The sequence below is a fragment of the Chryseobacterium sp. SIMBA_029 genome (genome assembly GCF_046535275.1).
Classification (GTDB): Bacteria; Bacteroidota; Bacteroidia; order Flavobacteriales; family Weeksellaceae; genus Chryseobacterium.
In genome coordinates this window covers 402,763-460,433 of sequence record NZ_JAWRXA010000001.1, presented here as the reverse complement: position 1 = coordinate 460,433, position 57,671 = coordinate 402,763, and the positions used below count along the sequence as shown (strand labels likewise).

Sequence of the window (57,671 nt, the reverse complement as noted above, 5' to 3'; positions counted from 1 at the left end):
AATTAAGAGAGTATAAAGATGATTTAGGAAAACTTGTTTCTTATGAAATGGGTAAATCTTTACAGGAAGGTTTAGGAGAAGTACAGGAAATGATCGATATCTGCGATTTTGCAGTAGGTCTTTCAAGACAGCTCCATGGATATACGATGCATTCGGAAAGACCTGGTCACAGAATGTACGAACAATATCATCCACTGGGGATTGTAGGGGTAATTACTGCTTTCAACTTCCCGGTTGCCGTTTGGGCGTGGAACACTGCTTTATCATGGATCTGCGGTAACGTTACCATCTGGAAGCCATCAGAAAAAACTCCTTTCTGTGCATTTGCATGTCAGAATATCATGAATGAAGTTCTTAAGGAAAATAATCTTTCAGAAGGTATTTCCAGTCTATTGGTTGCAGATCATGAGATCGGACAGCGATTGGTGGAAGACAAGAGAATTTCGTTAATTTCTTTCACAGGTTCTACAAGAGTAGGAAGAATGGTTTCTTCTAAAGTAGCAGAAAGATTCGGGAAATCAATCCTTGAATTAGGTGGAAATAACGCGATTATTATCTCTAAAGATGCTGATATCGACATGTCCATTATCGGAGCTGTTTTTGGAGCTGTAGGAACTGCAGGACAAAGATGTACCAGCACAAGAAGACTGATTATTCATGAAAGTGTATATGATGAAGTAAAGAAAAGACTGGTAAAAGCATATGGGCAGCTGAAAATAGGAAATCCACTGGATGAAAATAACCATGTAGGGCCTCTTATTGACGTAGATGCTGTTAATCAATACGAAGAAGCGATCAAAAAATGTAAAAAAGAAGGCGGTAAATTTGTCGTAGAAGGCGGTGTATTGTCAGGGAAGGATTATGAATCCGGATGTTACGTGAAACCTTGTATCGCAGAAGTTAAAAACTCTTATGAGATCGTTCAGCACGAAACTTTTGCTCCTATTTTATATCTGATTAAATATAAAACATTAGAAGACGCAATTGCGATCCAAAATGATGTTCCTCAGGGATTATCATCTGCAATCATGACTCAGAATTTAAGAGAAGCAGAATTATTCCTTTCTCATGCAGGTTCAGACTGTGGAATTGCCAACGTAAATATAGGAACTTCAGGTGCTGAAATCGGAGGTGCTTTCGGAGGTGAAAAAGAAACTGGTGGCGGTAGAGAATCCGGTTCTGACGTTTGGAAATACTATATGAGAAGACAAACCAATACTATAAATTACACGGCTCAACTTCCTTTAGCACAAGGAATTAAGTTTGACTTGTAAAATTCTAATTTAAATCATTTAACGATTTAAAAATTTAAAAATTAATAACCTGGAATGCTTAAATCTTTTTAACCATTCAATTTTTAAATCAAACACAGTTAACTATGGAACAAACAATTGATATAAAAGCAAATAAAGTAAAAGAAACAGTAGGCAGACATGTATTGGCAGACGGTTTCGACTTCGTGATGGATATAGAAAGATCCCACGGATCATGGCTGTATGATAAACTTTCTGACAGAGAATATTTAGATATGTTTTCCATGTTTGCATCGGCTTCTGTGGGGTACAATCACCCTTATCTTGTTGAAAGATCAGCATGGTTAGGAAAAATGGCGGTTAACAAGCCAACCCTTGCTGACGTGTATTCCGAAGAATATGCTCACTTTCTGGAAGTTTTCGAAAGAGTGGTGATTCCTCAGGAATTGCAGTATGCCTTTTTTATTGAAGGAGGAACATTGGGTGTTGAAAATGCGATGAAAGCATGTTTCGACTGGAAAACCCGTAAGAATTTTGAAAAAGGACTTGATATTGAGGCAGGAATCTGCATCCATTTCAGACAGGCATTTCACGGAAGAAGCGGATATACTTTAAGCTTAACCAATACTTCAGACCCAAGAAAATATCAATATTTCCCGATGTTTGAATGGCCGAGAATCTTGAACCCTAAATTAACTTTCCCGATCACAGAAGAAAACCTGGAGGAAACGATCAAAAATGAAAGACTGGCTTTGCTGCAGATTGAAGAATCTATTCTGATGAATCCTAACAAAGTAGCGTGTATCATTATTGAGCCTATTCAGGCTGAAGGCGGCGATAATCACTTCAGAGATGAGTTCTTTACCGGGCTGAGAAAGATCTGTGATGATAACGAAGTTTTGTTGATTTTTGATGAAGTTCAGACCGGAATCGCAATTACTGGTGAAATGTGGGCATTCCAGCATTTTACCGCTAAACCGGACATAATTTCTTTCGGTAAAAAAGCACAGGTTTGTGGTGTATTGGCCAACAAAGAAAAGTTTGATGAAATTCCGAATAACGTTTTCAGAGAAAGCTCAAGGATCAATTCTACTTTTGGAGGAAACTTTATCGACATGCTAAGATTCCAATTGGTGATGGAAGTAATCGAAAAAGAAAACCTTGTTGAAAATGCAAAAGTAGTCGGAGAATACCTGTTGGAAGGTTTACAGAATTTAGCTCAGAAGCATCCTGAAAAGATTTCAAATGCAAGAGGAAGAGGATTAATGTGTGCCATTGATTTACCTTCCGCAGCAGATAGAAATCATCTGGTTAATGAGCTTTTCAAAGATGGATTGATCATCTTATCATGTGGAGATCAGTCGATTCGTTTCAGACCTCACCTGAATGTTACCAAAGGAGAAATTCAGTTAGCGTTAGATAAAATTGAAAATAATATTAACAAAATTTAAAACCGAACATTTGTAATTTTAAAAAAAACATTGTACATTTAGATACTCAAACGTTATAGAACTATGGAAAGAAGTACGAGAGTATCCGTTTTTGAAAGTGATAAACCTTCAGAAATTCAGTTGATCAAATCTAAATTGGATGATGCACAAATTACAAATGCAGTCGAAAACAGTTATCTGACTTTTACAACTACGCCCACGGCGACATCGTTAAAGATCATGGTAGATTTGGAACAGGAGAAGAAAGCATTCGAAATTATTGATGCATATCTTCAACAAAGTGAAAACCAATAAAAACAATTTCATAATTTTAAATTTTACTACTTCGAACCGAAAATTAATTTTAATTAGTTTTCGGTTTTTTAATTCAAATAATAAGTACCAATCTCAATGGTAACATTGAAAAATAAAGTTCATCCCAACCCGACTGAGATGGGCTTTAATGGTTAAACACAGTTAATCTTACATTTTAAATTAATATTCATACGAATGAGTTCAACAGAAATTAAACTAAGGAAAGCCGAAATTGAAGACCGGGATGTCATCTGGGAAATGATTAAGCAGTCCATTGAACGAAGAAGACAAGACGGAAGTACGCAGTGGCAGAATGGCTATCCTAACATCAATACCGTAGAAAGTGATATTGCAAAAGGGTTCGGCTATATTCTTACTGTTGATGGAGAACCTGCGGTATATTCCGCTTTGATTCTAAATGATGAGCCTGCTTACAGCACGATTGAAGGAGCGTGGCTGAGTAATGGAGAGTTTGTGGTAGTCCACAGAGTGGCTATAGATGAGAAATTTGCAGGGCAGGGATTGGTAAAAAAGCTTTTTGATCATATTGAAGAATTCACCAAATCCCATGGAATTCAAAGTGTTAAAGTAGATACCAATCATGATAATATGGCCATGTTGAAAATTCTTGAAAGCAAAGGATATTCATATTGCGGCGAGGTGGTTTTGGCAGGCGGAATAAGAAAGGCTTTTGAGAAGATTATAATTTAGGGGAAAAGTTAAATCCATTTCCATTGAATTTTTAAAACGTCCTGTATTCATAAACTCTATCGGGTTTGTTCGTTTAGTTCTGAACTAATTTTTTACTTTTGGTGAAATTTTTCTAATATGCACCAAAGTATAGAAATTGACGAGAAAATTTTTCAAGATGCGGTAAAATTCTACGGAACTATTTTTAATATTCCTCCTTTAGCTTCAAAAATTTATGCTTATCTGCTTTTCGATTACGAAAAAGTGGGGATTACTTTTGATGAATTTGTAGAAGTATTGTCTGCAAGCAAAAGTTCTGTTTCCACAAGCATTTCTTTATTACTGAACGCACAGCTGATCATCGACCACAACAAGATGGACGAAAGGAAAAGGTATTTTTTCACTAACGACGAGTATAAAAAAATACGGTTTGAAAAAATAGTTCAGAAAATGAAGGATGAATTAAAGCTGCTGGATGATCTCAACCACTTCAAAAAAGTTCAGGATGAAGATTACAATGAAAAAATTGAAGCCTATAAAGCACTTTTAAATAAAAACATTTTAAATATTCAGGAATCTCTTAATAAACTATAAAATGAATAATAAACTAGTTATACTTTCTATTGCAGCGTTTTCACTCACAGCCTGCAAAAAAGAAGCTCCAAAGCAGGACGGTGCAAAGCCGTATCCTGTCGTTAATGTGGAGGCGAAAAATATCGTAGGTTATCAGACATTTCCGGCTACCATCCAGGGTAGAGTAAATAATGATGTACGCGCGAAAATACAGGGATATATCACTCAGGTTTTAGTGGATGAGGGGCAGTATGTAACAAAGGGGCAGCCTTTGTTCCGTCTTGAAACCAATATCCTGACAGAGAATGCAGCAGCAGCAAAAGCCGGAATCGGTGCGGCTGAATCCACCATTGCAGCTTCACAGGCAGCGGTAAATGCAGCTCAGGTCGAAGTGAATAAATTAAAACCTTTGGTGGCTAAAAATATCATCAGTGATGTTCAGCTGCAAACAGCACAGGCTAATTTAGCCCAGGCAAAAGCTCAGTTACAGCAGTCAATGGCAGCAAAACAACAAGCCTCAGCCAATTACAAAGGAGTAGCAGCGAATATTGAATATTCCATTATCCGTGCGCCTATTTCAGGAGTTATCGGTAAACTTCCTTTAAAAGTGGGAAGTTTAGTAGGTCCAACAGATCAGACTGCTTTAACTACCATTTCAGATACTTCCCAGTTATTTGCTTATTTTTCAATGAATGAAAAAGAGTATTTTGATTTCCTGGAAAAATCTCCGGGTTCTACAATGTCTGAGAAGATCAAAAATCTTCCGATGGTAGAATTACAATTGGCCAACGGAAGTATTTATTCTGAAAAGGGTAGAATTGAAGCTATTACAGGACAAATTGATGCTACTACAGGGACTATTCAGTTCAGAGTTGCCTTCAACAACCCTCAGAAATTGTTGAGCAACGGAAACAGCGGATCTATCAGACTTCCAAAAACATATGATAATGTATTGGTCGTTCCTGAAAGTGCAACCTATGAGCAGCAGGGTATTGTTTACGTTTATAAAGTTGAAAAAGATACTGCCAAAAACGTAGTCATTAATGTGATCGACAGAATCGACAATATGGCTTTAATAAAATCAGGGGTAAATAAAGGCGAGACTATTGTGGCTGCTGGTATTGGTGGTTTAAAATCAGGAACTCCGATAAAAAAACAACCTGTAAAAATGGACAGTCTTGTACAATCTATAAAACCGAAATTCTAACATGATAAAAAACTTTATAAACAGACCGGTTCTATCCACCGTTATATCAATTCTTATTGTTATACTCGGGGTATTGGGACTGATCTCTTTACCAGTTACACAGTATCCCGATATTGCGCCGCCTACCGTAAGTGTTACAGCAAACTATACCGGTGCCAATGCGGAAACTGTAATGAAAAGTGTTGTAGTGCCTTTGGAAGAACAGATCAATGGGGTGGAAGGAATGGACTACATTACTTCCAGTGCAGGGAATGACGGTTCAGCACAGATCCAGGTATTCTTCAAACAAGGAATTGATCCCGATATTGCCGCGGTAAACGTACAGAACCGTGTTACCAGAGCAACACCATTACTTCCGAGTGAAGTAACCCGTTCGGGAGTCGTAACACAGAAGCAGCAGACGAGTGCTTTGATGTATATGTCTTTCTATTCTGAAAACAAAGACTTAGACGATGTATATCTTCAAAACTTCTTGAATATCAACGTTATTCCAAACTTGAAAAGGATTAATGGAGTAGGTGATGCTAACGTTTTCGGAGGTAAAAACTACTCAATGAGAGTTTGGCTGGACCCTTCAAAAATGGCAGCGTACGGATTAACTCCGGATGATGTTACTACAGCGATTAATGAGCAGAGTAGAGAAGCAGCAGCGGGTTCTATCGGACAAAACAGTGGAAGTTCTTTTGAATATATCATTAAATATGTCGGAAAATTCAACGAAAAAGAGCAATACGACAATATCATCATTAAAGCACTTCCGGATGGACAGAATTTAATGCTGAAAGATGTTGCTAAAGTTGAATTGGCAGGGCAGTCTTACACCGGAATCGGGGAAAATGGAAACAGTCCGTCCATCAGTATGGGGATCTTCCAGACACCGGGTTCCAACGCTCAGGAGATTATCAAAAATATTAAGACCTATCTGAAATCAGCAGAAGGAAGTTTCCCTGAAGGAGTAAAATATACTTTTAACTTTGATACCAACGAATTCTTGGATGCATCTATTGAAAAGGTAGTTCATACCCTGATTGAAGCATTTATCCTGGTATTTATTGTGGTATATATCTTCTTACAGGATTTCAGATCTACCTTAATTCCGGCCATTGCGGTTCCGGTATCTATTGTAGGTGCGTTTTTCTTCCTGAATTTATTTGGATATTCATTAAACCTTTTAACCTTATTCGCATTGGTTCTTGCGATTGGTATTGTGGTAGATGACGCGATTGTCGTCGTCGAGGCCGTTCACGCCAAGATGGAACATGGTATTTCGGATGCTAAAAAGGCAACCGTAGAGGCGATGGATGAGATTACAGGAGCTATTATTTCCATTACACTGGTAATGGCAGCGGTATTCGTTCCGGTAACTTTCATTACAGGTCCTACCGGGGTTTTCTACCAGCAGTTTGGGATTACTCTTATTATAGCGATTATCATTTCTGCGATTAATGCATTAACGTTAAGTCCGGTTTTATGTTCCTTATTCTTAAAGCCTCACGATGCGCATCATGCAGAATATAAAAACTTAAACTTTTTACAGAAATTTTTCTACAAGTTTAACATTGCTTTCAAAACGACAACAGACCGTTATGGAAGAGGATTTGTATTCTTGTTGAGACATAAATGGGTGACGCTGATCATCTTTGCCGTAACAGGAGGTATTCTTTACTGGGCAAGTACTACCATGAAAAAAGGTTTCGTACCTACTGAAGACAGAGGGATCATCTTTACAGACGTACAGCTTCCTCCGGGAGCTTCTATGGAAAGAACATATAACGTATTGAAAACACTTCAGGCTAACGCATTAAAAGTTCCGGGAGTACAAAACGTTACCATTTCTACAGGTAGAGGTTTCTTATCCGGAAACGGAAGTAATAACGGTCTTGCTTTCATTAAATTAAAACCATTTGATGAACGAAAAAAAGGAGGCCAGACGTCTGAAGATATTACAAAACAGTTATTTGGGATCTCAGGAAAAGTTCCGGATGCGAAAGTCGTATTCTTCCAGCCGCCAAGTGTACCAGGTTTTGGTAACAGTGCCGGTTTTGAGATGGTATTGCTGGATAAATCAGGAGGTGATTATGCCGATCTTGATGACAAAACCAATCAATTCATCGGAAAACTGATGCAGAGACCCGAAATTGAATTTGCTCAATCCTCATTTAATACAAAATATCCTCAGTATCAGATGGACATTAATGTTCCTTTGGCCAAACAGGTAGGAGTTTCTGTAAGTACGATTCTGAGCACGATGCAGGGATATATCGGAGGGGTGTATACCGCCGACTTTACGAAATACGGAAAACAGTTCAGGGTAATGGTTCAGGCTCTTCCGGAAAACAGAAAGAGTATTGAAAATTTAAATGAACTGTATGTAAGAACAGCTTCAGGAGTAATGTCACCGATTTCTCAGTTTGTAACGCTGAAAAAAGCATATGGTCCGCAATCGGTAAGCCGATATAACCTGTTTACTTCTGTGAAGATTACAGGCGCCAACTCTGCAGGATACAGTTCCGGGGATGCAATTACAGCCGTTCAGGATGTGGCGAAAGAAACTTTAAATCAAAATTATGATGTAGAGTTTACGGGGTTAACAAGGGAAGAATTGAATTCAGGGTCTCAGACACTTCTGATCTTTGGATTAAGTTTAGTCTTCGTGTACTTCATCCTTTCTGCTCAGTATGAAAGTTATATTCTTCCACTGGTGGTGGTTATTTCACTTCCTCTTGGGGTAATGGGAGCGTATTTTGGTCAGAAAATAATGGGCTTGGAAAACAATATCTATTTCCAGATTGCATTGATTATGTTGGTAGGATTGCTTGCGAAAAATGCGATTTTGATCATTGAGTTTGCCGTCCAGAGAAGACACCATGGGGAAACCATTGTCATGTCTGCCATCAATGCTGCAAAAGCGAGGTTAAGACCTATTTTGATGACGTCATTTGCCTTTATCTTCGGTTTACTACCATTGGTGCTGGCAAGCGGAATTGGTGCGGTAGGTAACAGATCTATTGCAACAGGTGCTGCGATCGGATTATTAATAGGTACTGTTTTAGGGCTTTTTGTAATTCCTGTATTGTATGTTATTTTCCAAACTTTACAAGAAAAAGTGAAACCTATTAAAAAAGAAGAGATCAATTTAGCAGAATAAAAATCTTTAAGATTTATCATAATGAAGAGTTTATTAAACATCATAAAAGGAATAACTTTTTCAGTCGCAATTCTGGCAGCCGTTTCATCTTGTATGGCGAGAAAAGAATACGAAAGACCGAAAAATGTTGTTGACGAAAAGCTTTTCCGAACAGATATGCTTCCTTCAGACAGTACCAATATGGCGGATGTTTCATGGAAAGAAATTTTCACGGATCCGATACTGCAGGGGCATATTTCCAAAGCGTTGGAAAACAATTTAGACATTAGAATTGCATTGCAGAGCATTACTTCTGCAGAAGCATATTTAAAACAAAGTAAAGCAGCTTACGAACCTACCCTAACAGTAGGACCGGGCTATACTTTCCAGACCCAGTCTTTGAATACCCAAACCGGGAAATTATTTGGAGACAGACGGTATATCAACCAGATTGATATTACGGCAAGTATAGGTTGGGAAGCTGATATCTGGGGAAAACTGAAAGCTCAGGAAAAAGCACAGTTGGCAACGTATTTAGGAACTGTTGCTGCCCACAAAGCAGTAAAAAGTGACCTGGTAGCGTCCGTTGCCTCTGCGTATTATCAATTGTTAACCTATGATGCTCAAAAAAGAATCATTGCAGAAACAATTGCTGTTCGTGAGAAAAACCTGGAAACTACGAAAGCTTTAAAACTGTCAGGAACAGTTACAGAAGTTGCCGTGCAGCAGAGTGAAGCATTGGTTTTTAACGCAAAATCTTTGCTGATTGATACCGATACCCAGATTCAGCTGTTAGAAAACACCATGAGCTTACTGATGGGTGTACCTTCCAATTCTATTGAAAGATCTACGCTGGAATCACAGAATATTCCGATCGATCTGAAATTGGGATATCCTGCTCAGTTATTAGCAAATCGTCCTGACGTGATGAGAGCAGAATATAATCTGATGAATGCTTTTGAATTGACAAACTCAGCAAAAGCCCAGTTTTATCCTACGCTGAAGCTTACAGGAAGTGGAGGAATACAATCACTGGATATTGATCATTTGTTCAGTGTGAACTCTCTGTTTGCAAGTGTGGTGGGTGGTTTAGCACAGCCTATTTTAAATAAAAGAGCGATCAAAACCAACTATGATGTAAGTTTAGCTAATCAGGAAACGGCTTATCTGAACTTCAGAAAAGCTGTTCTTACGGCAGGGAAAGAAGTTTCCGATGCCATCAGAGTATTCTCTGTTCAGGACTCTTATATCGACCTGAAAAGAAAAGAGCTTGATGCTTACAAAAAGTCGGTAGATTATTCTCAGGAACTCGTGAACTACGGTATGGCCAACTATCTTGAAGTATTGAATGCCAGCGTAAATTCATTGAATGCTGAGCTTAATATTTCGAATGCAGAATACAGTAAAATGAAAGCAGGAATAGATCTTTACCAGGCTCTAGGCGGAGGCTGGAAATAATTTAAACCGCAATCAATAACACAAAGCGTATGTCAGTAATGGCATACGCTTTTTTAATGTATTCAAATGTTCTTCTTTTAATTCTCTATTAATAGAAATATTATTATATTTGAAATTCACAAAACTAAATTCATAACTATGAAAAATTTCAAAAAAATTTCAAGGGAACAATTGAAGCAGGTAAGGGGTGCAGGAGCAATACCTAATCCTACGACATGCAGTAAAGGTTATATCTACATGTGTCAGGCAGAGGCAGCATGCTTTCCAGAGCAGGACATATGGGATTGCGCTTGCGGATGTGTTCCGATTACCTAATGACAACAACTCAGCCCTCATCCAAGAGGGCTTTTTTATTTCTTTGTTGTAAAATTTTCACTAATAATGACAAGAACAACAAAGAATAAATAAATTAAACTTGCATATATGTAGTTAACTACGTAGTTTTGTATTGTAAAAATAATCATCTTATGAAATTAGAGATCCGTACCCTAGACAATTCTTATTCAGAGCAAGCAACAGATCTTATTTTGAATATTCAGCAAAAAGAATTTAATGTCCCGATTACCATTCATGATCAGCCTGATTTGGCTCAGATCGAAAGTTTTTATATTGAAGCAGGAGGAAACTTTTGGGGCGCATTCATCAATGGAGAATTGGTAGGAACCATCGCATTAGTGAAATTTAATGAAAAAGAAGGAGCCATTAGAAAGATGTTCGTTAAAAAAGAATTCAGAGGAAAAGAGCTCAATATTGCACAGTTTTTATTGGAAATTTTAATTTCTTTCTGTCGGGAAAAAGGAATAGAGAACCTATATTTGGGAACTGTAAATATATTAAAGGCTGCAATCCGGTTCTACGAAAGAAATCAGTTTTATGAAATTCAGAAAGAAAATCTGCCTGCCAGTTTTCCTTTAATGAATGCCGATAACGTATTTTACCATCTCAAAATAAACGAAAACAGATGAATATAATTGATGAATCAGGCATTCTGGCCATTTCACCCCGGTTACAGCGTCTCAGCGAACAGCTCAGAAAAGATGGTGCCTTGATTTACAAAGAATTCGGTATCGACTTTGAACCTAAGTGGTTTCCGGTAATCTTAACCCTCCACCATAAAAAAGAATTGAGCATTGTAGAAATAGCCAATGAAATAGGATATACCCATCCTTCAACCATCAGTCTTTTGAAAGAGCTGGAAAAGAAACAATTGATCCTGTCCAAAAAAGACAAACAGGATGAACGTAAACGCCTGATTGAAGTAACATCTAAAGGAGAAGCCCTTGTTGAACAAATGAAGCCGGTTTGGGAACTGATTAAAAAAGTTTTGGGTGAGATCGCAGATAATGAAAACAACCTGCTGGCTGCCATCAATGAAGCTGAAACAAAGATTGCTGAACAGTCTTTCTACCAAAGAGCACTGCAATTGAAAAATTCTAAATAGGATATAAAATTGATAAAAACTGGCTGTAATGTTATCACAACTATGGCATTGAAATTTTATGAAATAAAATTGATGAAAATATTTGCATATATAGTTTAAATACTTACTTTTGTACCGCTTTAGAAAAAGATATAAGCAAATAGTTGGGGAATTAGCTCATCTGGCTAGAGCGTTAGACTGGCAGTCTAAAGGTGACGGGTTCGATCCCCGTATTCTCCACTAAATCAAGGAGTTACAATTTATTTGTAACTCCTTTTGTATTTAACATTGGGAAACTATTTATTCTTCTGCATGTAGAGAATTTAATTAATAAGTATGAATAAGAAGTCTTTAATAATTTTAACCTGTTTAGTTACAGGATTTTTATTAGCAGGAACATTTCTATCTTTAAGAATTTACGACTCATTAGATGTTAATAATCAATTGAATAAAGAAATAATACAATCTTTTTTCTTTAAAAGTTTAATTCAATCATATGTATTATTTCCTTTTGCATACATTTTTTATAAAAGTCTAAAAATTAAATAAATTGACTTGAAAAAATAGAATAAGAATCACAATCACAATATGTGCGATTTAGTACACCATCACTGGTGACTGCCAGTCTAAAGGTAACGGGTTCGATCCACGTATTCTCCACAATAAAAAAGAGTTACAGTGTTAATTGTAACTCTTTTTATTAATAATCTTCCCCTTATGTTCTGAGATTTCCAATGTAAATTCATGCTCTAAATTAGAAAATCAGATGGATTATAGACTTCTCGAGCGGGATACAGAAATAAGATACACTAAATGAGCAAACATACTTCGTTTTACCGATTCTATTTTTACATCTCCGGTGGTTTGGTTGATAGTAGCAACTAAATCGGTGTTACACTGCCCGCTAAAAGAACCACTTCCTAAATAATTGGCTACATTCGTACTGGGATATGATATTCTTGGGAAGTCCGGCGCAACCTGTTCTGCTGCTGTTGCTCCGCCAATGTATCCTTTATTATCAATATAACGGGCAGACCACGTTCCCAGAAACTGTCCATTTCCAGTATTGATGCCTTGTCCAACAATAATTTGCGTGTCTACAGATCTGTTAAAGCCTGCACAAGAACTGTAATGGTTTACACTTACTGTACAAGAAGAAGCATTATCTGTGGGTGTAAAGCACTTTCCTTCATATACAGTCAGTCTTTGCTCTGCAGCACTGGTAGAAGTGTTTAACAGCGCTTTAGGTGAGAAAATTTCTTCCGGAGAGATCAGTCCCAAAACACCAAGATCGTTGGCAACAACAATTTTGTTTTCGGTATTTGATAAACTTCTTATTCTTGTACTACCATTCACATCCAGCGTATTGGTAGGAGTGGTTGTGTTAATTCCTACCTGCGCATTGGAATAGCTAATAAAGGTAATTGCTAAAAAAAGATAAGCTTTTGTTTTCATGGTGTAGTTATAGTTTTAAACGTATTTATAATTATTCCCTAAATATAGAAATAAATAAAAAAAGGAAAAAATATTATTCAAATAAATATTGTTTATTAAAAAATAATAATGCTAATATTAGTTTATGATCAATAATTTGAATTTCATAATATAAAATTGATGAGAACTTAAAATTCAAAAAACGGAATTTCATTCATTATTTCCTGTCAGAATTCAGGATGGAAAAAGAAGAGGAAATCTCAATTGCAAAATAAATGGATAATAATAAATTTTTAATGAGATATTCTCAATTTAATAATGGTTTCATAAAATAAAGCGTATAAAAAGTAGAGAAATAAAATTTAAATTATATATTTGCCGGAGCCAAAAGATCTATAAGATTAATTGAAAGAATAACAGGAATGTATTCTATTAAAACTATTATAAAAACTATGAAGAAATTTTTTTTACTTTTGTTAATGACATTTATATCAATCGGATGTAGCTCTGATGATGACACTATTTATGATTACATCGGAACATGGTCTGGCACTTACGAGGGCAGCGACAAAGGGGTTTGGAACATCGTAGTAGCAAGTGATGGGAAAGTGAAAGGAACAATGCATTCTGATGTGAATAATGAAAACTATAATATTTCCGGAAATCTAAGTACTTCAGGAGAGCTTAACGCAAGTATAGGGCTTCCTTCAGATGGAGATTTTAGAGGAACACTCACTACCGATAAAATTGGAAACGGAAACTGGTCTAATGCAGTTCCAACACCTACCAGAACCGGTACCTGGAAAGGAGAAAAAGAATAATGCATTTTAAATAATTAGAAAGCCTGCAATTAACATTGCAGGCTTTTTTATTTTTAAACAAATCCCATATGGGTAATATCTCCATTTTTTTTCAATACCATAAAGTAGATCAGAACTTCTGCCTCAGAAAAATGATTTTCAATATTGATTTCATTGTACTGATTGATCGGAATACTTTTTTCAATGGCTTCCGCAGTATACTGTGCAAAATCAATTTTTAGAGTAACAAGTACTGCTTCGTCTGCAGAACAATCTTTTCGAAAACGAATGATTTTATCTTTTATCATTACGATTTCAGTTACTGGATTTGCTTTTGTTCCAAAAGTAAATGTTTTAAGAAGTCCTTTCCCCTGGTCTGTTTCTAATCCCTTTTTAACCGTACGTTTTCCTCTTTCGGACATGAGATCCAGATTTTTTATCTCAGTCATTACTTTAGCAAATTGCTGATAGAGCAGGGGATCTCCTGCTTGCCTGATGTATTGGTCAAGAGCTGTTCTTATCACTTTTCCGGTTTTAGAACAGTGTCCGAATTCAGAACTGTTCTGCCGTACTTTTTCGTACGCAGGACTTTTTTTAAAGGCTGTTTTATTGAACCCGCTTTTCTTTCTTACTACATTTTTTCCGTTCAGCTCATAAAAAACAAGACCTCCAACTGTTCCTTTTATTTTAATTAAACTTTCATATGTTGCCATATCTTATAATAGGAACCAAATATAATGATAATTAAGAGAATACAAAATTTTAACATATATTTATCATATAGTTGTAGTATAGTTAAAGTATATTTATTATATAAAAGTGTATATTTGTCATAATTTAAGTTAGTTTAGTAAAAATCAGACAGATATGATACCTGGATTATTTGAGAAAAAAAATAGAATAAAGCAGTTTTGTGCTTTGCTGATTGCCTCTTCACTGATTGTTTCCTGTGGAAGTTCAAAAAATGTAGCTTCTAAGAAAAATACCAGCACAAAATCCGTTGCCAAAGCTGAAAATCTCAGAAAACTGGATTCAAAATTCGACGGTAACGTTTCAAGATCAATTAATGATGTCCTGAAAGATGCCGAAAAATACATTGGAACTCCTTACAAGTTCGGGGGAAATACCTCCTCCGGTTTCGACTGTTCCGGTTTTACGGTAAAAGTTTTTGAAGAAAATGACTTTTCTCTGCCCAGAAGATCTTCTGATCAGGCCGAAGCAGGTAAAAACATAGATATTAAAGATGTAAAGCCTGGAGATCTGCTGTTTTTTGCCACAGCCGGAGGAAGCAGAGTTTCTCACGTAGGAATTGTGCATGATATCGGAAGTGATGGAGAAGTGAGATTCATCCATGCTTCAACCTCAAAAGGAGTAATGATTTCTTCCTTAAACGAAAAATATTGGAACAAGGCCTATCTGCATGCCCAAAGAGTTTTATAAGGCTTTCAATCAATAATCCGAATGGAAAATACTGCTTTTGCCTTTATCAAAACAGATAAAAAACTGGTTAAATTATTCTTTAACGACATCACTGTAATTAAAGGGCTGGGGAATTACGTGGAAATTCATACCGTTCACGATAAGAAATACATCTATTATAAAAGCCTTAAAGACCTCATAGAAAGTCTTCCCAATGAATTTATGCGCATTCATAATTCTTATATTGTGAACCTCACCAACATTGAATATTTTGAGGATAATCATATCATCATAAAAGAAATGAAGATTACCGTTGCAAAAAGTTATCGCGAATGTCTTTCTAATACCCTTCAGAATAGAATGCTTTAACCGTCCACATCAAAAAAACAGCATACTGAATAATACTTTCTATAACGGACATAATAAAATTGCCAGCTTCTTTTATTCCTTTTACATTGCTCTAAAAATGAATTACAATGAACAAAGAAGAAGCTTTAGAGTATATTAAAACACATAATCTGATAGGAATTAAAGCAGGTTACGAAGGCCATAATTTTTTAGAAATATGGATGGTAGTGGTTCAAGACCGGGTCTTTGCCCGTTCCTGGGGACTGGCGGAAAAGAGCTGGTATAATAGTTTTATAGAAAATCCGGCAGGAGAGATCCAATGCGGGGATTCCCAATTTACCATTAACGGATTTGTTCCTCATGATAAAGATGAGCTGGCAGATGCAATTAATCAGGCATATTTAACAAAATACAACACCGGGCATAATATTAAATATGCAAAAGGAATTGTCACCGAAAAACATATTGAAAAAACCATGGAATTTATCTTTTGTGAGTAAAGAAATATTGTGATGATTCAGACAAAAAAAGAAGAAGCTAGGAAAGAGGTTATTCCATCGAATTTGTAGATTAGACCAAACTTTTGTATTTTTGATCCTTATAATAGAGTCATACTTTATACAGTAAAAATAATAAATTAAATAAGAAATATGTCATTACAACAAACTATTGAAAACATCTGGAATAATAGAGATTTATTGCAAAATGAAGACAGCAAAAAAGCCATCAGAGAAGTTGTTTCTTTATTGGATTCCGGTGAACTTCGTGTTGCTGAACCTACAGAAAACGGATGGCAGGTAAATGAATGGGTGAAAAAAGCGGTAGTGATGTATTTTCCGATTCAAAAAATGGAAACCATTGAAGTAGGTCCGTTTGAATTTCATGATAAAATTCCATTGAAGAGAAACTATGCAGAAAAAGGAGTGCGAGTGGTACCTCATGCAGTAGCGAGAGAAGGTTCTTTCATTGCTTCAGGAGTGATCTTAATGCCTTCATACGTTAATATCGGTGCTTATGTAGATTCCGGGACGATGGTTGATACCTGGGCTACCGTAGGAAGCTGTGCACAGATCGGTAAAAACGTTCACCTAAGTGGTGGAGTGGGTATCGGTGGAGTATTGGAACCATTACAGGCTGCTCCGGTTATTATCGAAGACGACTGTTTCATCGGTTCAAGATGTATCGTTGTAGAAGGAGTGCATGTAGAAAGAGAAGCTGTTTTGGGAGCTAATGTTGTATTGACTGCCTCTACAAAAATCATTGATGTAACAGGTAATACGCCTATTGAAATCAAAGGAAGAGTTCCTGCCCGTTCAGTAGTAATTCCGGGAAGCTATACAAAACAATATCCGGCTGGAGAATTTCAGGTTCCTTGTGCCCTAATCATCGGTCAGAGAAAAGAATCTACAGATAAGAAAACCTCTCTTAATGATGCTTTAAGAGAAAATAATGTGGCTGTCTAGTTTTTAAAAACAGAAAGAACATTTAAAAATAAATACTATAAACCCTGAATATCTATTTAGGGTTTATATTTTGTAACATAGTAAAAATCATCTGCGAGAGTTTACCACAATCATCTGTGTAAATCTGAGAAATCTGTGGTCAAATACTGGAGCAAAATAAATAATTGGAAATAGTAATGATAATCCTCGTAACGGAGATACAAAATAGGAAAGCTATTCTGCTCCCGAGTTTTATAAAAGAAGATTTAAAATAGTAAAATCCAATGTGATGTACCAATAAAATTGTACTTTTGGAGCATTCCAGCACATTCAAAAACAAACAAAATTATGAAGATTGCCTTTGATGCAAAACGTTTTTTTCACAATACATCCGGATTAGGCAATTATTCAAGAGACCTGGTAAGAATACTTTCTACATATTATCCTGAAAATGAATACTTCCTGCTGAATAAAAATAAATCTGAACGCGGAAAAGAGATTCTGGAGAAGCCCGATGTTCACTTTATTGAAACATCAAAAGGAAACTTCTCCCGTCAGTTAAAAATGGGTAAAGATGCTCAAAAGCAACATGCCGATATCTTTCATGGATTGTCCGGAGAATTACCGTTGCGATGGGGGAAAGAACCCATTAAAAAAGTAGTGACTATTCATGACCTTATCTTTATGAGATATCCCCAGTATTATTCATTTTTTGACAAGAAAATACACCTTTGGAAGTTTAAAAAAGCGGCAGAATCTGCGGATAAAATCATTGCGATTTCCGAACAGACAAAGCAGGATATTATCACTTATTTAAAAGTACCGGAAAGCAAAATTGAAGTTATTTATCAAGGCTGTCATCAGGCTTTTAAAGAACAACAGCCGGAAGATTTTATAGAACATACAAAACAGAAATACCAGCTTCCGGGAAGGTTTATTTTAAATGTAGGAACTATCGAAGAGCGGAAAAATCTGCTTAATATTGTAAAAGCAGTCCATGAAACCGAAATTCCTCTTGTAGTAGTCGGCAAAAAGACAAAATATTTCACAAAAATAGAGCAGTACCTCAAAAAAAATAAGATGGAAAAACAGGTGCATTTTCTTGAGGGTGTGACCATGGATGAACTTGCTGCCATCTATAAGCTGGCCGATATCTTTGTGTATCCAAGTTTTTTTGAAGGATTTGGAATTCCGGTGATCGAAGCACTTTTTTCAAAAACAGTTGCTGTTACCAGCAATACCAGCTGCCTGCCCGAAGCGGGTGGAAAAGATTCAGTATATATTGATCCTGCAAATTATTTAGATATTAAAGCGAAAATACAATTTCTCTGGGATAGTGAGTCCGAAAGAAAACGCCGTGCTGATAAGGGTTTCGAGTTTGCTCAGAAATTTAATGACCAGCCTATCGCAGCACAGCTGATGCATTTTTATCAAAAAATTATGTAAAAAATAGTTTCAGTTTAAAAATAAATACTACATTTGCAACACAATCTTCAACATAATGAAACCAATTTTTTTAACACTACATCATTATTATCATCATCTCTGCTAAGACGGAATTGATTGATATTTACATGTGTTAAAATCAAAAATAATTAAAAACCGTCTGAGTCAATAGACGGTTTTTTTGTTTCCGGGATTCTCCTTAGAAATTTCAATTAATCAGTTTTATTTACTCAGGCTAAAAAAAATAGAAATGAGTAAATTAAAAATTGCAATTCAAAAAAGTGGCCGCCTTTATGACGAATCCTTACAGCTGTTGAAAGACTGCGGAATTTTTGTTAACAACGGAAAAGACCAGCTTAAAGTGTCTGTAGACAATTTCCCAATGGAAATCATGTATCTGCGGAATTCTGATATTCCTCAATACCTTGAAGATGGAGTGGTAGACATCGCAGTCGTCGGGGAAAATCTGCTGGCTGAAAAACAGAAAAATATTCAGATTGTACAATATCTGGGTTTCTCCAAATGCCGTGTTTCTCTTGCTGTTCCAAAAGAAATTGAAACCGATAGTCTTACCTATTTTCAGGGCAAAAAGATTGCTACTTCATACCCCAATACCTTACAAAGTTTTCTAAAAGCAAACGACATTACAGCCGATATACACGTTATTTCCGGTTCCGTGGAAATAGCGCCGAATATAGGACTGGCAGATGGAATCTGTGATATTGTGAGCTCCGGAAGTACCTTATTTAAAAACGGATTAAGAGAAACGGTTACCCTGCTGAAATCAGAAGCTGTTTTAGCTAAAACCCCACAGTTAAGCCAGGAAAAAAATGCCATTCTTGAAAAATTTCTCTTCAGAATCAAGTCAGTGCTCAAAGCCAAAAAATCAAAGTATATCCTGATGAATGTTCCTAATGAGAAGATCGCTGAAATTTCGAATGTACTTCCGGTTTTAAAAAGTCCTACCGTCATTCCGTTAGCAGAAAAGGGGTGGAGCAGTATTCATTCCGTGATTGATGAAGAGCGTTTCTGGGACGTAATTGACGAACTGAAAGCCAACGGAGCACAAGATATTTTAATTATTCCAATCGATAAAATGGTTATTTAAGTATGAAAATATACAGATATCCCTCAAAAAACAACTGGCAGGAAATGGTAGAACGTCCTGTTTTTAAGAGAGAAGAAATTTCAGAAACAATCACTGCTATTTTCAATGAAGTGGCGGAGAAAAAAGATCAGGCACTGTTTAGTTTTAACGAAAAATTTGATGGTGTACGTCTTGAAAATATCACCGTTACAGAAGCGGAAATCAAAAAAGCAGAAGATATAATTTCTGAAGAATTAAAGCAGGCAATTTGTCAGGCTAAAGAAAATATTTCAAAATTTCATGCCGCTCAGCAATCAGCAATCGAAAAGATTGAGACTATAGCCGGGGTAACTTGTTGGAGAGAAACCCGGGCTATAGAAAAGGTAGGGATTTATATACCGGGAGGGACTGCCCCTTTATTTTCTACTGTTTTAATGCTTGCCATACCCGCTCAACTGGCAGGCTGCAAAGAAATTATTCTCTGTACGCCACCGGATAAAGATGGAAATGTACACCCTGCTATTCTCTATGCCGCTCAGCTTTGCGGAGTTTCCAGAATGTTTAAAGTTGGCGGAGCCCAGGCAGTTGCTGCGATGACGCTAGGTACGGAAAGTATTCCTCAGGTGTATAAGATTTTCGGTCCTGGAAACCAGTTTGTGGTTGCTGCCAAAGAATATGCTCAGCATTATGGGGTTGCAATTGACATGCCCGCAGGTCCTAGCGAAGTGTTGGTCATTGCTGATCAGCAGGCGGTTCCTGCATTTTGTGCGGCAGATTTGCTTTCACAGGCAGAACACGGAAGTGACAGCCAGGTTATTTTTATTGCCACCGATCTTACTGTTTTTAACGAAACAATTACAGCTGTTGAAGAGCAGATCCTGCAGCTGCCCAGAAATGAATTAGCAAAAAAAGCATTGGAAAACAGCTATTGCATTCTGCTTAATACGATTGAAGAAGCCCTGGAATTCAGCAATCTTTATGCGCCTGAACACCTTATTCTTGCAATAGATAATTTTGAAAAATACCTTCCATTTATCCAAAACGCCGGCTCTGTTTTTCTTGGAAATTATTCATGCGAAAGTGCCGGTGATTATGCCAGCGGAACCAACCACACCCTTCCTACCAACGGTTTTGCAAAAAATTACAGTGGAGTTTCACTGGACAGTTTTGTGAAAAAAATCACTTTTCAGCATCTTTCAAAAGAAGGACTTGAAAATTTAGGAAATACCATAGAAATCATGGCGGAAGCAGAAGGATTATTCGCTCACAAAAATGCCGTAACGATACGATTAAAATAATACAATGAAACAGTTTACACTCAATAATATAGTTCGAAAGAATATTCTAGAATTACAGCCTTACATCAGTTTTAGGGATCATAACAAATTTAATGCTCCGGTTTTGCTGGATGCAAATGAAAGTCCTTTCGGAACATTCAACCGGTATCCGGATTCTACCCAGAAAAAGCTTAAAAATCGATTGGCTGAATTAAAAAAAATCTCAACAAATCAGATTGCGCTGGGGAACGGAAGCGATGAATTGATTGACCTGATCATTAAAGTTTTTTGTGAACCTAAAAAAGATGCGATCCTGATGATGAATCCTTCTTTTGCGATGTATGGGTTTTATGCTTCCATTAATGAAAATAAGGTGGTAAAACTCAATTTAGATAAGGATTTTGAAATTGTGAAAGATAATTTTCTAAAGATCACCAAAGAGATTAAATTAAAGGTTTTCTTTTTATGTTCTCCCAATAATCCTACTGGAAACAGCATCGAAGATATCGAATTCTACCTTCAGAATTTTGATGGAATTGTAGTGGTTGATGAAGCCTATATTGAGTTTTCAGGAAAAAAATCGAGTTTGGAATTCCTTAACAAATATCCTAATTTGATTGTTCTTCAGACGTTTTCTAAAGCCTGGGGGATAGCAGGAGCCAGAGTGGGGACGGCGTATGCGTCAGAAGAAATTATCCGCCTTATCAATACGGTAAAAGCTCCTTATAATGTCAACTCCTTAAGCCAGGAATTGATTTTGAAACATCTTAACGAAGATCTTGTGGTAGAACAAAATGTAGCGAATATTTTACATGAAAAAAAATGGTTTGAGGAGGAATTTCAGTATATACCATGTATTTTAAAAGTATTTCCTACCGATGCCAATTTCTTTCTGATTGAGTTTCTGGATATTGAAAAAGTATATCAAAAACTGTTAGAAGAAGAGATTCTTACGAGCAAAAGAGCACCTGCCATTCCGGATTGTATCAGAATTAATATCGGAACGCGGGAGGAAAATGAAAAGTTAATCCGTGTTTTAAAAAACATAACCCTATGAAAAAAGCATTATTTATAGACCGCGACGGAACGTTGATTATAGAACCTCCTATCGATTTTCAGGTTGATTCCCTGGAAAAGCTTGAGTTTTATCCAGGTGTTTTTCAAAACCTGACGAAAATTGCCAAAGAACTGGAATATGAATTGGTGATGGTGACGAATCAGGATGGTTTGGGAACAGACAGTTTTCCTTTTGAGAATTTTAGTAAGCCTCACGAAAAGATGATCAAAGCTTTTGAAAATGAAGGGATCATATTCGATGAAATTTTAATCGATAAAAGTTTTGAGTATGAAAATTTGCCTACCAGAAAACCAGGAACCGGAATGTTCGGAAAATATATTTACGGAGATTATGATTTAGCTAATTCCTATGTAATTGGAGATCGTATTACCGATATTCAGCTGGCTCAAAATTTGGGTTCAAAATCTATTTTTATTGGTGAACAACCCAATGATAATGCATCATTAACAACCAAAAGCTGGGAAGAAATTTATCAGTTTCTGAAAAAACAGCCAAGAAAAGCCCACATTTCAAGAAAGACCAATGAAACGGAGATTGACATTGAGGTGAATCTTGACGGAAAAGGCCAATCTGAAATTTCTACAGGACTTCATTTTTTTGATCACATGCTGGAACAGATTTCAAAACACGGAAGTTTGGATGTAAAAATTAAAGTTAAGGGAGATTTGCAGGTTGATGAACACCACACGATGGAAGATACGGGAATTGCTTTGGGAGAAGCTGTTTTAAAAGCATTGGGAAAGAAAAAAGGAATTGAAAGGTATGGTTTTCTGCTTCCGATGGACGATTGCTTGGCACAAGCAGCAATTGATTTTGGAGGAAGACCCTGGCTGGTCTGGGATGCCGATTTTAAAAGAGAAAAAGTAGGTGATGTACCCACGGAAATGTTTTATCACTTTTTTAAATCATTCACCGATTCTTCCCGCTCGAATTTAAATATCAAAGCGGAAGGAGATAATGAACACCACAAGATTGAAGCGATTTTCAAAGCGTTTGCAAAAGCAGTGAAAATGGCAGTAAACCAGTCAGACCCCAACTATAATTTACCCACTACAAAAGGAAGTTTATAACATGATTGCGATTATAAAATACAACGGCGGAAACGTAATCTCCGTTCAGAATGCGCTGAGACGGCTGAATGCAGATTCTATCGTCACCGATGATTTTGATCTGATTAAGAATGCTGATAAAGTTATTTTCCCTGGTGTTGGAGAAGCTTCCTCCACCATGAAATTATTGAGGGATAAAGGGTTGGACAAACTTATTCCCACGTTACAGCAGCCTGTGTTGGGAATATGTTTGGGAATGCAGCTGATGTGTGGCAGCAATGAAGAAGGAACTACCGAAGGAATGGGCATTTTTGATATCAAGGTTAAAAAATTTCCACCTAAAGATCTTGTTCCGCACATGGGTTGGAATACCCTTTCACAATGTCAATCACCTGTTTTTTCAGGAATAGAAGCAGAGGATGATCTTTACTTTGTTCACAGCTATTATTGTGAATTGTCGGAGTATACGACTTCAGTATGTGATTATATCCTTCCGTTCAGTGCTTCTCTGCAGAAAAATAATTTTTATGCAACACAGTTTCACCCTGAAAAATCGGGAAGAGTGGGAAATGAAATATTAAATAACTTTTTACAACTTTAAGATGAAAATTATTCCCGCAATTGATATTATCGACGGAAAGTGTGTCCGTCTCTCAAAAGGAGATTACAACACCAAAAAAATATACAATGAAAATCCGCTTGAAATAGCTAAAGAATTTGAAGAGTATGGAATTCAGTTTCTTCATTTGGTCGATTTGGACGGAGCAAAATCCAAACATATTGTGAATCAGAAAGTATTGGAGCAAATAGCTTCCGGGACTTCATTACAAATTGATTTTGGAGGTGGTTTAAAAAGCCGTCAGGATATAGAAACGGCTTTTAATTCAGGAGCAAAACAGGTGACAATCGGAAGCATAGCGGTTCAGGATCCTGATTTCTGCGTTCAGATTATTGAAGAGTATGGAGCTCAAAAAATTATTTTAGGGGCAGATTGTGATAACAGAAAAATAAAAACGTCAGGCTGGCTGGAAGAAAGCAATAGAGAAGTCATCAGTTTTATTCTTGATTACATGAAAAAGGGGATTAAGGAAACAATTTGTACCGACATTTCAAAGGACGGAATGCTGGCAGGACCTTCAACGGACCTTTATAAAGATATTATAGAGCAAACATCCGTTCAGTTAATTGCCAGCGGGGGAATTTCCAGTATGGAAGACGTGTATACCATGCAGAAGATCGGATGTTCAGGAACAATTATTGGAAAAGCGATTTATGAAGGAAAAATAACATTACAGCAACTTCAAAATTTCATTATAAATGCTTAAAAAGAGAATTATTCCATGTTTGGATATTAAAGACGGCAGTACCGTAAAAGGGATTAATTTTGAAGGTCTCCGGAATGCCGGCGATCCAATAGAATTGGCCAAAAAGTACGAGCTGGAAGGAGCGGATGAGCTGGTGTTTCTGGACATCACAGCTACGATTGAAGAAAGAAAAACATTTGTTGAACTTGTAAAAGATATTGCTAAAGAATTAAGCATTCCTTTCACAGTTGGCGGCGGAATTTCTTCCGTAGAAGATGTCCGGAAGCTTTTGGATGCCGGTGCTGATAAGATCAGTATTAATTCTTCCGCGGTTAAAAATCCACAACTGATCTCTGATTTGGCTAAAGAATTTGGAAGCCAATGTATCGTTGTTGCTATTGATACTAAATTTGTCAATAATGATCATTTCGTACATGTAAAAGGAGGAAGAGAAATTACTGATTTGAAGACGCTCGAATGGGCAAAAAAAGCAGAAATTCTGGGGGCAGGAGAAATCCTTTTGACCTCAATGGATGGAGACGGTACAAAAAACGGGTTTGATATCAATATTACAAAAATGGTTTCCGAAAACATCAATATTCCTGTTATTGCATCCGGCGGAGCGGGGAAAGTGGAAGATTTTGAAACGGTTTTTAGAGAAACTCAGGCAACCGGAGCTCTCGCGGCAAGTGTCTTCCATTTTAATGAAATACAAATCCAGGACTTGAAGGAAACACTAAAAATTAAAAAAATAAAAGTAAGATGAAAATAGATTTTGATAAAAATAACGGGCTTGTTCCGGTCATTATTCAGGATAATACTACAGCCCAGGTTCTCATGTTAGGCTATATGAATGAAGAGGCTTTTGAGAAAACAAAAAAAGAAGGAATCGTCACTTTTTTCAGCAGATCCAAAAACAGGCTCTGGACAAAAGGTGAGGAGTCAGGTAATTTTCTTACGGTAAAAAGTATTCAAATTGATTGCGACAATGATACTGTTTTAATAAAAGTAATTCCTAAAAATACCGTTTGTCATACTGGAAGTTTCAGCTGTTTTGGAGAAAGGGAAAGTAAGGGGTTTCTCTATCAGTTAGAAGATACTATTTCAAACCGGATCGAGGAAAAAGTGGAAGGATCTTATACTTATTCATTATACCAGAAAGGCATTAATAAAGTAGCTCAAAAAGTAGGAGAGGAAGCTGTAGAATTGGTTATTGAGGCTAAGGATGATAATGCAGGCCTGTTTAAAAATGAAGCAGCAGACCTCCTGTATCATTTTCTGATTCTCCTTAAAACGAAAGGATTTTCTATGGCAGATATTGAATCTGTACTCATGGAGCGTGATAAATAACATGGAATGTTTTGTTTTTACATGTCATTTGATAAATTCCCTATACAGTCTCTTGATTTTGAATTGATAAAAACCTCGCATTTCGCGAGGTTTTTATGATATAATATTGAAAAACTACAGATATTACCTGTCAATCAAAATCTTTCTGGCCACCGTTTGGTTATTTGCTTTTAAAACACCAATGTAAGCTCCGTTCGGAAGACTTGAAATGTCAATTTTTGTGATGTCAGCCGTTCTTAATAAGGTATTTCCAAGGAGGTTGGTAATTTCAAAGCTGAACTTTTTTATGGACAGATCCGGTAGTTCAATATTGAGGAAATTTTTTGCCGGGTTAGGATAAATATGTATCGATTCAAGGGGATTTTCTGAAAGAGCTTCCCTGTTTGCCGACGTGCTTGTAGAAGCAACGGCAAAATGCTGTAAGGCTCCTACAGAGGCTTTCCCTATTTTAAAAATATAGACAGGATCTGTATTGGCAAAAGTATCGCTGGTAGAGTGGGGATAAGGACTTCTTATTTTTTCAAAAAAGCCTGTAATTACTTCTCCTTTCTGTTCAAAAGGGATATAATCTGTACTTTCTGCAGGATCTACCGCTGTTTGAAGCGGAGAGTACAGGGCTGTGCAATTTCTCAGCTGTTGTGTTACAGCGGAAGAAGCGGCGTTATTACTTGATAGGCCGCCCTGATCTTCATCGCAGAAAACCGTATTGTTATTATTTCCCATAACACCACCTACCTGATCCAGATTAAAAACCAGTTTAATATCCAGCACGCGGGTCGTTCCCTGATACGCAACATTATTGGCGTAATGACGACTTCCCCTCAAACCTTGCTCTTCACCGGAAAAGTGGATAAATTTTATAGAATACTCCGTAGGAACATTTCTTAAAATTCTTGCAGCTTCCAGAATAATAGAAGTTCCGCTTCCGTTATCGTTTACTCCGGGGCCATTAAGACTGTCGAAATGTCCGCAGATGATCACATATTTGTTGGGATAAAGCGTTCCGGTTTTGGTGATCACCAGGTTTTTAGAACTTGTACTTCCGTAAGTAAAAGGATCTTCTACAATCTGGCTTGCTGTATATCCATAAGAAAGATACTTGTTTTTAAGCCAGTTTAAGGCATTCGCATTATTGGTGGAGCCTGTTGTTTTGATCCCCAGATTGGAGAACTCCTGAAGGTTGGTTGTAATATTGGTTTGGGTAACCATATTAGCCCTGTTTTGGTACGCCTGAATAAAAGATTGGGCAGCCATGCTTTGTACTCCTAACGAGCAAAGCATGAATAAAGTGATTTTTTTCATGGTATTTATTTTGTAATGGTGATGGTAAATATAATAATAAATCCCAAGTTGTTGACTTGGGATGAGTAATAATTATGTTAGTTTGGTTATTTTTCGATGATGATCTTTCTTGTGATGCTGTTCTTATCCGTTTTTATAGTAACGAGATACGTTCCGTTTACAAACTTAGAAGCGTTTATTTTTCTCTGATTTTCAGCATTCACAATTGAACGCCCAGCCATATCATTGATTTCAACGGCAAAATTTTTGATCTCTTTTGGCAGATCAATAGTAAGGATATCTTTCGCAGGATTAGGATAGATCTTTACAGACTCTAATGCATGGGAAGTAACATCATTCACGGCTAATAAAGTAGTTGAGGCCACTGCGAAATGCTGTAATGCTCCGACTGCTGCTTTTCCTACATTATACACATAAGTAGGATCCACGTTGGCAAAAGTATCATTTACAGTATGTTCATTGTTGCTTCTCTCATATTCATAAAACCCAGTGATAATATCTCCGTTTTGCTCAAAAGGAATATAGTCTGATGAATAGGCATTCGAAATAAAAGTTTGCAGCGGAGAATATAGGGTAGTACAGGTCGCCAGTTGTTGTGTAATGGTATTGGAGGCAGCATTATTTCCTGACTGTCCTGAAATATCTCTTTCACAGGTAATGGTATTGTTTACATTTCCTATTTTACCACCTACCTGATCAATATTAAATACAAGTTTTATATTCAGTGCACGTACTCCATTTTGAAAAGCTACATTGTCTGCATAATGGTAACTTCCGAGAAGACCTTGCTCTTCACCGGAAAAATGGATGAATTTAATTGAATATTCTGTAGGAATATCTTTCAGAATCCGAGCTGCTTCCAACAAAATAGAAGTTCCGCTTCCATTATCACTTACTCCCGGCCCCACAATGGTATCATAATGCCCGCAGATAATAACATATTGGTCCGGATAAACTGTTCCTGTTTTAGTAATGATTAAGTTTTTAGAATTAATCGTATTTCCTTGACTCACAAAACTGAAAGGGTCCTCCGTAATCTGGCTTGCTGAATATCCGTAAGATTGGTACTTGGCTTTAAGCCAATTCAGAGCATTGGTGTTAGCAGGAGAGCCGGTAGTTTTTACCCCAAGGTCACTGAAACCCTGAAGGTTGGCTGTAATGTTGGCTTGAGTAACCTGGTCCGCCCTGTTTTTATAAGCTTGGATAAGAGTTTGAGCCTGAAGGCTGTAAGTTGATAATGAAAACAAAAGAAAAGCAGTTAATTTTTTCACTTTTTTAATAAAGTTTTATAGAGTCAATAATTCAGCAAATGTAGATAATAAAAAAATCCCGAGCAAAAAACCCGGGATTATATTGATAACAAAAAATTGTACATTATTTTACTTGATCTACAACAGCTCTGAAAGCTTCAGGGTGATTCATTGCTAAATCTGCTAAAACTTTTCTGTTAAGTTCGATGTTGTTCTTTTTAAGAGCTCCCATAAACTGAGAGTAAGACATTCCATGTTCTCTAGCTCCTGCGTTGATACGCATGATCCAAAGTGATCTGAAGTTTCTCTTTTTCTCTTTTCTACCACGGTAAGCATATTGCATTGCTTTTTCCACGGCATTTTTAGCTACAGTCCAAACGTTTTTTCTTCTACCGAAAAAACCTTTAGCTTGCTTAATAATTTTTTTTCTGCGAGCTCTTGAAGCTACGGCATTTACTGATCTAGGCATAATTTAAATTGTTTTTTTGAAAAGGGCGGTAAACTGTTTCATTACACTTATCTGCACCGTTTCAGGGTTAAAATTGTTGAATTTTTAATTCTTATAAACCGAATAATGGATTATAAAAACTACTTAATTGCTAATTGACGTTTAACGCTTTTTTCGTCCACTTTTGCAACATAAGAAGTTTGCGTAAGATTTCTCTTTTGCTTAGTTTCTTTCTTTGTCAAAATGTGGCTTTTGAAAGCATTTTTTCTTTTAATCTTCCCGGTTCCGGTAAGTTTAAAACGCTTTTTAGCACCTGATTTCGTTTTTAATTTTGGCATTGTTACTTTATTTATTATTTTGTTATCAATATCTGTTTGATTTCCTAAGGCATTAGGAATAATAGGGTGCAAAGATACAAAAAAAACATTAATCTTTTCCCTGCAATACAAGACTTTCTGAGAACTGATCATTTTTGAAAAAAATAGAGTTATGCTATGGTCTATTTTGAACGATCTTATTTAAATCTGTTTTCAAAAAATATTTTATTGAAATAATAAAAATACATCGTTGCATTTCTGTTCAATAAATTGATACTAGGGTAGAATCAGGTATTTTACATTTCAGAAAATTGTCAAATAATTACTTTTTATCCTCGCAGATCAAGCTGATTGAGCAGATTATTCAGTTCTAAATTTAAAGAGTATAGCAATTAATTCTCTGAAGCGATATATTGAGCGTATACCATATTTCTCTTATCATTCTATGTTATAAAGATCTGCGTAATTCGTTTAATCTGCGAGAACATCAATGGCAAAGCAAGACTCCTTGAAAATAAAAAAGCAGCAGACAAAATGCCTGCTGCTTTTATTTATAAGTGTATTGTTGATTATGATTGAAAGAACTCCAAAAGGTCTTTATTAATCGTTGCGGATTCTGTAGTCGGCATCCCATGAGGAAATCCCGGATATGTAATTAATTTTCCGTTTTTAACAAGTTTAGCAGCCACTACACCAGTAATTTCATACGGAACAATTTGATCATCTTCACCATGCAGCACCAATACCGGAACGTCTACACTTTTAAGATCTTCTGTGAAATCGGTTTCAGAAAAAGCCTTGATACAGTCGTAATGAGCCTTGATAGATCCCATCATTCCTTGTCTCCACCAGTTTCTTCGAATTCCTTCAGATTCTTTGGCTCCTTCTCTGTTATATCCATAAAAAGCTAAAGAAAAATCTACAAAATATTGCTGTCTGTTGGTGGCTGTATTCTCACGGATTTCATCAAAAATTGACATAGGAACACCATTTGGGTTATTTTCTGTTTTAACCATTATCGGGGTAACAGCACTTATTAAAACTGCTTTTGCCGCTCTGCCTTTACTATGTTGTGCTACATAACGAATCACTTCACCACCTCCTGTAGAATGTCCTACGTGGATAACATCTTTTAAATCCAGTGCTGTAACGATTTCTGCAACATCTGATGCGTACGTATCCATATTATGTCCGTCAGCAGTTTGTGTAGATCTTCCATGACCTCTTCTGTCGTGAGCAATGACCCGGTAGCCTTTCTCTAAAAAGAATAACATCTGTGCATCCCAATCGTCACTGGATAAAGGCCATCCGTGGTGGAAGAATACGGGTTGCCCTTTTCCCCAATCTTTATAATAAATCTCTGTTCCGTCTTGTAATGTAAGTGTGCTCATTGTTTGTTTTTTATGATTAATAAATTAATAGTGTATTTTATTTTTATATTCACAAATGTAGATGGAAAATATTCACAATACATTGATCTAAGATAATATATTAATTACAATATAAAAACAATGGAATGCATCATTAACGCTAATTTAATGAAAGAGTTAAAGAATTCACATTTTATACTATCTAAAATATAGCTGATAATCGGGATTGTTTTATTCTTCGCTTCTTTCTAATATTGATTAATACAACGAATAAAAATTTTGAAGAATGAAAATAATCGTATTTGGTACCCTTTTTATGTTAAGAATATTTCAAAACTTCAGGATTTGGTAATTTTAAGATCTTGGTATTTAAAAATGGAAAGAAATTGCAGAAATGGGAATCTTTCGCTGAATAATATGGTTTCGAAATAGATTAGCAGGTATTTCCTATATTTACGTTTTTACTATAATACAAATTAATAGAAATAAGGGTTTGATGTACAGGTTGTTATTTATATTTACTTTACTTGTTTTTCCTTTTTTTGCTCAGGCACAAGATGTTGTAAGAAAATTAGAGAAGGAATATAACAGTTCTTCAAACAATATAATAGAGCGGTTAAATCTCGCTCCAAAATACGCCAAAGCATTATTTTCACATAACTTAAAATCACAATCCTACCAGATTTTAGAAACCAGTATTTCCATTGCAGCAAAGCAAACTGATGGGAAATACGCCGCCATTTTGTATGCTGTTCAGGCCATGAATTATCGTCTTGATAATAAAGATGCCCAGTCTTCAAAAAGCCTGGACATGGCAAAAATGTATAGTTTAAAAACAAACAGTAACGAAGCTAAAGGCTATTTTCAATACGCAAAGGGTTGGCTTCTGATACGTAATAATAAAACGACTGATGCTGTTGCCGCTTACTTGAAAGCTATTGACTATTACGAAAATTCACCAACAACTTCCACACTGTACGGACGATATGCTACCGTAGTCAAAGAGTTGTCTACTATTTATTCTAACCTCAATGAATACCAACTGGAAGAAAAATACAGTAAGCAATTTTTGTTGCTGGCATCCCGACAAAATGATCCTAACCTTATCTTTGATGCCTATATGCGAATGGGCTACGTATATGAGCAAAAATACGGTCAAAATCCATCAGATATAGAGTTGAGAAATAAAGCTGAGCAGTATTATTTGCAGTCTATAAAGACTTTCAACAAAAATAAAGATGTGATGCTCAACAAGACTAATCTTTCTTATGCAGCTATCAATTTAGCCAATTTGTATACTGGTTTTGACAGAGATAAGGCGATGCAATATGCCCAGTTAGCCAACAGTGCGAGTCTGGAAACCGGTGACGCCATTCATATCGCTTCATCATTTGGAATTTTGGCGGAGTTGGCTGTACAGGATAAAGAGTATGATTTAGCAAAGTCTTACTTTCTGAAAGCCTCTATGGAAATTGGGAAAAGCCCGGTTAGAGATTATAATATAGAATTATCTATTCTCGAATCTCTATCCCAAATTAGCGAGCAGCAAGGGAATTACAAAGAAGCGCTGGCTTACTATAAAAGTTATGTAGATAAATATAAGAGTGTTTATGATCAGGAAAAACTGGATATTACCAAAAGATTGGAATCACAGTTTGATAAAGAACGACAAGAACAAAAATATGTAAAGCTGCAGCTGGAAAGTGATAAAAAGGCACAACAAATTAAGTTGATTAATATCCTTCGGGCACAGCGTGAGCAGGTTTACAACAATTTAAAATTGGTGGAGGAAAATCAACGGGAACGACTAAAATTTTCAGAACTTGAATCGGAGAAAAAAGAACAGCAACTACGTTTGGCAAAATTAGAAACCGAACAAAAGAATAACGACATCAGCAACTATAAAAAACTGTTGACATTCAAGGAAAAAATCAATACCTATTACATTGTTTTTATTCTTATTTTCATCGTTTTGATCATCTTATTGCTGTATGCCTATAAGCAACGGGCAAAGTCTATGAAGCAAAGAGATGAATTGCATGCATTAGCCATGGAAAAAGAGAAACAAAACTCTAAAATATCTACACTTACTGCATTGCTTGAAGGTCAGGAACAGGAGCGTGGCCGCTTAGCCAGGGATCTTCATGATGGATTGGGCGGTCTGCTTTCAGGAACTAAACTACAGTTGTCTTATTTAGACCCTCATCAATCCGGAAATATGCAGGAAGGAATTTCAAAATCGATTAGCCAGATTGATGGTGCTGTAGAAGAGCTGAGACGTGTAGCGCATAATTTAATGCCCGATTTATTAATGAAATACGGTTTGGAAGCAGCGATTCAGGAATTTGCTACCCGTATGTCCAATAACGCATTAGATATCCATGCCGAATTTATCAATTACAGTAATTCCATATCAGAAGAAAAGCAATTGACCATATACAGAATCATTCAGGAATTGGTTAACAATGCGATAAAACATGCCCATACTTCCGAAATTATCATTCAGATAAGTGAAGAAGAAAATGTATTACATCTTACAGTAGAGGATAACGGCAAAGGTTTTGACCATAAAAAACTAGACGTAAAAAAAACAGCAGGTTTTCATAATATAGAATCAAGAGTCCAATTTTTAAGAGGAACCATGAACATCACCTCCGAATTGAATATTGGGACCAGTATAGAACTTCAAATTCCTATTCATTACACATGATAAAAGTAGCCATAACAGATGATCATCCACTTCTATTAGAAGGACTGAAGAATATTTTAGGAAATAGCGATACAATAGATGTAGTAGATTGTTTCAAAAGCGTTTCAGAAATGAATGCAGGTTTGGCAAAACAAGCTGTCGATATTTTGTTGTTAGACATTAATCTGGTAGATACCAACAGTATTGAACTCATAAAACCTTTAAAGAAAAAGTACGGAAACCTCCAGATTATTATGCTTAGCGTTCATAACGAACTGCCTGTGATTAATAGTACTTTGTCTGAAGGTGCTTTGGGGTACATTCAAAAAAATGCTTCAGTTTCTGAAATTCTGGAGGGTATTGCTACCGTATATGCCGGTAATCAATTTTTATGCTCACAAACCAAATCTATTTTGGAGAAAAAATCTACGAATGGGCTCAATCAGGTTCCGAAATTGACGAGAAGAGAAAAGGAAATTTTAGCCGAAGCCTCAAAAGGACTTACGACCAACCAAATGGCAGAAAAGCTTTTTATCAGCCCGCACACCGTAGAAAGTCACCGAAAAAATCTTATTGAAAAATTTCAAACCTCTAATCTTAGTTCAGCTATTAAGCTGGCCATAGAATACGGTTTGATTATCGAGTAAAATATTTCATCCCATACAAAAAGTCCGGCTTTCATATTGAAAACCGGACTTTTTTATATAAATCAAATAATTAGGTGTCTACTCATTAATCTTTGAATTCCAATACAGCATGGAACAGATTTTTCTTTCCTGTTAAATCATACTCATGGTTATATACAGGCTCATACATCAATACATAAGCGCTCCCTTCAAAATCTTTTAAGTTGACAGGCTGATCCACCATGATGTCATAAAACCTTGTAATGGTACGCGTACCGGTCCATTGTTTTAAGTTGCCTTTAGGATTTTTGTCGAATCTATGATCTTTTGCATCCGTATAATACCAATACGATGGCGCCTGATCCATCAGAAACATTTCTTTATCCTTGTTATACAATTCCTCCGCCATACCTGTATTCTGGAACCATGGAACCTCAGGATTGTAAAGACCTACAGCCGCCGTATATACATCCTTATTCGTAGTGGCTCCAACTAAAAAGCCTTCCAGATTGGTAGAGGTAATTTCAAATATAAAAGTTGATTTTTTCAGTTCATAAACATCATTTACAGGCTCAATTACTTTTCCATCTTGTTTAATGACTACTTTTAACGACTGTGCAAAAGCCAGGCAACTTAATAAACAAAAAAGAATAGTTAAACTTATTTTTTTCATGGGTATCTCTTTAAATAATTGCAGCAAAGATATTGGACTTTATCTCCCTAAACACTGGCTGATTTCAGGGGTTTTTATCTTATTAAATGCCTCCGGTTAATTAAAAAGATCAGCCTTCAGCTTGATTTTTATGAAAGATGACTTTTGTTTTTTACCAATTGATGGAGCTGAAGTTGTAGGATAAACTTCAGTATAAAAGGTTTCATTGTCTGCCCAAAAAGCTTTTGCTCCGTCGCTTACTTTGAAGTTCGTAAAGTTTACATACAAAAGATCTTCCTGAGTATGGCTTTGTTCCAGATATTGGCTGACAGTAAAATCACTTCCTGTATCATTATTGGAAACGATGTAAGAAATCCTGTTTTCCTTGGGGAGAATCTGAGGATAGCCGCCTGTAAATAGCTGAAAATTAGCTGAAGGTTTTACATTATAAAAAGAATAGTATACATCCGGAGTTTCCACCGAGTTTTCTTTGAAAACCTCTAAATTCAGATAGGGAGATTGGCCGATATATTCATTGGATAACACACCATCTTCCGTAACAAGATTCTCATGTTGGATAATCACAGTTTCTTTTGCATTATCAGCGTACACCCAGTTATTACCTTTTAGTTTGATATGTGGATTTTTTACTAAAACTTCATTGATTCGGTTTTTAGAAGCTGTTTTAAATTCCTGCTCCGAAACTTCAACAATTGAACCGTATGTATTGAAAGACTTATTATTAAAATCGTTGGCCTTTTTAAAAGTACTGCTTCTGATTTCATAAAGATTCACACCTTTTAAAGTTAAGTCAAATGCTGCCGTGAATTCCGATTTTAAAACAAAAGCTTCAATGCTGTTTGAAATGTTATTATTAATGCTGTAATGAATAGAGTAGAAGTCATCAAACTCTTCAAACCCATAATAATTATCCAGTTTATGATAAGCTACTTTCATATGAGCAGCATCTTTACTTGGAGTTACGAAAAACTGCACAGAATCCAGCTTCGTAAATAATTGAAAGGGAACATCCTGAATATTATCTACCCCTTTTATCTTTTTGAAATCGCCAAATGTTATACTTTTCTGTGTAACTTCAACTTCCGGTTTGTTAGTTTCTGAAGTTTTACTTTGTTGATTGCATCCTACAAAAACAACGGCCATAGATAATATAAAGAATTGAGATAAAGGTTTCATTTTCTATATTTTTTAGCCAAAGGTATCAGTATCCAAAGTAGCGACCAAGAAAACAGCTTAATATGGAGGATAAATGGCTGAAATCAGGGATATATTGAGAGATAAATTTTAGACAATTTTACAAACAGTAAATTAAATATTGTAAATTATTTTATATAGATGAAAAATGTAATAATCAACTTTTCAGTGGTGATAGCTTTGCTGGCTTCCTGTTCACCTGCTACAGAGAAAAAAGTGGATAAAAAAGCAGATTCTACAAAGGTAAAAGTAGATGCAGTTCCTGCACCTGGTCCGGAAAAGAATACGATATTAAAATCAGATATACCTGGGGATCTTTCAACTTTAGTTCCTATTGATGTATTGAATAGCAAGAGTACCAATGTGTATGAAAAGTATGGTATAGAGTTCTCCGGCAACTGCTATTCGTGCGATTTAGCAAGCTTATCCATCACAAAGGATACAATGATATGGACCAACATCTGCGACGAGAATGATACGTTTAAAATTGATGATTTTTCATTTTCTACCGAAGGAAGTAAAACTATTATAAAAACATCAGAAAGAACTTTTATTATAACCCAAATAGATAAAACTCCCGTTTACGAGCTGGTTGTAGAAGGCAAAAAGCTGGAATTGAATAATAAAAGAGTAGCCAGATATTTTACAACCAAAAAAACTTTACCTCTTTTCAAAGAACACGACTGTGGCGATTTTGAAGGATAACTCAACACCTATATCTAATATAGCTTTTTTCTAAAAAATTTAAAATAAAAAAACCTCAAATTGCTTTGAGGTTTATATTTTAAAGTGCAGATATAATCTACTCCATTATTTTGCTGGTTTTTTAGGACTCATCATCATAATCATTCTTTTTCCTTCCAGTTTAGGAAGCTGGTCTACTTTTCCAACGTGCTCTAATTCCTGAGCAAGTTTTAGAAGTAAAATTTCTCCCTGATCTTTAAAGATAATTGAACGTCCTTTAAAAAATACGTAGGTTTTTAATTTTGAACCTTCTTCAAGAAATTTTTCAGCATGCTTTTTCTTAAAATCGTAATCGTGATCATCAGTCTGAGGTCCGAAACGGATCTCTTTTACTACCACTTTTACCTGCTTAGCTTTAAGTTCTTTCTGTTTTTTCTTTTGCTCATATAAGAATTTTTTATATTCTAATATTCTTGCAATAAACGGTTCTGCCTTATCGGAAATTACGACAAGATCCAATTCCTGCTCTGCAGCAAACTGCCTTGCTTTATCAATTGGATAAATTCCCGGCTCTACGTTATCGCCCACCAAACGAAGCTCTCTCACACGAATTTTATCGTTGATTAAGTGTAAGTCCTCTTGTACAGGACGTCTTTGTGGGCCCCTGTTGTTAAATCTTTGTGCTATTGTATTAAATTTTATTGGTTAACTTTCTATTTGAGCAATACTTATATTGCTGCTTCTTTTTTAAAATAACTGACGAAATCCTCCATCTTCATCACTCCAAGATCACCTTCTCCACGTCTACGGATAGAAATGGTGCCATCTCTTTCTTCATTTTCTCCTATAACAAGCATGAATGGGATCTTTTTCAATTCCGCATCACGGATTTTTTTCCCAGTCTTCTCATTTCTGTCGTCAATCTGACCGCTAATATCGTGATTTTCTAAAAATTGTGAAACTTTTTTCGCATAATCTACATATTTTTCACTGATCGGTAAAATAATGAACTGATCAGGGCTCAACCACAATGGGAAATCTCCTGCAGTATTCTCCAGCAAAATAGCGATAAAACGCTCCATAGAACCGAATGGTGCTCTGTGGATCATCACCGGTCTGTGTTTCTCATTATCATTTCCGATATAGTGAAGGTCAAATCTTTCCGGTAAGTTATAATCCACCTGGATGGTTCCTAACTGCCATTTTCTTCCCAATGCATCTTTCACCATGAAGTCTAATTTAGGACCATAAAAAGCAGCTTCACCATATTCGATCACTGTTTTTAATCCTTTTTTCTCAGCTGCATTGATGATTGCATTTTCTGCTTTCTCCCAGTTCTCATCAGAACCGATATATTTCTCTTTGTTTTCAGGATCTCTTAAAGAAACCTGAGTCACAAAATCTTCAAATCCTAAAGATTTAAACACGTACAATGTTAAATCAATTACCTTTTCAAATTCTTCCGAAAGCTGATCCGGAGTACAGAAAAGGTGAGCATCATCCTGGGTAAATCCACGAACTCTTGTTAAGCCGTGAAGCTCTCCACTTTGCTCATATCGGTACACCGTTCCGAATTCTGCATATCTTTTCGGCAAATCCCTGTAGCTCCATTGTGAAGTTTTATAAATTTCACAGTGGTGAGGGCAGTTCATTGGTTTCAGCAAGAATTCTTCTCCTTCATTCGGAGTTTTGATCGGCTGAAAGCTGTCTGCTCCATATTTATCCCAGTGCCCGGAAGTTACGTATAATTCTTTAGACCCGATATGTGGGGACATTACGAATTCATAACCGCCTTTTTTCTGAGCATCACTAAGGAAGTTTTCCAGTTTTCTTCTCAAAGCAGTTCCTTTGGGCAGCCATAACGGAAGTCCGGCACCTACTTTTTCAGAGAAAGCGAAAATTCCCAGTTCTTTACCTAATTTTCTATGGTCTCTTCTTTTTGCTTCTTCTAATCTTTCAAGATATTCAGTAAGATCTTTCTGTTTTGGGAAAGAAATACCATATACTCTTGTTAATTGAGGATTTTTTTCATTTCCTCTCCAGTAAGCTCCTGCTGCATTTAATATTTTCATTGCTTTCACGATTCCTGTAGTAGGAATGTGTCCTCCACGACATAAATCAGTGAAGTTATCATGAGTTACAAAAGTGATTTTCCCATCATTAAGATTAGAGATCAGTTCTACTTTGTAAGGATTGTCAGCATATGTTTTTAAAGCCTCTTCTTTAGAAACCGGATATAATGAAAACGTTGAATTTTTCTTAGCATTTTCCAATACTTTCTTTTCAATCTTTTCAAAATCCTTTTCCGATAAACTTTCGTCTCCGAAATCTACATCATAATAAAACCCGCTTTCAATCGCAGGACCTATAGTCAGCTTAGCATCAGGATAAAATTCTAAGATCGCCTGCGCCAAAAGGTGGGCAGAAGAATGCCAGAAAGCTTTCTTTCCAAGATCGTCATTCCATGTCAAAAGCTGTACCGTAGAATCCGTGGTTATAGGTGTGGTGGTTTCTACTTGTGTACCGTTTACAACTGCAGAGATGGTATTTCTAGCCAATCCCTCGCTTATAGATTTTGCCACATCTAAAGGAGTAACTGCTCCTTCAAATTCTTTGACGCTATTGTCTGGAAGTGTAATTTTTATCATTGTTTACTAAGAAATTTTAAGTTGCAAAAATACGCATTTTTTATTTAAAATAGTATATTAACGTATATTTGAAGTAAAGAATTAATACAAAATCATGAAAAGTATCTTTGCATTTTTTGCACTCCTGTTTTTTACCCTGACTTTTTCCCAAAAAAAGACCTCCAAATTTTCGGTTTCTTATCATAAAAATATAGAGACCTACTTCCTTGCTGAAATTCTTTCGGCAGAGCAAAGAACATCAAATAAAGACTTTGAACTTTTTAAAATTAAAGAGTGTTCCACCTATCAACCTATTGTTAAACAGGCACTGAGCAAGTACGGACATCTGAAAAATTCAAAAATCGCCCTGTTAACCGCTAAAATTAACGATACGTTATTACAGAAATATGGGATTGGAAATGATGCGATGATGAAGCCGCTTTTGTATCATAAAGAATTTCCCTTGAAAGGTTGGAACCAGGAATATGCTTTTGAGAGCAATGTATTGACCCAATCCCAAAATAAAGAAGTCACTTTTCTTATCAAAAATTACATTGCTGAGCTTGAACGTTTCTTTGATCAGGAAAAAGTAGGAGACTTCTTTAAAGAAAACAGTGATTTTTATAAAGGTGGAATGGCAGAATATGAAAGGCAGATCCCCGCTGATTTTACCTCTGCAATGGAAAAGTTTTATGGAGAAAGTTTCAATAAATATGTCGTACTTATTTCCCCTATGATGATGTGGCCTATTGATGATAATGAAGGCCGTGGAATAGGAACTGATGTGGAACACAAATCAGGAAATAAAAGCATTTATGAAATTGCAAGTCCGTTTATGAGGGTACAAAAGCCGGGACAATTTGGCTACGATAACCAGTTTCAGGCACGATTTTTAACTATCCATGAATTTGGACACTCATTTGTCAATAAAGAAGTGTATAAGTATAAAGATCAACTGGGAAAGTTTAAAGATCTATTTGAAAAATCAAATTTAAAAGAGGTGATGACCAAAAAAAGCGGTATCGCTGATTATCAAACTTGTATGGTAGAACATTTGGTTAGATTAGGTGAAATTCAGACGGCAAAAATTCAACATGATGACGAACGGGCCAAAAAACTGGAAGAGTATCACCTTAAGAATTACTTTATCTTTTTGCCTCAGTTAGAAGAAAAAATAAAGGAATATAACAGTCATAGAACTCAATATAAAACATTCGGAGATTTTGTTCCGGAGCTGATCAAAGTCTTTGAAAATAGCAATATAACATTCATCAATACAGAACTTGACAGCATCCAAAAGACAAAATAACTAAAGTTTTTAAATAATACAATCATACTCAATGAATAACGTAAATATAGACTTACACTGCGACTTACTATACTATTTACTAAAAGCCAATACAAAAGCTGATGATAAGGAACTCGGGTGCGGATTACCTTACTTACAGGAAGGAAATGTGAAACTTCAGGTAATGGCGATTTATGCAGCTACCCAGACCAATAGTACCCATGAAGGGATTGCCCAGAGCAAATTATTTGCTGATTTAGTGAAAAACGATAATTTTTTTCTTTTTGACCCGAAAGAAGACATTGAAAAACAGGAAAATCATCGGGTAGGAGTGATTGCCTCTATTGAAAATGCGTCCTCGTTTTGTGAAGAAGACAGTTCATTGGATTTAGGTTTCAAAAATTTAGAAACCATCATCAACAATACGGAAAAAGTGTTCTATATAGGAATTACCCATCATTCTGAAAATCGTTTTGGTGGCGGAAATAATGCGGAAGCAGGCTTAAAAGCTGATGGGAAAGTACTGATTGATTATTTATCTGACAAAAAAATCGCCATTGATTTAGCCCATGCGAGTGACCAGCTGGCCTATGATATTCTGACGTATACAGATCAGAGAAATTACTCTATTCCTATTCTGGCAAGCCATTCCAACTACAGGAAAGTGTATAAGAATAACAGGAATCTTCCCGATGAACTGGCAAAAGAAATCATTCACAGAAAAGGATTGATCGGACTTAATTTCATCAAAGATTATATCGACCATCACCACCCGGAAAGGCTGTATGAACACATCGAATACGGTCTGTGCCTCGGCGGTGAAAACAGCATTGCCTACGGCGGTGATTTTTTTCATGACAAAGACCATCCCGATCAGTCCAGATATCCTTTTTTCTTTGATGAATTTAATGATGCAACTGCCTACAATGTAATCAATGAAAGACTGACAGAGCAATTCTCAACTGAAATCATGGAAAAGATAAGCCATACCAATGCTTTGGAATTTATCAGAAGAATGTAAAGCTTTTTACCGCCTTCTTTTGTGTTTTACTTTCCCTTTAATAATTTCAATGACATCCACATGCTGAACTTTAGATTGTACCCAGCCGTGGATGTCAATATAAAATAGCGATCTTCTGTAATATTCATTGGCAGAAAAGGCTTCCAGCTTTTTGTCGAAGGTTTCAAATGCTTCCTGCCTTTTATGTAAAACCAGATTGTTTAAGTTTTTGAAAAACAGAATGCTTTCAAAATGGAATTCGTCCGGTTGTTTCATCTTTTGGGCAAATTTTGAAGTAGATTTAATGAATTCATCATAATCTTCATCATTTCCGGATTCATGTTTAGCCATCAAAATCAAAATTCGCGTATGGAACAGTAGATCTTCCTGTACATTACCTTTCGATTCTAGTATTCTCATGGAGTAGTATATCGATTCCTGGTATTTTTTGCTTCCAAAAAGCATGGCTGCCATTTTCAGGTAGAAGATCATAAAGTGATGCTCATCGATCTTGTCGCGGAGTTTCTCCATTTTCAGTTCTATTTCAGGAATCAGTTTTGTTCCTGTAAAAAACTCACCTTTTATAAAGTGAATATTCATGAGTGCATTATAATGCGTCAGGAAAATAAGCGACTGAAGATTCTCATTCTGGGCAAAATTTTGTGAATAAACGGTTGTATTGAAATCATGAAGCTGTTTTTCGAGCATATCAATATTTCCATACATGAAAAGAATTTTAAGAAGGTAGGTGTTTCCTTTGATGTACCAAACCGGATGGCTCATGATCATTTCAGGATTCTGATGAAATAATTCTACCCATTGATAGGCATACTTCAAGGTGTATTTATATTCCTGCAGAAGCTGGTTTTTCCAGACATGAGCTTTATAATACCATAGTTTCTCCGTGAAATTAAGGGCTTGAAGACGTATGTTTTTAATCTGTGCATTAAACAGTTCCAACACTTTTTGACGGCCTTCATCATCTTTTACATAGCCGTGGGTGAGCATTTCGCTGTAAAGTTTCAGCGAAAGGTTAGAAAGTTTAATGGTATAACGGTTTTGACGGTTTATTTCCGAAGATTGTTTGATGAGTTCGTCCGCACGTCCGGCAATACTCCGGGTAATGAATTGGGATTCAATCACTTTTTCTAAATCTATAATCTCTGAGGCAATGGTTTTTTCATCCAGCTCAAGGGCGGTCTGTTTCGTTTTATCTAGTATTTTCAACGCCTGCTTGTAAAGGCCTTTTTGATACAAAATATTGGCAAAATCCAATTGCTCCCGAAGCTGTATCCGGTAATTCTGGTGACTTGGATTCATCCGCAGGCTTACCAGAATCTGTTTGTAAAGATGGGCTTTCAGATTAGACAGCTGCTGTTTGGTGGAAATTTTCTTATCGATGATAAGATGTTCATCATATTCCTTCATCTTATCCATTTCTGAAAAAAGAAGGAGAAATTTTGCATCCACATTGATGCCCAAACGGTTGACATATAACTTGAACTGCCGTTTTTCGGAAGTTGTCAATGACTTGATCAATACAAATAAAAAATCTTTCTGCAATTCTGCCATTGTAAATTTATTGAATTCAATTTGTTGATTTTCAGAATTTTGTAATCTGAATTTAGTCTTTTGAATATTGTAATTTTTAGAAAAAATAAAAATAAAAACATATTCCAAACACTAGTTTTGAATCAAAATTAAGTAAAAAACTTCATTATGAATTCCGAAAAAATCGAAATTTTTGATACCACGCTGAGAGATGGGGAGCAGGTCCCGGGATGCAAGTTGAATAAAGAACAAAAATTAATCATTGCAGAAAGGCTTGATCACCTGGGAATTGATGTTATTGAAGCCGGATTTCCAATTTCCAGCCCAGGAGATTTTGAATCCGTATCAGAAATTTCAAAACTGGTAAAAAATGCTAAAGTTTGTGGGTTAACCAGAGCCAACAAAAAAGATATAGAAGCAGCGGCAGAAGCATTACAATACGCAAAAAGACCCAGAATACATACGGGAATCGGGACTTCAGATTCTCATATCAAATATAAATTCAATTCTACCCGCGAGGATATTTTGGAACGTGCTGTACAGGCTGTAAAATATGCTAAAAGCTTTGTAGAAGATGTAGAATTTTATGCAGAAGATGCCGGCAGAACAGACAATGCGTATCTGGCGAAAGTGTGTGAAGAAGTTATAAAAGTCGGTGCTACGGTACTTAATATACCGGACACAACAGGATATTGTCTGCCGGAAGAATACGGAATGAAAATAAAATACCTCAAAGAAAACGTAAAAGGAATTGAGAACGCTGTTATTTCATGCCATTGCCACAATGATCTGGGATTGGCAACGGCAAACTCTATTGCAGGGATTACCAACGGTGCCAGACAGATTGAATGTACGATTAACGGACTAGGGGAGAGAGCAGGAAACACGGCATTAGAAGAAGTGGTGATGATCCTGAAACAGCATAAAAATTTAAATCTGCATACTAATGTGAATTCCAGGATGCTGAACGAAATGAGCACCCTTGTTTCTGATTTGATGGGGATGCCGGTACAGCCTAATAAAGCAATTGTGGGGGCGAATGCTTTTTCCCACAGCTCGGGAATTCATCAGGATGGCGTGATCAAAAACAGAGCAACGTATGAAATTATTGATCCTGAAGAAGTAGGTGTCAACGAATCATCGATTGTTCTTACCGCAAGAAGCGGGCGTTCTGCACTGGCATACCGCTTTAAAAATATAGGATTTGATATCACTAAAAATGAACTTGATTTTCTGTATCAGGAATTTTTAAAAATCGCGGATATCAAAAAAGAAATCGATAATAATGACCTGCATCTGATCATGAAGTCATTCAACCTTAAAATTGGGTAGAAATTTAACAGGAAAGTATATAATGAACAACAATAAAACACTTTTTGATAAAGTCTGGGATGCCCATGTGGTGGAAGTTATTCCGGATGGGCCACAGATCATTTATATTGATAAACATTTGATCCACGAGGTAACGAGTCCGCAGGCTTTTGCAGAATTGGAATCAAGGAATTTGGAGATATTCAGACCCAAGCAAATTGTCGCTACGGCAGATCATAACGTTCCTACCTTACACCAGGAACTTCCTATCCGGGATGAATCATCGAGAAACCAGGTTGAACAGCTTGCAGAAAACTGTAGAAATAAAAATATTGAATTGTACGGATTAGGCCACCCATATCAAGGGATTGTACACATCATTGCCCCGGAATTAGGCATCACACAACCCGGAATGAGTATCGTCTGCGGAGACAGCCATACTTCCACACACGGTGCTTTTGGAGCTATAGCTTTTGGAATAGGAACGAGCCAGGTAGCACAGGTTTTTGCAAGCCAATGTTTGTTGCTTAATAAACCGAAATCCATGAGAATTACGGTAAATGGGAAGTTAAATGAAAATGTACAGCCCAAAGACGTGATTCTTTATATCATTTCCAAAATCGGAACAGACGGCGGAACCGGATATTTCTGTGAATATGCAGGAAATGTATTTGAAGAAATGTCGATGGAAGGAAGAATGACGATCTGCAATATGAGTATTGAAATGGGAGCACGAGGAGGAATGATTGCTCCGGATGAAATCACATTTGAATATGTCAAAGGAAAGGTTTTTGCCCCTAAAGAAAAAGAATGGGAGAAAAAATTAGCCTATTGGAAGACGCTGAAAACGGACGATAATGCTGTATTTGATAAAGAACTTTCTTTTGATGCTACTGATATACAACCGATGATCACCTATGGAACCAATCCTGGAATGGGTATTCCCATCAACAGTGTTATTCCGGATCCTCGAAATGAATCTGAAGAGAAAGCTTTACAATATATGGGGCTGAAAGCAGGTCAGTCGGCTTCCGATATTAGGGTAAACTATGTATTCATAGGAAGCTGTACGAATGCAAGAATTGAAGATTTCCGGTCAACAGCCCGTTATATTAAAGGAAAAAGTAAGTCTGAAAAAGTAAATGCGCTGATTGTTCCAGGTTCTCAAAGTGTAGTAAAACAGATGTATGAAGAAGGACTTGATAAGATTTTTAATGATGCCGGTTTTCAGATCAGGCAACCCGGATGTTCAGCATGCCTGGCGATGAATGATGATAAGATTCCTGAAGGAGAATATTGTGTTTCCACCTCAAACAGAAATTTTGAAGGGAGACAGGGACAAGGAGCGAGAACGATTCTTGCCAGTCCGCTTACGGCAGCTAAAGCAGCAATAGAAGGGAGAATATCAGCCTTTGAAAGTTTAAACTAACCGATTGATAAAGTAAAAATGCAGAAATTAATCAACATACAGTCACGGGCGGTCCCGTTGCCCGCAGAAAATATAGATACCGACCAGATTATTCCGGCAAGGTTTCTCAAAAGTATTGATAAAAAAGGCTTCGGAAAACATCTCTTTTGTGACTGGAGATATAACGTTCATACCCATGAACCCAATCCGGGGTTTGTATTAAATGACAACCGGTATAAGGGCGAAATATTGGTAGCCGGAAATAACTTCGGATGCGGAAGCAGCCGCGAACATGCAGCCTGGGCGCTGGCAGATTATGGTTTTAAAGTAATCATATCAAGCTATTTTGCTGATATTTTTAAAGGAAATGCTCTCAATAACGGGCTTCTTCCGGTGAAAGTCTCCGAAGAATTTTTAAAAGAAATTCTCAATGAGATTACCGAAAACCCCGAACATGAAATTGCAGTTGATGTAGAAAAGCAAACGATAAGTTTCAAGGATAAAACAGAATATTTTGAACTTGATCCCTATAAAAAAATATGTCTCATGAACGGCTATGATGATATTGATTTTTTAATCAGTAAGAAACAGGCGATACAACAATTCGAACTAGAAACACAAAAAATGTATGAATACTAATTATTTTAAAATAGCCGTTCTTCCCGGAGACGGAATTGGGCCGGAAGTTATTGCGGAAAGCATCAAAACCCTTAATGCAATCGCTGAAGTTTTTCAATACAAATTTCAGTTTACCTATGGATTAATGGGTGCTGAAGCTATTTTTCAAACCGGAAATCCGCTTCCCGACGAAACTTTGGATTTGTGCAGGGATTCTGATGCGGTGCTTTTCGGAGCCATTGGTGATCCTTCGTTCGATAACAATCCGGATGCAAAAGTAAGACCTGAGCAGGGACTTTTAAAACTTCGTAAAGAACTTGGACTTTATGCGAACATCAGGCCTCTTACAACGTATTCTTCACTGATTGATAAAAGTCCGCTGAAAAGAGAAATCATCGAAGGAACGGACATTCAGATTTTCAGAGAACTGGTAAGCGGGATTTACTTTGGGGAAAAGTATACGGAACCGGAAGGAGCGTATGCCTACGATGTTTGCAGATACAGCGCAGAAGATATTATTCCCATTGTACATATGGCTTTTCAGGAGGCGGGGAAAAGAAGAAAAAAACTGACGCTTATTGATAAGGCTAATGTGTTGGAAACATCAAGATTATGGAGAAAGATCTGTCAGGAAATTGCACCGGAATATCCCGAAGTTCAACTCGATTACATGTTTGTAGACAATGCTGCCATGCAGCTGGTTCTTAATCCTAAACAATTCGATGTCATCGTTACCGAAAATATGTTTGGAGATATTATTTCTGATGAAGCAAGTGTTATTGGCGGGTCTATCGGTCTTCTTCCTTCTGCTTCCATTGGTGATAAAAATGCCTTGTTTGAGCCTATCCACGGTTCTTATCCTCAGGCAAAAGGAAAGGGCATTGCAAATCCTGTAGCGTCAATTCTGAGCGCTGCTATGATGCTGGATTATCTGAAATTAAGTGAGGCCGCAGACAGAATAAGAAAATCTGTAGAGTATGCTATTGAAAATAAGTATGTCACAGAAGATCTTAATACGAAACAGTCTTATTCTACGAATGAAGTGGGAAGTTTTATTGCAGATCATATCAAATATTCTGAAAAGTCATATTACAATCTGGAGAATATCAAGATTGGGAAATCAACTATAGTATAAGTTCATTTTAATTAATATATTAGAAAAAAGGTTCTGCCTCGTTTGAGACAGAACCTTTTGAAATTTATTCTTTCGTATTATCGGTTTTTCCTGATTTATTCTTAGAAGATTTTTGAACATCTTCCTTATCAATATCAGGTGGATTGCTTTTTTTAGATGAAGCAGGAATATTCTGAAAATCCTGATTTTGCTTTTTTGTTTCCGAATCGTTAGCCGGTTCAGTCTTTTTATTTTTTCCTTCTGAGTTCATAGCTTTATATTTTAAGAATCAAATCGATCTGGTGATCTGTATTTTCTTCTGTATATCATTCAAAGGCTTTGCCAAAACGAAATATAAATATGAATTTTATTGATTATTTACATAATTAGGTCAATTCCTGTTAATTGAAGTGTTGGATAACGAAAAACTTTTATCTTTTTAAAAGATTCAATGCTTTACATTCCTAAAATCCCCAGTTTTCCGGTTTCGTCTTCTATCTTGTAATTCAATGCTTTTGCCAGTACAAAAATGTTATTTAGATTTTCCATTAACTGTTTGTGTCCTTCATTTCTCAGTTGATTCTGATCGATGGACTTAATCGCAACATCTTTAGCTTTTTGCGTTACATTTTTAATGTCTTTCTCAGAAATTCTATTGAAAAATGAATCATCCATTGATTGAATTTCTACGCTTGGAGTGATTCTTATATCTGCATTGGGAAGTTCAGTAATAATCAGTTTTTTATTAACAGAATCAACCTTTATTTTCATTTGGTTAAGGTCATAAGAAACCTGCGCATTCGTTTTGGTATAGGTGATAATACTGTTGCTTGAAACTTCACTTCCAAGAACCTCATATCCCATTTTTGTTTTCTGCATGCTGGAGGTATTCTGCTCGATAACCACCATTTTATTCATCTTGGAAATTTGGTTGGTCAGAATGTAATAATCAGATTTTTCAGTCTTTCCTCCAAGATTAAAACATGATTTCAATCCCAAAAACAGGAACAATACAATGAGAGCTCCTGCAACAAATGATATAATTACTTTATAATTTTTCAAATCTATTTCTTAAAAATTTCTCTGATTACAGACGTGTCGTCCTTCTTTAAAATTTCCACAAGATCTCTTTCAATATAACCTGTGGTAGGCATTTCTATAATTCGACCAATTTCCTTGCCGTATCTTTGAACAATAATGGTGGGTACTTTTTGAATATTGTGAAGACTTTCCTCTCCGGAAGGAGATTCTTTCTTTCTGTTAACCGCAATAATCGTCAGCTTATTGTCAGGATATTTCAACTCCTCCAAAATTTTCATAAGTCTTGGAAAATCCCTGTGGCTGTCTTCACACCATGTTCCCATGAAAACCATGATAGAATAAGTGTTTATTTTTGCCTTTCTCAGCTCACTGATGGCTTTCTGGTCGATCGCATATTCATCATGTTCTTTCGTATACCAGTCGGCATAAGGTGCTTTAAGGAACTGTTCTTTCAGTTGATTACCCAAAAGCATTTTACCGTCATTTTGAGTTTCAACTTCACGGTTTACCACCACTTTTTGAGCGTTAAACTGCTGAACAGCCAACATCAAACTTGAAAGGGCAACCATATTGGTAATAAATTTTTTCATATTATTTCTCGATAATCGTTTTTAAATCAGCTGGAGAATAGTATTTGTTTTTCAGAACTTTATGGTCTGCTTGTCTATACACATTAAATTTCTCTCCGGATTTTTCATAAAAAGATTCTACTTCTTTTTCTTTATAAAATTCAACGGTTTCTTTTGCCTGATCTTCATTATCACATGCTTTCGACATATTGGAACGCTGAACTTCGTTGAATAGCTCTACAAATTTGCTGCCAAGTCCGAATTCAAGAACCGCACCGCTTAAAACATATTGTAAATCACAAAGAGCATCCGCAATTTCTACGATATTGTTATCTTCAATAGCTTGTTTCAATTCATTAAGTTCTTCCTGTAAAAGTTCTACTCTAAGAGCACATCTTTCAGGAGAAGGGATTTGTGGGGTTTCTAAAATAGGGGCTTTGAAAGTAGTATGGAATTCGGCTACTTGGTTCAGACTATCAATTTTATCCATGAATTTTTTATTTATGGCAAAGATAGAAAACGATTTGTAAATGATAAAATCTATGGGCTAAAATGTGTTACTGAAGGGGAATATGAAGAATATTTTCTGGTCATTCCTATATTTATTAGATATGATTCTCACGCAGATTTTGGAGATTGAGCAGATGATTGTGTTTGAAGGTATTAAAAGGATTTGCGCTATCTGCTTGATCTGCGAGCAATACTAATATTAATAAGAAAAATCCACAGCTGAAAACTGCGGATTTTTGGTTGAAAGTTTTGATGATATTCAATCAGTTATTCTAATTCTTCATATTTCCAGACCCCTGAAATTTCCAAAAGAGTTAATCCCGGCTGCTTTTCTCCATAACTAAATACACAAAAATAGTTCGAGCCGCAAGATGGGCAGCCGGTTCCAAAATATAAAGTGGGTAAATCATTAACCGTTAATTCTCCGAAATGCAGCATTCTGTTTGAAGTTTCTGTAACGATTTTATGTTGTAATAATTCGTTTTTAGATAGTACTTTGTCCTCATGATAAATCTGAAAGATGGGGAATCCGGACTCGTAAGGAACAATTTCAATGGTGTTTTGATAGCTGCAATCACAACAGGTAAATGTGGTTACAGCTGATGGGATAATCTCATCATTGCTGAAAATATTTTTTGCGAGAGAAGCTTTTTCACGAATGCCTATTTTTTTTGTTATTGAATACATCTTGATTTATTTATTACTGGATAACTGTACCTACTAAGCCATTGTATTTTCCACTAGGACTTTTTTTGATGGTGATTTTTACATATCCTTCCTGTGCTAATTTATTCCATGTTTTCTGATAGCCGGTCGCTATATCGATCGGAATTTTCCACATCGTTTGTTTACCGCCACCCACTTGATTAAACCAGGGAATTACATCTGCCGTTTGAGACTTGAAAGGTAATAAATTATTCAAAACATCGATTTCATAATAAAAATCATACGAAGCCTCAGGTTGATTTAATGCTCTTTGTGCAAAAGTATACACGTACCCATTTAATATGGGACTTGTAAAACTCCCTCCCAAATTAGGAATTCCGGTTCCGTCGTAATTACCAATGGCTCCGCTGTATCGGTCAAATTTTTGTCCCGCCTGAAAAGAAACATCATCCACTATGTTATATCCGCCATTGGCAGGTGGCCATCCGCCATTAAGATTATTAGCTTTAAAGAGTGCTTCCAGATTACTCCATTTCCCTTGTTTATATAAATCAAAAGCCTGGTTTCTGATTGTTGGGCTTACGGTTCCGGCAGGGTCATACGTTAAGGCAAATTCATCCGCATTTTTATAAAATACATGCGTGATGGGCCCGGTAGTTTCAATGATCTCTTCATCCCTGTCTGAGCTACAACCAATTGAAAAAGTAGCAATCGTTAAAAAAAAGAAGTACTTAAATAAATGTTTCATATATAAAATTTTAATTATGTAAAAAATAAGTAGAGGTAATCTGGATATCACTATAGGATATCTGCTGAAGAATAGTCCTCTTCCAGTCATCTTGTGACTTCCGGTCTTTTACATAAAAAAATGTTTGGAGATACTGATCATCTGTAACCAATCGTAAAAACGATCTCAGAACTACCCTCTAATAATAAGTTGGGTAAAACAGTACAATAATAGAATGATTTCGAACGATAAATTTAAATCAAAAAATCAAATAATGTATATTTTTTTAAAATAAAATATTATATGTAAATTAATTACAACCATAAGTGTCTTTTTAACAATATATTATACGTTAAAATTATAATGAATTAAGTTATTGGCAATAAAAAGGTTGACGCGTACTTTTAATTAAAGATATGGATCTAAGACTTACAATAAAAAAGGCTGCCCAATCAGGCAGCCTTCCAAGTGTTTGCTCGGTTATTAGTTCTTAATGAATCTCTTACCGTTTTCTCCAATTTGGATCATATAAGCTCCTTTTATAAGGTGACTTACATTAACGGTTCCTCTTTCAAGTTTTCCTGAGTTAATTAGTTTTCCACCCATATCGAAGATTTTATAATCTTCAGATGACGTATTTGAAATAGATAAAATATCTCTTACCGGGTTCGGATATAACTTAATATCCTTATTTAGATCAGCTGTAGTCAACAGATCATTTCTTCCTGAAGAAACGACATTTACAGTATAGTCTTCAACCTGTCCGTACGTAATAGAGCCGCAAGGTGTTGTTGGAGTCGTGCTGTATCTCATGATCACCCTCATTCTTGTTGATCCTAAAGAAGCTGTAGACGGAATAGTAACACTTCCGGTAACCGGAGTCGTCGTAGATCCCGCTTTAGACCAAACAAGCTCTCCGCTGTCTGTAAAACTTCCGTTTTGGTTGTAATCAATGTAAACCGCATAGGCTTCACTGTATACGGTAGAAGTCCAGGTAGGAGTTACAGAAAGGGTGTAAGCACTTCCTCGGGTCACATTAGTAGAAACAGAAGTGAAGTCTTCATATCCTGCAGTTCCTGTAGAGGTGTTATTAATAGTACCGAATTTAACATTTCCAATTCTTTCATCTGCTGTATTGGATGAAGAAGCGGAACAGTAGGTAATAGTGCTTCCTGCAAGAGTAGTTACACTTACTGAATTACTGGAAACAGAAGCGTTTCCTGCTGCATCTTTTGCTTTAATGGTAAAAGTATAAGTCGTTGAAGGGCTTAAACCTGCTACGGTATACGCTGCAGACGCAGTAGAACCAATCAGGGAAGTACCTTGATAAACATCGTATCCTGTAACTCCTATATTGTCTGTTGCTCCGCTCCAGGAAAGATTCGTGGTTGAAGAAGTCGTTCCCGATGCAGCCAGAACAGGAGCGGTAGGCGCTACGGTATCTGTTGTGCCTGAACCTGCATTTACAGTAATGTTTGCATTGTTCACATCAAAAAATATGTGGTTGGAACCTTTTACCATTAATCTTCCGGTAGTGGTAGAAGAATTTGGAATGGTAACAGCCTGAGTTCCGTCATTTGGAGTTCCGGCCAGTAGAGTAGTCCATGTATTTCCGTTATCGGTTGACCAAAGAATATCTACATTGGCAGCATTCACGCCATTGGCTGTTGTACCTGCAACACTCCATGTTACAGTCTGTGAAGTTCCACCTGTGTAAGTTGTTGCTGAATTTTGTGAAGTAATACTGAAAGGTCCCGCAGTTCCATTAACAGTGATCACAGCATCATCGGAGTTATTAGCAGATCCACCAGCTCTGTTGTCGCGAACTGTGAATCTGAAATTCAGCGTTCTGGCTACAGAAGGAAGGGCTTCAACCGTGATTTCCGAACCGGCTGTTGTGGTCGCTCCTGTTAAAACAGAAGTCATTCTTGGAAAATATCGGGTCGGAGAGGTTGTGGGAGTCCACGATCTGAAAGTAGGACCTGTAGTTTTTGTTGCAGTTGCTGCGGAACTGGCTCCCGTTTGAGAAGATGAAGCATTATCCATCTGTTCCCAGATATAAGTCAATGAGTCACCGTTCGCATCTGTTCCGGTTCCTGTCAACATGAATGGAGTTCCTTTAGGAATAGTATAGTCTAACCCTGCGCCTGCCGTCGGAATTGAATTTCCGGTGGAAGTGTTTACAGAACATGTTTTAGCTTTAATATTATTGGTGATTTGCTGGATGCTTATCGCATGGAAGAAAGCATCGGAATGGGGTTGAATATCCTGAGCTGTAATTCCTGCATAGCCCATAATGGTTGACCCGGAGCCCGGTTCCATATTAGCACCTGTTCCTTCGTTATTCATTGAGAAGGTATGGTTTCCTCCAAACTGGTGGCCCATTTCGTGGGCAACGTAATCAATATCGAAATTATCTCCTGAAGGAATAGCGTCAGCAGGTGAAGTATAACCGCTTCCTTTTGATCCATTCGTACAGATACAACCGATACATCCGGCATTTCCGCCACCTCCTGAAGCGCCAAACAAGTGTCCGATATCATAATTGGCTTCACCGATAACAGAAGTTAAGGTTGATTGAAGCTGAGAATTCCAGCTGCTCATTCCTGAAGCTGCCGAATAGGGATCCGTAGAAGCATTGGTGTAAATTACAGCATCATTATTGGCAATTAATACCATTCTGGCTGCAAAATCTTTTTCAAAAACTCCGTTAACACGGGTCATGGTGTTATTCATTGCTGCTAAAGCATTTGCTTTTGTTCCTCCGAAATAAGTAGTGTATTCTCCTGTAGAGGATAGTGCCAGTCTGAAGGTTCTTAATTGGGCATCATCTGCATTAGGTCTTGCAGTAAGGTTCATACCGGCAGTTCCTTTTTGGGCTACGTCAATTACCTTACATTCGAATTTATTAAGGTCATCTTTTTTATCAGACTTTTTATAAACAACGTAGGCGGACAAATCCTTTGTGTAAGGTTCAATAAAAACCGCAGATTTGTCGCCGTAAATTTCCATGGAAGACAGGCCGAGTGGTGAAATACTGAAGTATACGGTAGAGTTTGAATCGCCCAGGCCTTCACCTACATAAGATTTGATATCAGGATATCTTGCGGCAAGCTCAGGAGCGAAATTTGAATTCTCTCTGACTTTGAAATTTTCCATTTTTCCTTCAGAATTCGGAAAAGAAATGATAGTCTCTGATTTTTGTCCTGCTGCAACTCTCTTGGGAGCTTTTGCAAGTGCGCTTTTCAACCCATTAAAATCAAGGCTGAAGATCTTTGGATTGTTGATGTTGGTCTTATTCTCAAAAATCTCTGATGGTGTTCTTTTTGAGCTTTCAGTCCAAAGTCGGTCGGTCTGCGCGAATGAAATGCCTGAGATAAGAAGCATTCCAATCATGGATAACTGTTTTTTCATATAAAATTTATTTTGATTGTGGTATATCAAAGCTAATAAAAAATATATTACGAAAAACAAAATTTTTTAAGAAAATTTTAGACTTCATCCGTAAAATATTATGCTATACATTGAATATAATTAAAAAGTCTTTGTCTCTTAAAAAGAAAATAGCACACGCAAAATACGTGTGCTACTTGATTATTAACAAAATAATTCTAAATTACATTTTGTCGTCGGCGGTCGGTCCGTATAAGCCGGGAACTTTATTTCCGGTAGATCTTAAATACACAACCAATTCACCTCGGTGATGGTATAAGTGGTTAAACAAAAAACCACGGATTACCTGAATCTTTTGAGTAGGAGGGAATAGAACGTTTCCGTTCATTTCCATTTTCCATTCATTGAAATAAGTACCCTCATCAGAATTTTCTAAAACCTCCTTGGCTTTGGCAACATTCTCTTCAAATTTAGCAACAATATTTTCAGCTTTAGAAATATCACCTTTATCGTACTGATAAGATCCCATATCAAAAACATCTTTATTGAATGTGTCTGTATACCAATTGTATACTTCTGCAATATGGGAGGCAAGCTGGCCGGTTGTCCAGTTTTTCTCAGAAGGTTTCCATTCTAAAGCAGTATCGGGAATTGCTTTTAAAATTTTTCTGGTGTTTTCCGCTTCATGCAGAAATTCACCTAAAAGGGCTTTTTTAATCATTTATTTGGTTTTTAAAAAAAAATTATCTTGTAATATCTCTTCCTATAACAAGTCTTTGGATTTCAGAAGTTCCTTCACCAATAGTACACAGTTTAGAATCTCTGTAGAATTTCTCAACAGGGAAATCTTTGGTATATCCGTAACCTCCGAAAATCTGTACTGCATTATTAGAAATTCTCACACAAGCTTCAGAAGCATATAATTTTGCCATTGCTCCTTCTTTTGTCATTTTTTGTTTAGCATTTTTCAATGTTGAAGCTCTCTGAATAAGAAGTTCTGCAGCATCAATTTCTGTTGCCATATCTGCAAGCATGAAATTCACGGCTTGAAATTCTGAAATAGGCTTTCCAAACTGGTGTCTTTCTTTAGCATATTTTAAAGCAGCTTTGTAAGCTCCTCTTGCCGTTCCTAAACTTAAAGCTGCAATAGAAATTCGGCCGCCATCCAAAATTTTCATGGCTTGCTTAAATCCTTCTCCAACTTCTCCTAAACGGTGTGAATCCGGAACGCGAACACTGTCAAAAATAAGCTCTGCAGTTTCTGAAGCACGCATTCCTAATTTATTTTCTTTTTTACCTGAAGAAAAACCAGGCATTCCTTTTTCCAATACGAAAGCAGTAGAATTGTTTTTTGCTCCAATTTCTCCTGTTCTTGTCATTACCACAGCAATATCTCCTGAAATAGCATGGGTGATAAAGTTTTTGGCACCGCTGATTATCCATTCGTCACCATCTCTCACTGCAGTCGTAGACATCCCTCCGGAATCTGAACCTGTATTGTGTTCTGTTAATCCCCAGGCTCCGATTACTTTTCCGGTTGCCAACTGTGGAAGCCACTTGTTTCTCTGATCTTCATTTCCGAATTCATAAATATGATTGGTGCAAAGTGAGTTGTGTGCTGCTACAGAAAGTCCAATAGAAGGATCTACCTGAGAAATTTCGTCCAGAATGGCAACATATTCATGATAGCCTAGACCTGAACCTCCATATTGTTCCGGAACAACAACACCCATAAAACCCATTTCTCCTAACTGGTGAAATAAATCTTTTGGGAAAGTCTGGCTTTCGTCCCATTCCATAATGTTCGGTCTGATATTTTTCTCAGCAAACTCTCTTGCTGTTTCAGCGATCATTTTAATGTTGTCAATAGTCTCTGTATTCATATAGATAATAGTTAATTGCCAAAGATAACCAAATTGACGGAAAGCCAAAAAAATTATTTCACACATAGCGTCATATCCTTAATAATTTAAATATCAGTTTCTTATATTTTGCTATTTAATGTTTTGTTAATAAACTTTTTGCAGTTTTGGTTATTTTAATTTACTATTTTAGCTTCCCAATTTTTAAAGAATGAAAAAAATTCTACTTCCTATTATTTTATTTTCGTCATTTTTTTCCGCGCAGGCTCCTGCAGGATACTATGATGGAACAGCTGGATTAACCGGATATGCCCTGAAAGCAAAAATTCATACGATTATTGCACAAAATACAATCAGCTGGCATTATGGAGACCTTCCTAATTATTATAACCAAACTGATCTGGATAAATATTATGACCACGATGCCACCAATACGACCTATTTATTAGATCTTTATTCGGAAATTCCGTCAGGTCCGGATGCTTATGAGTACATATCAACACAGTTGATTTCCGGTGCCGGTGCAGAAGGATTAGGGTATAACAGAGAGCACATGATGCCACAAAGTACTTTTAGTACGAGCTCTAGTGTGAGTGATTATCCTATGTATTCTGATTTGAATTTTCTGATTCCTGTAGATGCACGAATCAATCAGTTAAGAAATAATTATCCTTATGGAGTTGGAGGAAATACCAATTTTTATGTTTTTACCAACGGATCACGGATAAGCAACGGATCAATTCCCAATTATCCTTATGTAGGAAGGGTTTATGAACCTATTAATGAGTTTAAAGGGGATATTGCCCGTACGTTATTATATTTTGCGGTACGATATGAAGGGAAATTAGGTTCATTCAATACCGCCTACACAACTTCCGCAAATATAACTCCTGCTACCGATCAATGTCCGCTTGATGGCACAGAAGAAAGAGCTATCGATTTACCTTATATTGAAATGCTGAAACAGTGGAGCGCTCTAGATCCCGTTTCTCAGCGAGAAATCGACAGGAACAATGCTGTCTATGCTATTCAAAAAAATAGAAATCCTTTTATTGATCATCCGGAATGGGTGAATATAGTCTGGTCCGAAACACCGGATGGTATTGCTCCATTGGCTCCGACTTCATTAACATCAACTCAGCAGAATGCTAATTTCGTAACACTTAACTGGGGTGCTACTTCGGATACGGATATATTAGGATACAGAATCTATATGAATGGTTCCGCAACACCGGTTGCTACCACTAAAAATACATCTATAAGCATCGATCATCTGGATCCGTCCACCACTTATACTTTTACTGTCAAAGCTTTTGATAAGGGATATTTAGAGTCACCTTTCAGTAATGTAGCTACTGCGGTTACTTTGCCTTCAGATTCTTATTCCAAAGATCTTATGATTGTAAAGTATATTGAGGGTTCAGGAAATAATAAAGCCCTGGAAATCGTTAATAAAACCGGTCATGAAGTTAATTTAAATAACTACAGGATCAATATTCACCTGAAAAATCCATCCACCGGAAACTTTTATAATGCAGATACTTATGAATTAGAAGGGAAGGTTGGAAATAATGAGAGTTTTGTTATCCTGAATCCCAATGCTACATTATCATGCTATTCTAATAGTCAGGCAAAATTTGTGACCGCTTCAGATCCTATGACCTTTACAGGAGAAAATTATGTTGAGCTGGCTTATAATAAAACTCTTACTGTAGATGCAATTGGGGTGAAATACACAAGTAACAGCAATGCAAATATTTCTCTGTACAGGAAAGCAGCCATCAACCAGCCAACAACTACATTCAACAGCAGCGAATGGGATTCTTATCCAATCAACTACTGTCTCAACTTAGGAAGCACGCTGTCTGCCTCTGATTGGGTTGCCGGAAATGAAGAATTTACAATATATCCGAATCCGGTAAATGA

56 protein-coding genes and 1 tRNA gene (2 of these 57 only partly in view) are annotated in these 57,671 nt (G+C 36.5%); 36 read left to right on the top strand and 21 right to left on the bottom strand.

Translation table 11 applies throughout. From position 1 onward, the window contains the following. The 12 genes from SB679_RS02255 to SB679_RS02200 all read left to right on the top strand — a co-directional run. Positions 1–1,274, top strand: the 3' portion of a protein-coding gene (locus SB679_RS02255) for an aldehyde dehydrogenase family protein (RefSeq protein WP_410700617.1). 277 nt of this gene lie to the left of the window's left edge; only the last 1,274 of its 1,551 coding nucleotides appear in the window; its start codon lies beyond the left edge, outside the window; the stop codon is at positions 1,272–1,274. Between the two features lie 104 nt (positions 1,275–1,378). Beyond that, positions 1,379–2,704, top strand: coding sequence for an L-lysine 6-transaminase (gene lat, locus SB679_RS02250; protein WP_410700616.1), 1,326 nt, complete (start codon positions 1,379–1,381; stop codon positions 2,702–2,704). Positions 2,705–2,767: 63 nt separating this feature from the next. Beyond that, positions 2,768–2,998: a DUF2007 domain-containing protein gene (locus SB679_RS02245; RefSeq protein ID WP_410700615.1), complete on the top strand. Its 231-nt coding sequence runs from the start codon at positions 2,768–2,770 to the stop codon at positions 2,996–2,998. A gap of 195 nt (positions 2,999–3,193) precedes the next feature. Further along, the gene (locus SB679_RS02240) at positions 3,194–3,709 is read left to right on the top strand and encodes a GNAT family N-acetyltransferase (RefSeq protein ID WP_410700614.1); all 516 of its coding nucleotides are present in this window, start codon (positions 3,194–3,196) and stop codon (positions 3,707–3,709) included. A 117-nt stretch (positions 3,710–3,826) separates the two neighbouring features. Then, positions 3,827–4,282, top strand: coding sequence for a transcriptional regulator (locus SB679_RS02235; protein ID WP_034714706.1), 456 nt, complete (start codon positions 3,827–3,829; stop codon positions 4,280–4,282). Position 4,283: 1 nt separating this feature from the next. Further along, positions 4,284–5,468, top strand: coding sequence for an efflux RND transporter periplasmic adaptor subunit (locus SB679_RS02230; protein WP_410700613.1), 1,185 nt, complete (start codon positions 4,284–4,286; stop codon positions 5,466–5,468). 1 nt (position 5,469) lies between these two features. Next, positions 5,470–8,616 (top strand): efflux RND transporter permease subunit, encoded by a 3,147-nt coding sequence (locus SB679_RS02225; protein ID WP_317739689.1) that lies wholly within the window; start codon positions 5,470–5,472, stop codon positions 8,614–8,616. A gap of 21 nt (positions 8,617–8,637) precedes the next feature. Then, positions 8,638–10,053, top strand: coding sequence for an efflux transporter outer membrane subunit (locus SB679_RS02220; RefSeq protein WP_410700612.1), 1,416 nt, complete (start codon positions 8,638–8,640; stop codon positions 10,051–10,053). 138 nt (positions 10,054–10,191) lie between these two features. Next, positions 10,192–10,368 carry a bacteriocin-like protein gene (locus SB679_RS02215; RefSeq protein ID WP_410700611.1) on the top strand — a complete coding sequence of 59 codons (177 nt, stop codon included), beginning with the start codon at positions 10,192–10,194 and terminating at the stop codon, positions 10,366–10,368. A gap of 152 nt (positions 10,369–10,520) precedes the next feature. Further along, positions 10,521–11,018, top strand: a complete 498-nt coding sequence (locus SB679_RS02210) for a GNAT family N-acetyltransferase (protein ID WP_410700610.1) — start codon at positions 10,521–10,523, stop codon at positions 11,016–11,018. Then, positions 11,015–11,494 carry a MarR family winged helix-turn-helix transcriptional regulator gene (locus tag SB679_RS02205; RefSeq protein ID WP_410700609.1) on the top strand — a complete coding sequence of 160 codons (480 nt, stop codon included), beginning with the start codon at positions 11,015–11,017 and terminating at the stop codon, positions 11,492–11,494. Before SB679_RS02210 ends, SB679_RS02205 begins: the two co-directional genes overlap by 4 nt. Positions 11,495–11,639: 145 nt before the next feature. After that, a tRNA-Ala gene (locus tag SB679_RS02200) sits at positions 11,640–11,713 on the top strand. A 531-nt stretch (positions 11,714–12,244) separates the two neighbouring features. Here SB679_RS02200 and SB679_RS02195 read toward each other — a convergent pair. Further along, positions 12,245–12,928 carry a hypothetical protein gene (locus SB679_RS02195; protein WP_410700608.1) on the bottom strand — a complete coding sequence of 228 codons (684 nt, stop codon included), beginning with the start codon at positions 12,926–12,928 and terminating at the stop codon, positions 12,245–12,247. Between the two features lie 431 nt (positions 12,929–13,359). On the opposite strand from SB679_RS02195, the gene SB679_RS02190 reads away from it, so the two are divergent. Beyond that, on the top strand, positions 13,360–13,728 hold the full coding sequence (locus tag SB679_RS02190; protein WP_410700607.1) for a hypothetical protein: 369 nt from the start codon (positions 13,360–13,362) through the stop codon (positions 13,726–13,728). A 53-nt stretch (positions 13,729–13,781) separates the two neighbouring features. Here the strand turns inward: SB679_RS02190 and SB679_RS02185 are convergent, their stop codons facing one another. After that, entirely contained in the window at positions 13,782–14,420 is a 639-nt protein-coding gene (locus SB679_RS02185) for a hypothetical protein (protein ID WP_410700606.1), read from the bottom strand. Between the two features lie 154 nt (positions 14,421–14,574). On the opposite strand from SB679_RS02185, the gene SB679_RS02180 reads away from it, so the two are divergent. The 13 genes from SB679_RS02180 to hisIE all read left to right on the top strand — a co-directional run bounded on the left by SB679_RS02180 (position 14,575) and on the right by hisIE (position 25,507). After that, complete coding sequence (locus SB679_RS02180; protein ID WP_410700605.1) at positions 14,575–15,147, top strand: C40 family peptidase; 573 nt, start codon at positions 14,575–14,577, stop codon at positions 15,145–15,147. 21 nt (positions 15,148–15,168) lie between these two features. Further along, positions 15,169–15,495, top strand: coding sequence for a LytR/AlgR family response regulator transcription factor (locus tag SB679_RS02175; protein WP_410700604.1), 327 nt, complete (start codon positions 15,169–15,171; stop codon positions 15,493–15,495). 107 nt (positions 15,496–15,602) lie between these two features. Beyond that, a complete protein-coding gene (locus SB679_RS02170) occupies positions 15,603–15,974 on the top strand; it encodes a DUF2255 family protein (RefSeq protein WP_410700603.1) in 372 nt (123 codons plus the stop codon). Positions 15,975–16,124: 150 nt separating this feature from the next. Continuing rightward, positions 16,125–16,937: a 2,3,4,5-tetrahydropyridine-2,6-dicarboxylate N-succinyltransferase gene (locus tag SB679_RS02165; protein WP_410700602.1), complete on the top strand. Its 813-nt coding sequence runs from the start codon at positions 16,125–16,127 to the stop codon at positions 16,935–16,937. 327 nt (positions 16,938–17,264) lie between these two features. Further along, positions 17,265–18,362 carry a glycosyltransferase family 4 protein gene (locus SB679_RS02160; protein WP_410700601.1) on the top strand — a complete coding sequence of 366 codons (1,098 nt, stop codon included), beginning with the start codon at positions 17,265–17,267 and terminating at the stop codon, positions 18,360–18,362. Positions 18,363–18,612: 250 nt separating this feature from the next. Continuing rightward, positions 18,613–19,470: an ATP phosphoribosyltransferase gene (hisG, locus tag SB679_RS02155; RefSeq protein ID WP_410700600.1), complete on the top strand. Its 858-nt coding sequence runs from the start codon at positions 18,613–18,615 to the stop codon at positions 19,468–19,470. A 2-nt stretch (positions 19,471–19,472) separates the two neighbouring features. Beyond that, a complete protein-coding gene (gene hisD, locus SB679_RS02150; RefSeq protein WP_410700599.1) occupies positions 19,473–20,747 on the top strand; it encodes a histidinol dehydrogenase in 1,275 nt (424 codons plus the stop codon). A gap of 4 nt (positions 20,748–20,751) precedes the next feature. Then, positions 20,752–21,783, top strand: a complete 1,032-nt coding sequence (gene hisC, locus SB679_RS02145; protein WP_410700598.1) for a histidinol-phosphate transaminase — start codon at positions 20,752–20,754, stop codon at positions 21,781–21,783. Beyond that, a complete protein-coding gene (hisB, locus tag SB679_RS02140) occupies positions 21,780–22,874 on the top strand; it encodes a bifunctional histidinol-phosphatase/imidazoleglycerol-phosphate dehydratase HisB (protein ID WP_410700597.1) in 1,095 nt (364 codons plus the stop codon). Before hisC ends, hisB begins: the two co-directional genes overlap by 4 nt. 1 nt (position 22,875) lies before the next feature. Next, positions 22,876–23,454, top strand: a complete 579-nt coding sequence (hisH, locus tag SB679_RS02135; protein ID WP_410700596.1) for an imidazole glycerol phosphate synthase subunit HisH — start codon at positions 22,876–22,878, stop codon at positions 23,452–23,454. A gap of 1 nt (position 23,455) precedes the next feature. Next, complete coding sequence (gene hisA, locus SB679_RS02130) at positions 23,456–24,178, top strand: 1-(5-phosphoribosyl)-5-[(5-phosphoribosylamino)methylideneamino]imidazole-4-carboxamide isomerase (protein ID WP_410700595.1); 723 nt, start codon at positions 23,456–23,458, stop codon at positions 24,176–24,178. Beyond that, positions 24,171–24,923 carry an imidazole glycerol phosphate synthase subunit HisF gene (gene hisF / locus SB679_RS02125; protein WP_410700594.1) on the top strand — a complete coding sequence of 251 codons (753 nt, stop codon included), beginning with the start codon at positions 24,171–24,173 and terminating at the stop codon, positions 24,921–24,923. The genes hisA and hisF overlap by 8 nt, the downstream gene beginning before the upstream one ends. Then, on the top strand, positions 24,920–25,507 hold the full coding sequence (gene hisIE, locus SB679_RS02120; RefSeq protein ID WP_410700593.1) for a bifunctional phosphoribosyl-AMP cyclohydrolase/phosphoribosyl-ATP diphosphatase HisIE: 588 nt from the start codon (positions 24,920–24,922) through the stop codon (positions 25,505–25,507). The genes hisF and hisIE overlap by 4 nt, the downstream gene beginning before the upstream one ends. Before the next feature lie 123 nt (positions 25,508–25,630). Here hisIE and SB679_RS02115 read toward each other — a convergent pair whose 3' ends face one another. From SB679_RS02115 to SB679_RS02095, 5 genes are all read right to left on the bottom strand, one after another. Next, positions 25,631–26,809, bottom strand: coding sequence for a M28 family peptidase (locus SB679_RS02115; RefSeq protein ID WP_410700592.1), 1,179 nt, complete (start codon positions 26,807–26,809; stop codon positions 25,631–25,633). Positions 26,810–26,895: 86 nt separating this feature from the next. Further along, entirely contained in the window at positions 26,896–28,080 is a 1,185-nt protein-coding gene (locus SB679_RS02110) for a M28 family peptidase (RefSeq protein WP_410700591.1), read from the bottom strand. A 103-nt stretch (positions 28,081–28,183) separates the two neighbouring features. Continuing rightward, positions 28,184–28,528 (bottom strand): 50S ribosomal protein L20, encoded by a 345-nt coding sequence (gene rplT, locus SB679_RS02105; protein WP_034711139.1) that lies wholly within the window; start codon positions 28,526–28,528, stop codon positions 28,184–28,186. 119 nt (positions 28,529–28,647) lie between these two features. After that, positions 28,648–28,845 (bottom strand): 50S ribosomal protein L35, encoded by a 198-nt coding sequence (gene rpmI, locus SB679_RS02100; protein ID WP_034711140.1) that lies wholly within the window; start codon positions 28,843–28,845, stop codon positions 28,648–28,650. 548 nt (positions 28,846–29,393) lie between these two features. After that, complete coding sequence (locus tag SB679_RS02095; RefSeq protein WP_410700590.1) at positions 29,394–30,215, bottom strand: alpha/beta fold hydrolase; 822 nt, start codon at positions 30,213–30,215, stop codon at positions 29,394–29,396. A 475-nt stretch (positions 30,216–30,690) separates the two neighbouring features. Here SB679_RS02095 and SB679_RS02090 point away from each other — a divergent pair, with 475 nt between their 5' ends. Further along, on the top strand, positions 30,691–32,904 hold the full coding sequence (locus SB679_RS02090; protein ID WP_410700589.1) for an ATP-binding protein: 2,214 nt from the start codon (positions 30,691–30,693) through the stop codon (positions 32,902–32,904). After that, complete coding sequence (locus SB679_RS02085; RefSeq protein ID WP_410700588.1) at positions 32,901–33,530, top strand: response regulator; 630 nt, start codon at positions 32,901–32,903, stop codon at positions 33,528–33,530. Before SB679_RS02090 ends, SB679_RS02085 begins: the two co-directional genes overlap by 4 nt. 85 nt (positions 33,531–33,615) lie before the next feature. On the opposite strand, the gene SB679_RS02080 is transcribed toward SB679_RS02085, so the two are convergent. Beyond that, the gene (locus SB679_RS02080; protein WP_410700587.1) at positions 33,616–34,182 is read right to left on the bottom strand and encodes a hypothetical protein; all 567 of its coding nucleotides are present in this window, start codon (positions 34,180–34,182) and stop codon (positions 33,616–33,618) included. A gap of 96 nt (positions 34,183–34,278) precedes the next feature. Then, positions 34,279–35,358 carry a resolvase gene (locus SB679_RS02075; protein ID WP_410700586.1) on the bottom strand — a complete coding sequence of 360 codons (1,080 nt, stop codon included), beginning with the start codon at positions 35,356–35,358 and terminating at the stop codon, positions 34,279–34,281. A 159-nt stretch (positions 35,359–35,517) separates the two neighbouring features. Between SB679_RS02075 and SB679_RS02070 the strand changes: the two genes are divergently transcribed. After that, the gene (locus tag SB679_RS02070; RefSeq protein ID WP_410700585.1) at positions 35,518–36,081 is read left to right on the top strand and encodes a hypothetical protein; all 564 of its coding nucleotides are present in this window, start codon (positions 35,518–35,520) and stop codon (positions 36,079–36,081) included. A gap of 105 nt (positions 36,082–36,186) precedes the next feature. Here the strand turns inward: SB679_RS02070 and infC are convergent, their stop codons facing one another. Continuing rightward, positions 36,187–36,747 (bottom strand): translation initiation factor IF-3, encoded by a 561-nt coding sequence (gene infC / locus SB679_RS02065; protein ID WP_084681414.1) that lies wholly within the window; start codon positions 36,745–36,747, stop codon positions 36,187–36,189. A gap of 41 nt (positions 36,748–36,788) precedes the next feature. Further along, positions 36,789–38,708 (bottom strand): threonine--tRNA ligase, encoded by a 1,920-nt coding sequence (gene thrS / locus SB679_RS02060; RefSeq protein ID WP_410700584.1) that lies wholly within the window; start codon positions 38,706–38,708, stop codon positions 36,789–36,791. A 94-nt stretch (positions 38,709–38,802) separates the two neighbouring features. Between thrS and SB679_RS02055 the strand changes: the two genes are divergently transcribed. Then, positions 38,803–39,996 carry a DUF4932 domain-containing protein gene (locus tag SB679_RS02055; RefSeq protein WP_410700583.1) on the top strand — a complete coding sequence of 398 codons (1,194 nt, stop codon included), beginning with the start codon at positions 38,803–38,805 and terminating at the stop codon, positions 39,994–39,996. 31 nt (positions 39,997–40,027) lie between these two features. Beyond that, positions 40,028–40,996 (top strand): dipeptidase, encoded by a 969-nt coding sequence (locus SB679_RS02050; RefSeq protein ID WP_410700582.1) that lies wholly within the window; start codon positions 40,028–40,030, stop codon positions 40,994–40,996. A gap of 6 nt (positions 40,997–41,002) precedes the next feature. Here SB679_RS02050 and SB679_RS02045 read toward each other — a convergent pair whose 3' ends face one another. Then, positions 41,003–42,547, bottom strand: a complete 1,545-nt coding sequence (locus SB679_RS02045; protein ID WP_410700581.1) for a hypothetical protein — start codon at positions 42,545–42,547, stop codon at positions 41,003–41,005. A gap of 147 nt (positions 42,548–42,694) precedes the next feature. On the opposite strand from SB679_RS02045, the gene SB679_RS02040 reads away from it, so the two are divergent. Genes SB679_RS02040 through leuB form a run of 4 tightly spaced genes read left to right on the top strand, consistent with a single transcriptional unit; the run spans position 42,695 to position 46,998 of the window. Then, the gene (locus SB679_RS02040; RefSeq protein ID WP_410700580.1) at positions 42,695–43,858 is read left to right on the top strand and encodes a 2-isopropylmalate synthase; all 1,164 of its coding nucleotides are present in this window, start codon (positions 42,695–42,697) and stop codon (positions 43,856–43,858) included. Positions 43,859–43,880: 22 nt separating this feature from the next. After that, complete coding sequence (leuC, locus tag SB679_RS02035) at positions 43,881–45,266, top strand: 3-isopropylmalate dehydratase large subunit (RefSeq protein ID WP_410700579.1); 1,386 nt, start codon at positions 43,881–43,883, stop codon at positions 45,264–45,266. A gap of 18 nt (positions 45,267–45,284) precedes the next feature. Then, entirely contained in the window at positions 45,285–45,884 is a 600-nt protein-coding gene (gene leuD / locus SB679_RS02030; RefSeq protein ID WP_410700578.1) for a 3-isopropylmalate dehydratase small subunit, read from the top strand. After that, positions 45,874–46,998, top strand: a complete 1,125-nt coding sequence (gene leuB / locus SB679_RS02025; RefSeq protein WP_410700577.1) for a 3-isopropylmalate dehydrogenase — start codon at positions 45,874–45,876, stop codon at positions 46,996–46,998. Before leuD ends, leuB begins: the two co-directional genes overlap by 11 nt. A 64-nt stretch (positions 46,999–47,062) precedes the next feature. Here leuB and SB679_RS02020 read toward each other — a convergent pair whose 3' ends face one another. The 9 genes from SB679_RS02020 to SB679_RS01980 all read right to left on the bottom strand — a co-directional run bounded on the left by SB679_RS02020 (position 47,063) and on the right by SB679_RS01980 (position 55,766). After that, complete coding sequence (locus SB679_RS02020) at positions 47,063–47,248, bottom strand: hypothetical protein (RefSeq protein WP_410700576.1); 186 nt, start codon at positions 47,246–47,248, stop codon at positions 47,063–47,065. 185 nt (positions 47,249–47,433) lie between these two features. Continuing rightward, on the bottom strand, positions 47,434–48,039 hold the full coding sequence (locus SB679_RS02015; protein ID WP_410700575.1) for a DUF4230 domain-containing protein: 606 nt from the start codon (positions 48,037–48,039) through the stop codon (positions 47,434–47,436). 2 nt (positions 48,040–48,041) lie between these two features. Next, positions 48,042–48,608, bottom strand: a complete 567-nt coding sequence (locus tag SB679_RS02010) for a TlpA family protein disulfide reductase (RefSeq protein ID WP_410700574.1) — start codon at positions 48,606–48,608, stop codon at positions 48,042–48,044. Position 48,609: 1 nt separating this feature from the next. Then, entirely contained in the window at positions 48,610–49,077 is a 468-nt protein-coding gene (locus SB679_RS02005) for a nucleoside triphosphate pyrophosphohydrolase family protein (RefSeq protein ID WP_034711166.1), read from the bottom strand. Positions 49,078–49,364: 287 nt separating this feature from the next. Next, positions 49,365–49,784 carry a hypothetical protein gene (locus SB679_RS02000; RefSeq protein WP_410700573.1) on the bottom strand — a complete coding sequence of 140 codons (420 nt, stop codon included), beginning with the start codon at positions 49,782–49,784 and terminating at the stop codon, positions 49,365–49,367. A gap of 13 nt (positions 49,785–49,797) precedes the next feature. Further along, positions 49,798–50,511, bottom strand: a complete 714-nt coding sequence (locus tag SB679_RS01995; protein ID WP_410700572.1) for a hypothetical protein — start codon at positions 50,509–50,511, stop codon at positions 49,798–49,800. Between the two features lie 462 nt (positions 50,512–50,973). Next, complete coding sequence (locus SB679_RS01990; protein ID WP_410700571.1) at positions 50,974–53,904, bottom strand: reprolysin-like metallopeptidase; 2,931 nt, start codon at positions 53,902–53,904, stop codon at positions 50,974–50,976. 202 nt (positions 53,905–54,106) lie between these two features. Then, positions 54,107–54,604, bottom strand: coding sequence for a DinB family protein (locus tag SB679_RS01985; RefSeq protein ID WP_317739731.1), 498 nt, complete (start codon positions 54,602–54,604; stop codon positions 54,107–54,109). Between the two features lie 22 nt (positions 54,605–54,626). Next, positions 54,627–55,766, bottom strand: coding sequence for an acyl-CoA dehydrogenase family protein (locus tag SB679_RS01980; RefSeq protein WP_410700570.1), 1,140 nt, complete (start codon positions 55,764–55,766; stop codon positions 54,627–54,629). Between the two features lie 190 nt (positions 55,767–55,956). Between SB679_RS01980 and SB679_RS01975 the strand changes: the two genes are divergently transcribed. Next, a protein-coding gene (locus SB679_RS01975; protein WP_410700568.1) for an endonuclease crosses the window boundary here: on the top strand, positions 55,957–57,671 show its 5' portion. Its footprint extends 187 nt past the window's final position; 1,715 of the gene's 1,902 nt are visible here — the first part of the coding sequence; its start codon is at positions 55,957–55,959; its stop codon lies off the right edge, out of view.

What these genes read in the sequence shown, in the direction of transcription:
- hisA (WP_410700595.1), top strand. Translation starts at nt 23,456, where the DNA reads ATGAAAATTATTCCCGCAATTGATATTATCGACGGAAAGTGTGTCCGT.
- SB679_RS02000 (WP_410700573.1), bottom strand. Translation starts at nt 49,784, where the DNA reads ATGTATTCAATAACAAAAAAAATAGGCATTCGTGAAAAAGCTTCTCTC.
- SB679_RS02020 (WP_410700576.1), bottom strand. Translation starts at nt 47,248, where the DNA reads ATGAACTCAGAAGGAAAAAATAAAAAGACTGAACCGGCTAACGATTCG.
- SB679_RS01995 (WP_410700572.1), bottom strand. Translation starts at nt 50,511, where the DNA reads ATGAAACATTTATTTAAGTACTTCTTTTTTTTAACGATTGCTACTTTT.
- SB679_RS02075 (WP_410700586.1), bottom strand. Translation starts at nt 35,358, where the DNA reads ATGAAACCTTTATCTCAATTCTTTATATTATCTATGGCCGTTGTTTTT.
- SB679_RS02090 (WP_410700589.1), top strand. Translation starts at nt 30,691, where the DNA reads ATGTACAGGTTGTTATTTATATTTACTTTACTTGTTTTTCCTTTTTTT.
- hisIE (WP_410700593.1), top strand. Translation starts at nt 24,920, where the DNA reads ATGAAAATAGATTTTGATAAAAATAACGGGCTTGTTCCGGTCATTATT.
- hisC (WP_410700598.1), top strand. Translation starts at nt 20,752, where the DNA reads ATGAAACAGTTTACACTCAATAATATAGTTCGAAAGAATATTCTAGAA.
- SB679_RS02195 (WP_410700608.1), bottom strand. Translation starts at nt 12,928, where the DNA reads ATGAAAACAAAAGCTTATCTTTTTTTAGCAATTACCTTTATTAGCTAT.
- SB679_RS02180 (WP_410700605.1), top strand. Translation starts at nt 14,575, where the DNA reads ATGATACCTGGATTATTTGAGAAAAAAAATAGAATAAAGCAGTTTTGT.
- rplT (WP_034711139.1), bottom strand. Translation starts at nt 28,528, where the DNA reads ATGCCTAGATCAGTAAATGCCGTAGCTTCAAGAGCTCGCAGAAAAAAA.
- SB679_RS02050 (WP_410700582.1), top strand. Translation starts at nt 40,028, where the DNA reads ATGAATAACGTAAATATAGACTTACACTGCGACTTACTATACTATTTA.
- SB679_RS01990 (WP_410700571.1), bottom strand. Translation starts at nt 53,904, where the DNA reads ATGAAAAAACAGTTATCCATGATTGGAATGCTTCTTATCTCAGGCATT.
- rpmI (WP_034711140.1), bottom strand. Translation starts at nt 28,845, where the DNA reads ATGCCAAAATTAAAAACGAAATCAGGTGCTAAAAAGCGTTTTAAACTT.
- SB679_RS02220 (WP_410700612.1), top strand. Translation starts at nt 8,638, where the DNA reads ATGAAGAGTTTATTAAACATCATAAAAGGAATAACTTTTTCAGTCGCA.
- SB679_RS02160 (WP_410700601.1), top strand. Translation starts at nt 17,265, where the DNA reads ATGAAGATTGCCTTTGATGCAAAACGTTTTTTTCACAATACATCCGGA.
- hisF (WP_410700594.1), top strand. Translation starts at nt 24,171, where the DNA reads ATGCTTAAAAAGAGAATTATTCCATGTTTGGATATTAAAGACGGCAGT.
- SB679_RS02245 (WP_410700615.1), top strand. Translation starts at nt 2,768, where the DNA reads ATGGAAAGAAGTACGAGAGTATCCGTTTTTGAAAGTGATAAACCTTCA.
- SB679_RS02055 (WP_410700583.1), top strand. Translation starts at nt 38,803, where the DNA reads ATGAAAAGTATCTTTGCATTTTTTGCACTCCTGTTTTTTACCCTGACT.
- SB679_RS02095 (WP_410700590.1), bottom strand. Translation starts at nt 30,215, where the DNA reads ATGAGCACACTTACATTACAAGACGGAACAGAGATTTATTATAAAGAT.
- SB679_RS02045 (WP_410700581.1), bottom strand. Translation starts at nt 42,547, where the DNA reads ATGGCAGAATTGCAGAAAGATTTTTTATTTGTATTGATCAAGTCATTG.
- hisH (WP_410700596.1), top strand. Translation starts at nt 22,876, where the DNA reads ATGATTGCGATTATAAAATACAACGGCGGAAACGTAATCTCCGTTCAG.
- SB679_RS02190 (WP_410700607.1), top strand. Translation starts at nt 13,360, where the DNA reads ATGAAGAAATTTTTTTTACTTTTGTTAATGACATTTATATCAATCGGA.
- SB679_RS02240 (WP_410700614.1), top strand. Translation starts at nt 3,194, where the DNA reads ATGAGTTCAACAGAAATTAAACTAAGGAAAGCCGAAATTGAAGACCGG.
- SB679_RS02070 (WP_410700585.1), top strand. Translation starts at nt 35,518, where the DNA reads ATGAAAAATGTAATAATCAACTTTTCAGTGGTGATAGCTTTGCTGGCT.
- SB679_RS02115 (WP_410700592.1), bottom strand. Translation starts at nt 26,809, where the DNA reads ATGAAAAAAATCACTTTATTCATGCTTTGCTCGTTAGGAGTACAAAGC.
- hisD (WP_410700599.1), top strand. Translation starts at nt 19,473, where the DNA reads ATGAAAATATACAGATATCCCTCAAAAAACAACTGGCAGGAAATGGTA.
- SB679_RS02210 (WP_410700610.1), top strand. Translation starts at nt 10,521, where the DNA reads ATGAAATTAGAGATCCGTACCCTAGACAATTCTTATTCAGAGCAAGCA.
- thrS (WP_410700584.1), bottom strand. Translation starts at nt 38,708, where the DNA reads ATGATAAAAATTACACTTCCAGACAATAGCGTCAAAGAATTTGAAGGA.
- SB679_RS02205 (WP_410700609.1), top strand. Translation starts at nt 11,015, where the DNA reads ATGAATATAATTGATGAATCAGGCATTCTGGCCATTTCACCCCGGTTA.
- leuC (WP_410700579.1), top strand. Translation starts at nt 43,881, where the DNA reads ATGAACAACAATAAAACACTTTTTGATAAAGTCTGGGATGCCCATGTG.
- SB679_RS02175 (WP_410700604.1), top strand. Translation starts at nt 15,169, where the DNA reads ATGGAAAATACTGCTTTTGCCTTTATCAAAACAGATAAAAAACTGGTT.
- SB679_RS02040 (WP_410700580.1), top strand. Translation starts at nt 42,695, where the DNA reads ATGAATTCCGAAAAAATCGAAATTTTTGATACCACGCTGAGAGATGGG.
- SB679_RS02225 (WP_317739689.1), top strand. Translation starts at nt 5,470, where the DNA reads ATGATAAAAAACTTTATAAACAGACCGGTTCTATCCACCGTTATATCA.
- hisB (WP_410700597.1), top strand. Translation starts at nt 21,780, where the DNA reads ATGAAAAAAGCATTATTTATAGACCGCGACGGAACGTTGATTATAGAA.
- leuD (WP_410700578.1), top strand. Translation starts at nt 45,285, where the DNA reads ATGCAGAAATTAATCAACATACAGTCACGGGCGGTCCCGTTGCCCGCA.
- SB679_RS02005 (WP_034711166.1), bottom strand. Translation starts at nt 49,077, where the DNA reads ATGGATAAAATTGATAGTCTGAACCAAGTAGCCGAATTCCATACTACT.
- SB679_RS02085 (WP_410700588.1), top strand. Translation starts at nt 32,901, where the DNA reads ATGATAAAAGTAGCCATAACAGATGATCATCCACTTCTATTAGAAGGA.
- SB679_RS01980 (WP_410700570.1), bottom strand. Translation starts at nt 55,766, where the DNA reads ATGAATACAGAGACTATTGACAACATTAAAATGATCGCTGAAACAGCA.
- SB679_RS02215 (WP_410700611.1), top strand. Translation starts at nt 10,192, where the DNA reads ATGAAAAATTTCAAAAAAATTTCAAGGGAACAATTGAAGCAGGTAAGG.
- SB679_RS02185 (WP_410700606.1), bottom strand. Translation starts at nt 14,420, where the DNA reads ATGGCAACATATGAAAGTTTAATTAAAATAAAAGGAACAGTTGGAGGT.
- SB679_RS02080 (WP_410700587.1), bottom strand. Translation starts at nt 34,182, where the DNA reads ATGAAAAAAATAAGTTTAACTATTCTTTTTTGTTTATTAAGTTGCCTG.
- SB679_RS02230 (WP_410700613.1), top strand. Translation starts at nt 4,284, where the DNA reads ATGAATAATAAACTAGTTATACTTTCTATTGCAGCGTTTTCACTCACA.
- SB679_RS02235 (WP_034714706.1), top strand. Translation starts at nt 3,827, where the DNA reads ATGCACCAAAGTATAGAAATTGACGAGAAAATTTTTCAAGATGCGGTA.
- SB679_RS02165 (WP_410700602.1), top strand. Translation starts at nt 16,125, where the DNA reads ATGTCATTACAACAAACTATTGAAAACATCTGGAATAATAGAGATTTA.
- hisG (WP_410700600.1), top strand. Translation starts at nt 18,613, where the DNA reads ATGAGTAAATTAAAAATTGCAATTCAAAAAAGTGGCCGCCTTTATGAC.
- SB679_RS01985 (WP_317739731.1), bottom strand. Translation starts at nt 54,604, where the DNA reads ATGATTAAAAAAGCCCTTTTAGGTGAATTTCTGCATGAAGCGGAAAAC.
- leuB (WP_410700577.1), top strand. Translation starts at nt 45,874, where the DNA reads ATGAATACTAATTATTTTAAAATAGCCGTTCTTCCCGGAGACGGAATT.
- SB679_RS02010 (WP_410700574.1), bottom strand. Translation starts at nt 48,608, where the DNA reads ATGAAAAAATTTATTACCAATATGGTTGCCCTTTCAAGTTTGATGTTG.
- lat (WP_410700616.1), top strand. Translation starts at nt 1,379, where the DNA reads ATGGAACAAACAATTGATATAAAAGCAAATAAAGTAAAAGAAACAGTA.
- SB679_RS02170 (WP_410700603.1), top strand. Translation starts at nt 15,603, where the DNA reads ATGAACAAAGAAGAAGCTTTAGAGTATATTAAAACACATAATCTGATA.